The 57,671-nt window shown below is 33.4% G+C and carries 56 protein-coding genes, 2 pseudogenes and 2 other annotated features (2 of these 60 running past the window's edge); of the genes and pseudogenes, 49 read left to right on the forward strand and 9 right to left on the reverse strand.

What is annotated here, in order from left to right; genetic code table 11:
- Window positions 1-351: the 5' portion of a hypothetical protein gene (locus BW731_RS08115; RefSeq protein WP_143592764.1), read on the reverse strand. It extends 96 nt beyond the left edge of the window; the window shows 351 of its 447 coding nt (coding positions 1-351); it begins with the start codon at window positions 349-351; the stop codon falls past the left edge of the window.
- Between the two features lie 384 nt (window positions 352-735).
- On the opposite strand from BW731_RS08115, the gene mreC reads away from it, so the two are divergent.
- The 9 genes from mreC to BW731_RS08155 all read left to right on the forward strand — a co-directional run bounded on the left by mreC (window position 736) and on the right by BW731_RS08155 (window position 8,116).
- Window positions 736-1,605 (forward strand): rod shape-determining protein MreC, encoded by an 870-nt coding sequence (mreC, locus tag BW731_RS08120; protein WP_079347210.1) that lies wholly within the window; start codon window positions 736-738, stop codon window positions 1,603-1,605.
- Window positions 1,605-2,120: a rod shape-determining protein MreD gene (gene mreD / locus BW731_RS08125; protein ID WP_079347212.1), complete on the forward strand. Its 516-nt coding sequence runs from the start codon at window positions 1,605-1,607 to the stop codon at window positions 2,118-2,120. The genes mreC and mreD overlap by 1 nt, the downstream gene beginning before the upstream one ends.
- A gap of 160 nt (window positions 2,121-2,280) precedes the next feature.
- On the forward strand, window positions 2,281-2,826 hold the full coding sequence (locus BW731_RS12865; RefSeq protein ID WP_233120451.1) for a coiled-coil domain-containing protein: 546 nt from the start codon (window positions 2,281-2,283) through the stop codon (window positions 2,824-2,826).
- Window positions 2,802-3,584, forward strand: coding sequence for a C40 family peptidase (locus BW731_RS12995; protein WP_269844058.1), 783 nt, complete (start codon window positions 2,802-2,804; stop codon window positions 3,582-3,584). The genes BW731_RS12865 and BW731_RS12995 overlap by 25 nt, the downstream gene beginning before the upstream one ends.
- Window positions 3,585-3,721: 137 nt before the next feature.
- On the forward strand, window positions 3,722-4,042 hold the full coding sequence (locus BW731_RS08135; protein WP_079347213.1) for a PadR family transcriptional regulator: 321 nt from the start codon (window positions 3,722-3,724) through the stop codon (window positions 4,040-4,042).
- Window positions 4,032-4,700 (forward strand): DUF2812 domain-containing protein, encoded by a 669-nt coding sequence (locus tag BW731_RS08140; protein WP_158080184.1) that lies wholly within the window; start codon window positions 4,032-4,034, stop codon window positions 4,698-4,700. The genes BW731_RS08135 and BW731_RS08140 overlap by 11 nt, the downstream gene beginning before the upstream one ends.
- Window positions 4,701-4,713: 13 nt before the next feature.
- Window positions 4,714-5,616 (forward strand): ABC transporter ATP-binding protein, encoded by a 903-nt coding sequence (locus BW731_RS08145; RefSeq protein WP_079347217.1) that lies wholly within the window; start codon window positions 4,714-4,716, stop codon window positions 5,614-5,616.
- A complete protein-coding gene (locus BW731_RS08150; RefSeq protein ID WP_079347219.1) occupies window positions 5,609-6,859 on the forward strand; it encodes an ABC transporter permease in 1,251 nt (416 codons plus the stop codon). Before BW731_RS08145 ends, BW731_RS08150 begins: the two co-directional genes overlap by 8 nt.
- Window positions 6,860-6,971: 112 nt before the next feature.
- Window positions 6,972-8,116, forward strand: a protein-coding gene (locus BW731_RS08155) for an IS3 family transposase (RefSeq protein WP_143592765.1) whose coding sequence is annotated in 2 segments (ribosomal slippage) — window positions 6,972-7,254 and window positions 7,254-8,116 — 1,146 coding nt in all. Because the reading frame shifts where the segments join, the coding sequence is not laid out codon by codon here.
- 55 nt (window positions 8,117-8,171) lie between these two features.
- On the opposite strand, the gene murQ is transcribed toward BW731_RS08155, so the two are convergent.
- Window positions 8,172-9,071 (reverse strand): N-acetylmuramic acid 6-phosphate etherase, encoded by a 900-nt coding sequence (gene murQ / locus BW731_RS08160; protein ID WP_079347221.1) that lies wholly within the window; start codon window positions 9,069-9,071, stop codon window positions 8,172-8,174.
- 183 nt (window positions 9,072-9,254) lie between these two features.
- Here murQ and msrA point away from each other — a divergent pair, with 183 nt between their 5' ends.
- Window positions 9,255-9,770 (forward strand): peptide-methionine (S)-S-oxide reductase MsrA, encoded by a 516-nt coding sequence (msrA, locus tag BW731_RS08165; RefSeq protein ID WP_079347222.1) that lies wholly within the window; start codon window positions 9,255-9,257, stop codon window positions 9,768-9,770.
- Between the two features lie 145 nt (window positions 9,771-9,915).
- A pseudogene (locus BW731_RS08170) lies at window positions 9,916-11,596 on the forward strand (IS1182 family transposase).
- Between the two features lie 67 nt (window positions 11,597-11,663).
- Here the strand turns inward: BW731_RS08170 and BW731_RS08175 are convergent.
- Window positions 11,664-13,029 (reverse strand): annotated as a pseudogene (locus BW731_RS08175) (ISNCY family transposase).
- A gap of 164 nt (window positions 13,030-13,193) precedes the next feature.
- Window positions 13,194-13,426: a binding site (T-box leader), on the forward strand.
- 37 nt (window positions 13,427-13,463) lie between these two features.
- Window positions 13,464-13,705 (forward strand) — a binding site (T-box leader).
- A 68-nt stretch (window positions 13,706-13,773) separates the two neighbouring features.
- On the opposite strand from BW731_RS08175, the gene BW731_RS08180 reads away from it, so the two are divergent.
- The 12 genes from BW731_RS08180 (at window position 13,774) to BW731_RS08235 (ending at window position 26,259) form a co-directional block, all read left to right on the forward strand.
- Window positions 13,774-14,853, forward strand: coding sequence for a methionine ABC transporter ATP-binding protein (locus BW731_RS08180; RefSeq protein ID WP_079347224.1), 1,080 nt, complete (start codon window positions 13,774-13,776; stop codon window positions 14,851-14,853).
- Window positions 14,837-15,517: a methionine ABC transporter permease gene (locus BW731_RS08185; protein WP_079347226.1), complete on the forward strand. Its 681-nt coding sequence runs from the start codon at window positions 14,837-14,839 to the stop codon at window positions 15,515-15,517. The genes BW731_RS08180 and BW731_RS08185 overlap by 17 nt, the downstream gene beginning before the upstream one ends.
- A 21-nt stretch (window positions 15,518-15,538) precedes the next feature.
- Window positions 15,539-16,390 (forward strand): MetQ/NlpA family ABC transporter substrate-binding protein, encoded by an 852-nt coding sequence (locus tag BW731_RS08190; protein WP_079347228.1) that lies wholly within the window; start codon window positions 15,539-15,541, stop codon window positions 16,388-16,390.
- A gap of 24 nt (window positions 16,391-16,414) precedes the next feature.
- Window positions 16,415-17,620: a M20 family metallopeptidase gene (locus BW731_RS08195; protein ID WP_079347230.1), complete on the forward strand. Its 1,206-nt coding sequence runs from the start codon at window positions 16,415-16,417 to the stop codon at window positions 17,618-17,620.
- Between the two features lie 238 nt (window positions 17,621-17,858).
- Window positions 17,859-18,770 (forward strand): phosphate/phosphite/phosphonate ABC transporter substrate-binding protein, encoded by a 912-nt coding sequence (gene phnD / locus BW731_RS08200; RefSeq protein ID WP_079347232.1) that lies wholly within the window; start codon window positions 17,859-17,861, stop codon window positions 18,768-18,770.
- A 4-nt stretch (window positions 18,771-18,774) separates the two neighbouring features.
- On the forward strand, window positions 18,775-19,590 hold the full coding sequence (gene phnC / locus BW731_RS08205; protein ID WP_079347233.1) for a phosphonate ABC transporter ATP-binding protein: 816 nt from the start codon (window positions 18,775-18,777) through the stop codon (window positions 19,588-19,590).
- Window positions 19,583-20,374, forward strand: a complete 792-nt coding sequence (gene phnE, locus BW731_RS08210) for a phosphonate ABC transporter, permease protein PhnE (RefSeq protein WP_079347235.1) — start codon at window positions 19,583-19,585, stop codon at window positions 20,372-20,374. The genes phnC and phnE overlap by 8 nt, the downstream gene beginning before the upstream one ends.
- Before the next feature lie 13 nt (window positions 20,375-20,387).
- On the forward strand, window positions 20,388-21,167 hold the full coding sequence (locus BW731_RS08215; protein ID WP_233120452.1) for a PhnE/PtxC family ABC transporter permease: 780 nt from the start codon (window positions 20,388-20,390) through the stop codon (window positions 21,165-21,167).
- A gap of 12 nt (window positions 21,168-21,179) precedes the next feature.
- Window positions 21,180-21,893 carry a tyrosine-protein phosphatase gene (locus BW731_RS08220; RefSeq protein ID WP_079347239.1) on the forward strand — a complete coding sequence of 238 codons (714 nt, stop codon included), beginning with the start codon at window positions 21,180-21,182 and terminating at the stop codon, window positions 21,891-21,893.
- A 331-nt stretch (window positions 21,894-22,224) separates the two neighbouring features.
- Entirely contained in the window at window positions 22,225-22,908 is a 684-nt protein-coding gene (locus BW731_RS08225) for a metal-dependent hydrolase (RefSeq protein ID WP_079347241.1), read from the forward strand.
- Window positions 22,909-23,065: 157 nt separating this feature from the next.
- Window positions 23,066-23,563 (forward strand): RrF2 family transcriptional regulator, encoded by a 498-nt coding sequence (locus BW731_RS08230; protein ID WP_079347243.1) that lies wholly within the window; start codon window positions 23,066-23,068, stop codon window positions 23,561-23,563.
- Window positions 23,557-26,259 (forward strand): YhgE/Pip domain-containing protein, encoded by a 2,703-nt coding sequence (locus BW731_RS08235; RefSeq protein ID WP_079347245.1) that lies wholly within the window; start codon window positions 23,557-23,559, stop codon window positions 26,257-26,259. Before BW731_RS08230 ends, BW731_RS08235 begins: the two co-directional genes overlap by 7 nt.
- A gap of 131 nt (window positions 26,260-26,390) precedes the next feature.
- Here BW731_RS08235 and BW731_RS08240 read toward each other — a convergent pair whose 3' ends face one another.
- A complete protein-coding gene (locus BW731_RS08240; protein WP_143592767.1) occupies window positions 26,391-27,593 on the reverse strand; it encodes an ISL3 family transposase in 1,203 nt (400 codons plus the stop codon).
- Window positions 27,594-27,698: 105 nt separating this feature from the next.
- Here BW731_RS08240 and BW731_RS08245 point away from each other — a divergent pair, with 105 nt between their 5' ends.
- The 3 genes from BW731_RS08245 (at window position 27,699) to BW731_RS08255 (ending at window position 31,007) form a co-directional block, all read left to right on the forward strand.
- Entirely contained in the window at window positions 27,699-28,658 is a 960-nt protein-coding gene (locus BW731_RS08245) for an IS30 family transposase (RefSeq protein ID WP_079344899.1), read from the forward strand.
- A gap of 210 nt (window positions 28,659-28,868) precedes the next feature.
- Window positions 28,869-30,013, forward strand: a protein-coding gene (locus BW731_RS08250; RefSeq protein ID WP_143592765.1) for an IS3 family transposase whose coding sequence is annotated in 2 segments (ribosomal slippage) — window positions 28,869-29,151 and window positions 29,151-30,013 — 1,146 coding nt in all. Because the reading frame shifts where the segments join, the coding sequence is not laid out codon by codon here.
- 232 nt (window positions 30,014-30,245) lie between these two features.
- Window positions 30,246-31,007 carry a (S)-acetoin forming diacetyl reductase gene (locus BW731_RS08255; protein WP_079347249.1) on the forward strand — a complete coding sequence of 254 codons (762 nt, stop codon included), beginning with the start codon at window positions 30,246-30,248 and terminating at the stop codon, window positions 31,005-31,007.
- A 99-nt stretch (window positions 31,008-31,106) separates the two neighbouring features.
- Here BW731_RS08255 and BW731_RS08260 read toward each other — a convergent pair whose 3' ends face one another.
- The gene (locus BW731_RS08260) at window positions 31,107-31,466 is read right to left on the reverse strand and encodes a PepSY domain-containing protein (protein WP_079347251.1); all 360 of its coding nucleotides are present in this window, start codon (window positions 31,464-31,466) and stop codon (window positions 31,107-31,109) included.
- A 173-nt stretch (window positions 31,467-31,639) separates the two neighbouring features.
- On the opposite strand from BW731_RS08260, the gene pepA reads away from it, so the two are divergent.
- The 9 genes from pepA (at window position 31,640) to BW731_RS08300 (ending at window position 35,995) form a co-directional block, all read left to right on the forward strand.
- Window positions 31,640-32,716, forward strand: a complete 1,077-nt coding sequence (gene pepA, locus BW731_RS08265; RefSeq protein ID WP_079347253.1) for a glutamyl aminopeptidase — start codon at window positions 31,640-31,642, stop codon at window positions 32,714-32,716.
- A 7-nt stretch (window positions 32,717-32,723) separates the two neighbouring features.
- A complete protein-coding gene (locus BW731_RS08270; protein ID WP_079347254.1) occupies window positions 32,724-33,035 on the forward strand; it encodes a thioredoxin family protein in 312 nt (103 codons plus the stop codon).
- A 14-nt stretch (window positions 33,036-33,049) separates the two neighbouring features.
- The gene (locus tag BW731_RS08275; protein ID WP_079347256.1) at window positions 33,050-33,505 is read left to right on the forward strand and encodes a universal stress protein; all 456 of its coding nucleotides are present in this window, start codon (window positions 33,050-33,052) and stop codon (window positions 33,503-33,505) included.
- 29 nt (window positions 33,506-33,534) lie between these two features.
- Complete coding sequence (gene ytpR, locus BW731_RS08280) at window positions 33,535-34,152, forward strand: YtpR family tRNA-binding protein (RefSeq protein ID WP_079347258.1); 618 nt, start codon at window positions 33,535-33,537, stop codon at window positions 34,150-34,152.
- A 92-nt stretch (window positions 34,153-34,244) separates the two neighbouring features.
- Window positions 34,245-34,514, forward strand: a complete 270-nt coding sequence (locus BW731_RS08285; RefSeq protein ID WP_071456343.1) for an IreB family regulatory phosphoprotein — start codon at window positions 34,245-34,247, stop codon at window positions 34,512-34,514.
- The gene (gene ruvX, locus BW731_RS08290; protein ID WP_079347260.1) at window positions 34,511-34,930 is read left to right on the forward strand and encodes a Holliday junction resolvase RuvX; all 420 of its coding nucleotides are present in this window, start codon (window positions 34,511-34,513) and stop codon (window positions 34,928-34,930) included. Before BW731_RS08285 ends, ruvX begins: the two co-directional genes overlap by 4 nt.
- 68 nt (window positions 34,931-34,998) lie before the next feature.
- A complete protein-coding gene (locus BW731_RS08295; RefSeq protein ID WP_079347261.1) occupies window positions 34,999-35,316 on the forward strand; it encodes a DUF1292 domain-containing protein in 318 nt (105 codons plus the stop codon).
- Window positions 35,317-35,399: 83 nt separating this feature from the next.
- Window positions 35,400-35,546: a hypothetical protein gene (locus BW731_RS12625; protein WP_158080185.1), complete on the forward strand. Its 147-nt coding sequence runs from the start codon at window positions 35,400-35,402 to the stop codon at window positions 35,544-35,546.
- Between the two features lie 14 nt (window positions 35,547-35,560).
- Entirely contained in the window at window positions 35,561-35,995 is a 435-nt protein-coding gene (locus BW731_RS08300) for a GNAT family N-acetyltransferase (protein WP_079347263.1), read from the forward strand.
- A 33-nt stretch (window positions 35,996-36,028) separates the two neighbouring features.
- Here the strand turns inward: BW731_RS08300 and BW731_RS08305 are convergent, their stop codons facing one another.
- Window positions 36,029-38,224 (reverse strand): amidase family protein, encoded by a 2,196-nt coding sequence (locus BW731_RS08305; RefSeq protein ID WP_079348603.1) that lies wholly within the window; start codon window positions 38,222-38,224, stop codon window positions 36,029-36,031.
- Between the two features lie 173 nt (window positions 38,225-38,397).
- The gene (gene rnhC, locus BW731_RS08310; protein ID WP_079347265.1) at window positions 38,398-39,324 is read right to left on the reverse strand and encodes a ribonuclease HIII; all 927 of its coding nucleotides are present in this window, start codon (window positions 39,322-39,324) and stop codon (window positions 38,398-38,400) included.
- A gap of 152 nt (window positions 39,325-39,476) precedes the next feature.
- On the opposite strand from rnhC, the gene zapA reads away from it, so the two are divergent.
- The 7 genes from zapA (at window position 39,477) to BW731_RS08345 (ending at window position 46,894) form a co-directional block, all read left to right on the forward strand.
- Window positions 39,477-39,944 carry a cell division protein ZapA gene (gene zapA, locus BW731_RS08315; RefSeq protein ID WP_079347267.1) on the forward strand — a complete coding sequence of 156 codons (468 nt, stop codon included), beginning with the start codon at window positions 39,477-39,479 and terminating at the stop codon, window positions 39,942-39,944.
- A gap of 19 nt (window positions 39,945-39,963) precedes the next feature.
- Window positions 39,964-40,515: a CvpA family protein gene (locus tag BW731_RS08320; protein WP_079347268.1), complete on the forward strand. Its 552-nt coding sequence runs from the start codon at window positions 39,964-39,966 to the stop codon at window positions 40,513-40,515.
- Between the two features lie 61 nt (window positions 40,516-40,576).
- Window positions 40,577-42,949 (forward strand): endonuclease MutS2, encoded by a 2,373-nt coding sequence (locus tag BW731_RS08325; RefSeq protein WP_079347270.1) that lies wholly within the window; start codon window positions 40,577-40,579, stop codon window positions 42,947-42,949.
- Between the two features lie 85 nt (window positions 42,950-43,034).
- Window positions 43,035-43,346, forward strand: coding sequence for a thioredoxin (gene trxA / locus BW731_RS08330; RefSeq protein WP_071456352.1), 312 nt, complete (start codon window positions 43,035-43,037; stop codon window positions 43,344-43,346).
- 98 nt (window positions 43,347-43,444) lie between these two features.
- Window positions 43,445-45,226: an excinuclease ABC subunit UvrC gene (gene uvrC, locus BW731_RS08335; protein ID WP_079347271.1), complete on the forward strand. Its 1,782-nt coding sequence runs from the start codon at window positions 43,445-43,447 to the stop codon at window positions 45,224-45,226.
- Between the two features lie 69 nt (window positions 45,227-45,295).
- Window positions 45,296-45,589, forward strand: coding sequence for a hypothetical protein (locus BW731_RS08340; protein ID WP_079347273.1), 294 nt, complete (start codon window positions 45,296-45,298; stop codon window positions 45,587-45,589).
- A gap of 96 nt (window positions 45,590-45,685) precedes the next feature.
- Complete coding sequence (locus BW731_RS08345; RefSeq protein ID WP_079347275.1) at window positions 45,686-46,894, forward strand: NAD(P)/FAD-dependent oxidoreductase; 1,209 nt, start codon at window positions 45,686-45,688, stop codon at window positions 46,892-46,894.
- A 63-nt stretch (window positions 46,895-46,957) separates the two neighbouring features.
- Here the strand turns inward: BW731_RS08345 and sdaAA are convergent, their stop codons facing one another.
- Both sdaAA and sdaAB read right to left on the reverse strand, forming a co-directional pair.
- Entirely contained in the window at window positions 46,958-47,827 is an 870-nt protein-coding gene (gene sdaAA / locus BW731_RS08350; protein WP_079347277.1) for an L-serine ammonia-lyase, iron-sulfur-dependent, subunit alpha, read from the reverse strand.
- Window positions 47,828-47,840: 13 nt separating this feature from the next.
- Window positions 47,841-48,500, reverse strand: coding sequence for an L-serine ammonia-lyase, iron-sulfur-dependent subunit beta (gene sdaAB / locus BW731_RS08355; RefSeq protein WP_079347279.1), 660 nt, complete (start codon window positions 48,498-48,500; stop codon window positions 47,841-47,843).
- 143 nt (window positions 48,501-48,643) lie between these two features.
- Between sdaAB and BW731_RS08360 the strand changes: the two genes are divergently transcribed.
- The 7 genes from BW731_RS08360 to nrdD all read left to right on the forward strand — a co-directional run.
- Window positions 48,644-49,858 (forward strand): CinA family nicotinamide mononucleotide deamidase-related protein, encoded by a 1,215-nt coding sequence (locus BW731_RS08360; RefSeq protein WP_079347281.1) that lies wholly within the window; start codon window positions 48,644-48,646, stop codon window positions 49,856-49,858.
- Between the two features lie 98 nt (window positions 49,859-49,956).
- Window positions 49,957-51,015 (forward strand): recombinase RecA, encoded by a 1,059-nt coding sequence (gene recA / locus BW731_RS08365; protein ID WP_079347283.1) that lies wholly within the window; start codon window positions 49,957-49,959, stop codon window positions 51,013-51,015.
- 242 nt (window positions 51,016-51,257) lie between these two features.
- A complete protein-coding gene (gene rny, locus BW731_RS08370; RefSeq protein ID WP_079347285.1) occupies window positions 51,258-52,814 on the forward strand; it encodes a ribonuclease Y in 1,557 nt (518 codons plus the stop codon).
- A 154-nt stretch (window positions 52,815-52,968) separates the two neighbouring features.
- A complete protein-coding gene (locus tag BW731_RS08375) occupies window positions 52,969-54,417 on the forward strand; it encodes a DUF4822 domain-containing protein (RefSeq protein WP_079347287.1) in 1,449 nt (482 codons plus the stop codon).
- A gap of 25 nt (window positions 54,418-54,442) precedes the next feature.
- On the forward strand, window positions 54,443-54,760 hold the full coding sequence (locus tag BW731_RS08380) for a hypothetical protein (RefSeq protein WP_079347288.1): 318 nt from the start codon (window positions 54,443-54,445) through the stop codon (window positions 54,758-54,760).
- Window positions 54,761-54,782: 22 nt separating this feature from the next.
- The gene (locus BW731_RS08385; RefSeq protein WP_079347290.1) at window positions 54,783-55,796 is read left to right on the forward strand and encodes a DUF3324 domain-containing protein; all 1,014 of its coding nucleotides are present in this window, start codon (window positions 54,783-54,785) and stop codon (window positions 55,794-55,796) included.
- A gap of 238 nt (window positions 55,797-56,034) precedes the next feature.
- A protein-coding gene (gene nrdD / locus BW731_RS08390; RefSeq protein WP_079347292.1) for an anaerobic ribonucleoside-triphosphate reductase crosses the window boundary here: on the forward strand, window positions 56,035-57,671 show its 5' portion. Its footprint extends 556 nt past the window's final position; only the first 1,637 of its 2,193 coding nucleotides appear in the window; it begins with the start codon at window positions 56,035-56,037; the stop codon falls past the right edge of the window.

The raw sequence follows: 57,671 nt of genomic DNA on the forward strand, positions 1-57,671 counted from the left end.
ATCAGGACCAATTTTTTCTTTAAAGTCGATATCCTTAAATCTCTTATCAGATAATTTAGCATATTCTTTTGTGATAGATACATGGTCAATAGGCTGAAATACTAGTCGGTCGCTGGATAAATCTAATTGAAAGATGTTTTTATCATCGGTAAAAAAATAAAAGACGTCATTTTTTCCAAGATAAGTAAGAGAATCAGTTTCTGTGGTCGTTTCTTTTTCATAAAATGGTAGATTAAGAGTTTTGTTTATATCATATAAGGTGGCATTATTTGATGAGCTGTTTAACCGCCTCTCGTAATGAAGAATTGCTATTTTTATTTTTCGATTAGCATTAGTTTCATATTTCGTCAAACTTCGATAATCTTTCGTGAAGATAGAAATACCAACAGTTAATATGATAGTTATACTTACTATGAGTGCGATGATTTTAAATATTTTTTTATTCGGTATGTTTGTGGAAAATGTGCCGAATAATATGAAGAGTGTGATGGCGACTAATAGGAATAATACAGGTAAAAAAAGTTGATTAAATGTTCGGATAGATACCAATAATTGCTAGACATTGTTATGATAACCCCTTCCTAATGTCATTATAGTCTAAAGTAGGTCATAATGCTTACATTACTTTATTAAAATTTTAAAAACAAAAGGGTAGTTGTATGGTTAATACTAAAGAAAAATGGTAGAATCAAGGATGTATGTTTTTTAGATAATAAGGAGCTATGAGGTGGAATAGTGAAAAAAAATAATTCAAGTCGAAATATTATTATAGCTGTGACGATAGTGATAGTGATTATATTATTAGTAACATTTAGTGCGATGCAACGAGATAATAATAAAAAAAGTTTACCCGGACAGTCGCAAACTAATAATGTGATTGCAAAAGTAGATAATGTTGTTAAGGCACCATTTAGATTATTAGAAAGTGGTGTAAAAAGTATTAATAATTTATTTAATACTTATACAGAAAATCAAGAATTGAAAAAACAAATTGATAAAAGTGTTTCACTAGAAGCAGAGTTGGCAAGTCAAAAAGCTGAAACAAGAAAATTAAAAGAACAGTTGAAACTCAATGATACCTTAACTGATTATGACGTGATTAATGCAAGTGTGATCAATCGTTCGCCAGATAGTTGGCAAGATGTCCTTATTATCAATAAAGGAACTAAGGATGGTATTGAAGCTAACATGGCAGTTATGGGAGATAAAGGGTTAATTGGTCGTGTCATTATTGCTGAATCAGGAAGTTCGAAAGTAGAATTACTGACAACCCAAAATCAAAATACTAATCATTTTCCTGTGATGATTCAAACTAAAGATGAAAAAACAGCGTATGGTTTAATGGAAGGTTACAATAGTAAAACTCACACATTGATTGTTTCTCAATTAACAAGTGTTGATAATATCAAAAAAGGTGATTTAGTGTCGACTTCTGGTTTAGGAAACAATTCTCCTGAAGGATTGGTTGTTGGTGAAGTAAAAGAAGTGAAGAAAAATAAAACAGGCCTAAATGCAGAAGTATTAGTAACTCCAGTTGCTGATATGTATGATGTGTCTAGTGTGACAGTTATTAAGAGATTAGCAGGGAAGCAAGAGGTGGAATAATGGAACAAAAATCATATTATCCATACTATTTACCTATATTATTGTTTATTGCTATGTTAGTAGATGGTCACGTTAGTAGTGCGATGATGGGGATGCTGTCTATTCCCATGACGTTTACAAGCCATTTGGTGCTTCTTATATTAATGTTTTCAACCTTTAAAGTGAGTCAAACTTATCTAATGATTTGTGCAACGATTATTGGATTACTGTACGATTCCTATTTTTATAATGTATTAGGAATTAACTTAATATTATTCCCCGTAATTGTGTTTTTTATGTATCGGCTGTTTGAATATGTTGAACCAAATACGTTGACGTTGATTTTAAGTTTTATTGTATTTGTGACTCTTATTTCAATAGGAAGAGCAGTGTTACTTAGTATATTTAAGCTAACAACAGCTAATTTTTTAGACTTTTTCACACGGAATCTGGCACCGTATTTATTAATCAATGTTCTATATATATGTCTATTAGTTATTCCGTTATCAAAGATATATGGGATTAATAAAACGTAATGATTGATTGAAATATTTTTGTAACATTCCTATCATACAAGTGACATGTATCTATGTTAGAATTTATTTATTATTAAAGTTAACGTAAAATTAAAAATTTAAATAAAAAATTAAGCAAAGAAAATAAATGTAGACGTAGAAAAATGGAGGATGGCCAATTTTGAAGAAGAAAGTATTATCAACGGTTTTATTAAGTAGTATGTTATTAAGTACTGTGGGTGCTCCAGCAGTTGCGACAGCAGCTAGCAAAGATTCGAAAGTAGAAGAACAAGATAAAAAAATAAATGAATTAGCTACTAAAGAACAAGAAGCATCAAACCAATTAGCAAGTATTAAAGAAAATATTTCGTCAATAAAAAACGAGGCATCTGCTTTACAAACAAAACAGGTAGAGTTAACAAAAGAAATTTCAAATTTAAATGGTGAAGTAAAAGATTTAGAAGCACGCATTGCAAAACGAGATGCTTCAATTAAGGAACAAGCAAGATCAGTACAAGTTGATTCAAATAGTTCGAATGTTGTAGATTTAGTATTGAATGCTGATTCTGTGTCAGATGCTTTAACCAAAGTGATGGCAGCCAGTAGATTAGTTGGTGCTAACAATGATATGATGAAACAACAGCAAGACGATAAAAAGGCAGTCGAGGCAAAAAAATATCTGTTGAGGAAAAAGCAAAAGAAGTGCAAGAAACAGCCGTTACTTTAGAGGCTAAAAAAGGTGAGTTAGAAGATCAAGAATTAGCTCAACAAGCTACTATAAGTCAGATTTCTGCTGAAAAAGCGACAGAAGAGAGTAAAAAAGAACAATACTTAGCTGAACAGAAAGCAGCTGAACAAAAACGTGAAGAACAACAAAAAGCTATAGAAGCAGCAAAAGCTGAGCAAAAAGCACAAGAAAATCAAAAGAAACAAGAACAAGCTGCTGGTAAAATAGATAAGCAAGAAACTATTGTGACACCAAATGATATTAACCAAAATGAAACAAAACCTATAGTGGAAGTAGAAGAAACTACACCAAGTGAACCAGAGCAAAGTACACCAACACCTGCTCCAAGTACTCCAGTAGCAACAACTCCTACTCCAGCACCAACACCGGCAGCTCCATCAGCGAATGGAAATGCAGTGATTTCTGAAGCGTACAAACATATTGGTAAACCATATGTTTGGGGAGCGAAAGGACCAGAGTCATTTGACTGTTCAGGATTTACTTCTTATGTATTCCGTCAGGCAGCAGGAAAAGAAATTGGTGGATGGACTGTTCCTCAAGAAAGTGCTGGAACACAGATTTCATTAAGTGAGCTACAACCAGGAGATTTGGTATTCTGGGGTTCTAGAGGTGCAACGTATCACGTAGGTATCTATGTTGGTGGTGGACAATATATTCATGCACCACAACCTGGAGAAACTGTAAAAGTAACAAGTATGTCTTATTACTCACCAGATTTCGGTGTAAGAGTTAACTAATTAAAATAAAAAATTAAAATGACTTATGGCAAATTTAGCTATGAGTCATTTTTTTATTGACAAAAAGTATATCAATCTATAATATATCAGTTAACGATATATAATATAAAAAAAGATTAAAGGAGAGTGAAAATAAAATGGAACCAATGACGGACTCGACATATTTAATCTTACTAAGTTTACTAGAACCTAGACATGGCTATGCTATTATGAAAGGAATCAGCGATATGACACATGATAGTGTATCCATTGGACCAGCAAGTATGTATACAATACTTAAAAAATTAGAAAAGAAAGGTGACATTAGGTTAAAAGAAGATAAAGATAGAAAGAAAATTTATGTGATTACTGACCAAGGTAAGGCTGACTTGGTTAAAGAAGTTGAGAGAAGGAGAATGTTTTATGAGGCAGGACGCTCTTTATTAAATGGAGATAGGGTGGATGTGTATGGTATTTAAAAACACGAAAATTAAACTATCTAAAGGATTGGCATTTTATTCTGAAAAAGAAAGTATTCAATTTGCTAAAGAAGCTAGAGAAGGGTGGCAGCTCAAAAAAATTAGTCCCTTTGGTTTTTATGTCTTTAAAAAAGCTAAACCTGAAGATTCTACATGGGTGGTTGATTTTTATAGTGGAAAGAAAACAGATGTGATTGATTATGTTGAATTTTATCAAGACTCAGGATGGTCACTAGTTGAAAATTATCGAAATAGATATTTTGTTTTTAAGTCGACAGGTAATCATATTTTTAATTACACTGATAGGCAAACGTATAAAGAACGATTAAAAAATGAGACGGTATGGATGTTATTACAATCGTTATGGCTGTTTTTTCCAAGTTTAATTATCTATTTATTTTTATTTTATTTTAATAATTTTAGTATGAGTCTATGGTTAAAAGCTATGATAAGTGGTGTTTTATTTGTCGGAATGATTTTTCCAATTATGATGGCAGTGTTATTGTTGTATTTTAAGGTGATGTATCGAAAACGACCAGAGCTTTATAACAATCCTAAAGCAATAGACAAGAGCCAAAAATTTGGACGAGATATGGTGATTTCAATGGTTATAGGAGCAATTTTTGGTTTTATAAGTAGTATGTTATTTTTTAACTAATAGGAGGGAAAAGATGTTAGAAGTAGATGGGTTAACAAAGTATTTTGGTGATATGGCAGCAGTTGATGATGTGTCATTTAGAATACCAGATGGTAAAATATTAGGATTAATCGGGCAAAATGGGGCAGGTAAATCTACCACATTTCGTTTGATATTACATTTTTTAGATGCAGATGATGGCGATGTATTGTGGAATGGAAAGCCGTTGACTGAAAAGGATTATAATGTGATAGGTTACTTACCAGAAGAAAGAGGATTATATCCTAAAGTTACTATTGAAGATCAATTAATTTATTTTGGTCGTTTGCGTGGTAAAAAGAAAAAAGAAATTGTGCCTTTGATTGACAAATGGATGGATAAATTTCAAGTTAAAGGGAAAAAAACAGATAAAGTAAAATCATTGTCTAAAGGAAATCAACAGAAAGTTCAGCTTATCGCAACCTTAATCCATGAGCCAAAGTTAATTATTCTTGATGAGCCGTTTAGCGGTTTAGATCCAGTAAATGCTGAATTACTAAAAGAAGGAATTATTGAATTAAAAGAGAAAGGGTCATGTGTCATTTTTTCCAGTCATAACATGGAAAATGTTGAAAAAATATGTGATCATCTAGTGATGTTACGAAATGGTGAGATGGTGCTTGACGGTACAGTTCAATCGATTCGCGAATCATTTGGACGCACTCGTTTAAAATTAGAAAGTGTGTTAACAAAAGAAGAAGTAGAGAGTATTCCAGGTGTACTTAATGTAGAAAATTCACGAGAAGGATACTATAATATTCGATTAGAATCGTCAGAAGTTGGTCGTTTGGTTTTTGATGAAGCGATGAAAGTTAGCGATTATATACCTGTATTTAATCAACAACCACCTACTTTAGAGGAGATATTTAAAATGAAAGTTGGTGAAGAAGATGAATAAGTTTTGGGTTGTTGCGTTAGAAACATATAAAAAACATGTAAAATCTGCTAGTTTTATCATGATGGTATTGGCACCTTTTCTATTGATTGCTTTTTCATTTGGTACAGGTTATCTTAGTTCAAAATTTTCTGAAGTGAATGAAATTGCCATTGTATCAGAAGACAAAGCTATGACAGATAGTTATATTGAATTGGCTAAAAATGATTTTGATATTAATAAAAAGATTACGACAGAATCAATAGCTAAAAAAGCGTTAGAAAAAGAAGAAATAGATGGTTATCTGGTTATTTCAGTTAAGAATAACCAATTGAATGGAAAATACACAGGTGTTGAAACATTAGGGACTACGAATCAACAGTTATTGTTAGGTTATCTAAATCAAATGCAGTTAGGTCTTAATTCAAGCTCATTGGGACTCACATCTGATCAAGTAACGAAATTATTATCTCAAGCTTCATTGAGTGAAACGCAAGTGAAAATATCAGATGGAAAAATCGAGGAAAATAAAGATAATCGTATGGCTTTGACGTTTGTAGGATTTTTTGTTGTTCTTGCGATGTATATGATTGTGTTACTGTATGCATCTATTACAGCACAAGAAGTTGCTTCTGAAAAAGGCACGCGTATTATGGAAATTATTTTATCAAGTACGACTGCGGCTAAGCATTTTTATGGGAAAATTATGGGGATTTTCTTAGTGATTTTAACTCAGGTTATTATTTATTTATTCTCAGGAATTGTGGCGTATTTCTTAGCTAAAGATATGGATACAGTTAAAGGATTTTTAGAAACGGTTTCTATGGATGAATTGATAAAAGGGATTCTTGGATATAACTTATTGTATTTATTATTGGGTGTATTGATTTATACGATTTTATCTGCTTTTACAGGATCACTTGTCAGCAAGTCAGAGGATGCAGCAAAAGCTGTGACACCCGTTACTTATCTAATCATGATTGCGTCTTTACCAACGATGATGTTAGGAATGTCAGACCCTCAAAATATTTTAATTAAAATATTCTCGTTTGTTCCATTCTTTTCTTCGTTTGCTATGCCAGTTAGAATCGCAAATGACAGTGTGACAAACTCGGAAATATTAATTTCATTAGGTATTTTAGTAGTAGGTATAGTACTTCTTCTTAAAATGTCAGCGAGAGTTTATAAATCAACTGTTCTTATTTATAGTGATAAGAGTATGATGCAAGTGTTTAAAGATGCATTGAGAGTAACTAAAAAAGCATAAAATAAAGAGCCTTCCTTACATTGGGTAAGGAACTGACCCCAAAAGATGAGACAAATATAAAAACACCCCTGTTGAATTCATGTAAAATGAATTTAACGGAGGTGTATTTTTTATGGTTAAAAGGATTGCTTATCCAGTAGAAGTAAAAGAAGAAGCTATAAAAATGAAACTTGAAGGTAAAACAACATCAGAAATTATGAATAAACTCAACATTCGGAATAAAACTCAGGTGAAAACATGGTGGAAATGGTATAGAAATGGAGAATCTTATCGATTCTCTCAAGGTGTGGGAAAACAATATACTTATGGAAAAGGTAATGAACACTTTTCGCCTTTAGAAGTTCTAGAAAGAGAAAACAAGTACTTGAAACAGGAAATTGATGTTTTAAAAAAATACAAGGAGTTGGAAAGGATGTGGAAAAAGAAGTATTCATAAATTTAGTTGATTCTTATAAAGGAAAACTATCTATAACATGGTTATGTCACTATTTTGGGATAGCTAGAAGTACTTACTATCGTTGGTCTAAGAAAGAATATGTTGCCGATAATCGAATTAAAATGATTGAGCAGCTGTGTAAAGAAAACAAGTTCACTTATGGTTATCGAAAAATCACTTTTTTACTTCGTAAAAAGATAAAAGTGAATCATAAAGTTGTTCAGCGTATTATGCAAAAATATGGATGGAGTTGTCAGGTGAAAATAAAGAAAGAAAAACGTCCAGGTTCTATTTATTTTAAAACTACTAATATAATTGATAGAGACTTTAGTTCAAGTAAGCCACTAGAAAAACTAACAACAGACATCACTTATCTTGATTATGGTCCTAAAAGACTCTATCTTTCTAGCATTATGGATTTGTTTAATGGAGAAATACTTTCTTATACAATAAGTGAAAAACAGGACATATCTTGTGTTTTAGACACACTAAATAAATTACCTAAACTTCCAGATAAATGTATACTTCATTCGGATCAAGGTTCTGTGTATACTTCATATGCTTATTATCACGCAACAAAAGAAAAGAGCATTACCAGAAGTATGTCCCGAAAAGGGACTCCTGCAGATAATGCTCCAATAGAATCGTTTCATTCCATCCTAAAGTCTGAAACGTTCTCATTACACCCAGAGCTTGGAAGCTCTACAATTAGTGTAATTGAAACTGTACAAAATTTCATCAACTATTATAATAAAGAAAGAATTCAACAAAAATACGACTACTTATCTCCAGTTGACTATCGGAAAAAAGTAATCGCATAGGTGTTTTTATTACTGTCTCATTTTAGGGGTTCAGTCCCGTAAAGAAGGCTTTTTATTATGATAAAGTCTTTTTAACAAAGCCATTAGCATTGACTAATTTGGTTTTAGCAGTATGTTTGTCACTGTTAGTTAGTATCATCACAATCGCCAATTTAACATCTTCATCGGCGTCATAAAAATAGTTTTCAGCCATTTCATAGTCACAGTCAGTTGCTTGCATGATAATTCTTTTTGCTCGTTCAACGAGTTTTTCGTTAGTTGCTTTAACATCAACCATTAGGTTGTTGAAGACTTTTCCAATGCCAATCATGCTGATGGTCGAAATCATGTTTAGAACTAATTTTTGTGCTGTACCAGATTTCAACCTTGTTGATCCCGTTAAAAATTCAGGTCCAACATTAATTTCAATTGGAAACTCTGCGTGCTGACTGATTTTGGCTTGTTTATTACAAGATAAACTTGCTGTTGTTGCTCCAACAGATTGTGCGTAGTTTAATCCACCAATAACATAAGGTGTCCGCCCACTTGCTGCAATACCTAGCACAATATCGTTGTCAGTTAGTTTTAGTTTCATCAAGTCCTCTCTACCAAGTTCTAAAGAGTCTTCAGCGCCTTCCACAGCTATTGTCATGGCTTTTTCTCCACCCGCAATCAATCCGATAACCATATCTGGATTAACGCCAAATGTTGGAACGCATTCAGCAGCGTCTAACACACCAAGCCGTCCACTAGTACCAGCACCCATATAGATAAGTCTTCCACCATTGTTAAAAGCATTAATTGTCTGTTCAATGACAGGTTCAATGCTATCTAGTTCTTTTCGGACGGCTTGTGCAACTTTTTCATCTTCTTTATTCATTAAAACAAGGGCTTCTTTAACGCTCATTGAGTCTAATCCGAAAGTATTTTGATTTCGTTGTTCAGTTGTTAAGTTATTTAAATTAATTTTTGTCATAGTTTTCATCCTTTATGAATCTTTCGATAGTAGAGTGATTACTTCTTTATTATAACGAGTATGAAATATAATTTCAATATTAAAGATATAAATTATAAAATTTTATTTCCTTAGAAATCGTTTTAAGTGACGAATAAAAGAAGTTTGTTTAAAATGAGGGAAATGGATGAAGGAGATGATTCGATGGAAGAAAAAGCAATATTTGCTGGAGGGTGCTTTTGGTGTATGGTAAAACCATTTGATGAGTTACCTGGGATTATTAAAGTAGTATCTGGTTACACTGGAGGTCATACAGTCAACCCAACTTATGAGGAAGTTTGTAGTGGGACAACAGGTCATACTGAAGCGGTTGAAATTACATTTGATCCTAGTATTATAACTTATAAGAAATTAGTTGAAATTTATTGGCATCAAACAGATCCAACTGATGCAATGGGACAATTTGTCGACAGAGGAGACTCTTATCGCCCAGTTATTTTTTATAATTCTGAAGAGCAGTATGATGTTGCGACCCAATCAAAAAAAGAATTGGAAGAAAGTGGCAAGTTTGACCAACCAATAGTGACTCAAATAGAAGAAGCTCAAGTATTCTATCCGGCTGAAGAGTATCATCAAGATTTTTACAAAAAAAATAGAACTCATTATCAAAATTATCGACAAGCTTCTGGTCGAGATAATTTTATTGAATCAAAATGGTAAAAATAAAAAGAGACTGACCAAAAAGTCTCTAGAATAAACTAAAAGGAAGAAAATCTTTTTTCGATTTTCTTCCTTTTTTGACGTAAAAAATAGCACTATCCTATATAATTAAAGTGACGAAACCAACTAAAAAGGAGTGCTATTTATGTATAAGAATTATAACATGAAACAGGTTACTTTATCACTGAATTTAGATATTTATTTAGAAGAAAATGATATCGCTTTTGCGATTGATGAATTAGTAGAAAGTATTCCTGTGGATGTGTTCTCAGTTTTTGAGCATCGAATGGGAACTTCGTCTTATCATCCAAAAATGATGTTGAATCTTATTCTGTGTGGCTACACTCAATCTATTTTTTCAGTCAGAAAGATAGAAGCTATGTCTAAAGATAGCATTCGTGCCATGTGGTTAACGCAATCACAGACACCTAACCAGAACAATTAATCGATTCAGAGTGAACCCACTGGTTCAACCGATACTTCAAGAATGTTTTATTCAATTTAGAAATCAGCTTGTTTCTCAACAATTAATTGATGAAGAAGCTATTTTTATTGATGGAACGAAGTTAGAAGCCAACGTAAATAAATATACCTTCACCTTCATTTGGAAAAAGAGTACACAACGTTATGAAGAATCTTTGAGAGAAAAGTCAAAGTCCTATTATCAACAACTTGTAGAAGAGCAAATTATTCCATCTATTTGTTCAGAAGATGATGAGTTAAACACAGGAAATTTAAAACAAATCATTGATGAGTTGGAAATGAAAGTAAGTGATTTAAGCACTAAAATTGAAAATACTTCAGATGTTCAAGAGAGAAAAGAACTTCATTCTGAGCGTAAAGAGCCTAAAAAAGCATTGAAAGCTTTTTCTGACTTTATCTATAGAAAGCAAAAATATAAAGAACAACATGATATTTATAACGATAGAAATAGCTACTCTAAAACAGATCATGATGCCACTTTTATGAGAATGAAAGATGACCACATGATGATTGGTCAGTTAAAACCTGGATATAACGTTCAAATTGCAACCAATCATCAATACGTTTTAGCATATGAAACATTTTTAAATCCAACGGATTTTAAAACAATGATTCCTTTCTTAGATACTATCAAGAAATCTTATTTTGACTTACCTAAATACATTGTGGCTGACGCAGGTTATGGTAGTGAAGAAAACTATCAAGCAATTTTAGATAATTTTGAAAGAACTCCATTAATTACTTATACAATGTATCAGAAAGAACACACTAAAAAATACAAACAAAATCCATTTATTCCAGATAACTGGATTTATAATGAATTGGCAGATACTTATATTTGCCCGAATAATCGAGAAGTCAAATTTAGAAATTACTCTACTCGAGCGGATAAATCTGGATTCAAAAGGCAATTTAAAATGTATGAATGTGAGTCTTGTTTAAATTGCCCAGTTAGAGCATTATGTACTCGTGCGAAGAGTAGTAAAAATCGAGTAGTTCAAAAAAATGGGAGTTGGGAATATTTTAAGGCTCACGTAAGAGAGCTTTTGAAAGAGGATGTCACAGGAGAAATATACCGTCAAAGAAAAATAGATGTTGAACCAGCCTTTGGAAATCTGAAGGCTAATTTGGCATTCAATCGATTCTCTGTAAGAGGAACAGATAAGATTTCACAGGAACTGGGATTTTCGTTAATGGCACTAAATTTAAGAAAAATGAGAAAAAATAGGAAGGATATTAGTGAGAGAATACGAAAAAACAAGCATTCTGAAATGAGAGGTTTCATTTTGGAATGCTTGTGTCAATCGAAAATAAAAATGTCCCAAAATGAGGGCTCACATTAGCGCAATCTTTACTGCGTAAAACTTGCACTAATGTGACCATTATTGGTAAAATAAGGTACTTTTTGTTTCAGGCTGTTTTTTCAGCCTCATGTTCTTCGATAGTACGGTCAATACTTTGAAGATACCTTTTGAAAGACTCAAGTTTCCACGGATGTGACTGTGGTGGAATGTACTTGCGTCTTAACCCCATCAAATTCTTTTGAATAGGTCTCGTGGGTTTTTAATCGTCTAGTAGGATAAATTTTTTCTGCTATATTAACATAAATCTCCCCGTTAAAAGCTTTTATAATTAATGCTTTCGTTTTCCTTGTAAAATATTTGTCGCTACCACCTTCCGTTGGAAGATAAAATTTATTTTGATACTTAATATGATGGCCATTATCGACTATACGATGAGAGACAGTAGCTAGTAATAAATTAATTTAAGCTGTTGTAGGAGAAGTTTCATAAACACTTTCTGCAGTTTTGTGACCAAATTGTCGATTGAAATTTCGAATCCATACAGATAGAAATTGATTAGCCTCCTCTATAGAATGTATATTTGCTATCTCAAGATCAACAGGCAATCTTGATTGCACTGTCCCATTTAAACGTTCTACACGACCTTTTGCTTGAGGAATAGAGGATGTTTTTATGTGAATACCTAATTGATGACAAGCAAACCCAAACTGCGTGAACGTATCTTCTTCTACAGCTTTTGTTGATTTTTTGTTGTACTCAAAGACGGTTCGTTTATCTGTTAGAAAAGTGGCAGGAATCCCTTGTTTTGTCAGAATTTGATGAAGAACATGGTAATAACCATTGAGCGTTTCCTGTTGGTCAAAATAAGCGCCAACAATATTACCTGATGCGTCGTCAATAGCTAAATGAAGATGAGTTATTTGATTTCCAAACCAATTATATGAACTAGCATCTAATTGAATTAATTCTCCTTTGTATTTTTTTCTAGGTCGACTAGGATGGGTCTTTTCAGGGAGTTCTAGGTAGTCTTCAGCTCTTGGAACCAATAGGTTCTCTGATTGTTTGGTTTGTTGACCTTCTTGCTTTATTAATTGTTTGAGTCTTCTTTTTGTCTTTTTTTGAGCCTTTGGTGAAAGTATTTTTTCTTTGTACAGGATGCTTCTAATTGTAGTATCTGTATAACAGATATGATGGTCGTTTTTCAGTATTTCAGTAAAATGCTTAATATTTGGTTTAATACTAAACGATTGATAACTAGTGATTATTTGTTGTTTTACTTTTTCAGGCACAGAGTGCTTATTTTTTCTCCCTCGATTTTTATGGACAAATGCTGATTTACCATTTTCCCTGTATGATTTCACTAAACGGTTAATTTGTCGTATAGATAAATTAAGTTCAACACTAGCTCTCTTTTTTTGTTTTTTATTTTCAGCGACAGCTTTAATAACTTGATACTTTTTGGTTTCATTCATTGTTAGATTTATCCTTTTCATAAAGTTATTTTATCATTTTGGGACATTTTGTCTTTCGACCTACTTAGGACATTATCACTTTCAAATGATATAATTAGAAAAAGATTAAAAATTAGTGTTGACATCATGAGTTAAATCATGTAAATTTATAGCCATAGATAAATAACGTTCTGTTGATTAGGAAAGTATACTTTGATGCTTTTTAGAGAGACTCTGGTTGGTGAAAAGAGTTAAGTTCAGATAAGTAGAAAATGGCCTATGAGGAAAGGATATCGATAAGTAGGTATTCTCGGAGATTGTTTCACCGTTAAAAGAAACGCCGATAGATTTTTTGTCGGGCTAAGGGAAGAAGAAATTCTTCTAAACTAAGGTGGTAACACGATAACTCGTCCTTTTACATAGTTCACTATGTAAAAGGACTTTTTTATTTTTATAGACATACGATGACATGGTAAGTAAGTTGCTTTTTTATTTTTTACAGAGAACCTCAATTAGCTGAGAAGAGGAAAAATGATGTAACTGAAAATGGCCATTGAGTAATTTGGATTCGAGCAAAATATTGTAAGAATGCAACGAGCGCAACCGTTAACTTGCTAGAGTATGATAGTACTCGATAAGGATTAATTTGTGAGAATTAGTCAAATTAGAGGTGGTAACACGCACAAGCGTCCTCAAGAAAACAAATGACAGGGTTTGTTTTCTTGGGGATGTTTTTTTTTTATAAATAAATTTGGAGGAAATAAAATGATTGAGTTGAAAGATATATCAGTAACGTTCCATCAACCAGACAGACAAATTAATGCTGTCAGAGATGTAAATTTAACTATAGATAAAGGGGATATATATGGCATTGTCGGTTTTTCTGGTGCAGGAAAAAGCACGTTAGTGAGAGTGATTAATTTATTACAACAACCGACATCGGGTGAGGTCATTATAAAAGGAGAAAACATTACAAATTTAAAGGGAAAGGATTTAAGAAGGAAGAGACAGTCCATTGGGATGATTTTCCAACATTTTAATCTAATGGTAAGTCGTACTATTTTTGATAATGTTGATTTTTCGCTAAAGTATTCAGGAAAATCAAAACAAGAGAGAAAAGAAAAAGTAACAGAATTATTAGAATTAGTTGGTTTATCTGATCAACATGACGCGTATCCAAGCCAATTGTCAGGAGGTCAAAAACAACGTGTTGCTATTGCAAGAGCTTTAGCAAATGACCCAGAAATTCTTTTATGTGATGAAGCAACAAGTGCTCTTGATCCAAAAACAACATTACAGATTTTATCCCTATTAAAAGAATTGAATAAACGGTTAAATTTAACCATTGTACTTATTACCCACGAAATGCAAGTGGTTAAAGAAATATGTAATAAAGTCGCAGTAATGGAAAATGGCGAGATTGTTGAAAAAGGAGACAGTGTCACATTATTTAGCCAAGCGGAAAAAGAATTGACTCAGACATTTATTCGAACAGCTTCACATATTGATCAAGCCCTAGAAACGATACTGAATAGTCAATCCTTTATTGATTCATCCAACGACGTTTGGCTAATTGAATTATCTTATATAGGAAGTCAAACGAATGAAGCGTTAATTTCACAACTGTACAGTCGTTTCCAAGTATCAGCCAATATTCTTTATGGAAATGTTGAAATTATTCAAGATGTCCCATTGGGAAGCTTAGTGGTCAGTTTGTCAGGTGACATAGATAAAAGACAAGAAGCAGTGGCTTATCTTATTGCTGAAGGCGTTAAAATTACAATCGTTAAAGTAGATGAGCCAGTTGAAGTGGAAGGAGTGAATCATTATGCAAGGGTTAATTGAAAAATATCTACCAAATGTTAGTCAAATTCCAGATGAATTTAAGCAAGCGACTATTGAAACATTATACATGTCTTTTTGGACAGCAATTATTGCGGGAATATTTGGTTTGATATTTGGTGTTGTTTTAGTCGTCACTCGACCAGGTGGATTATTAGAACAAAAATATTTGTATCACCTATTAGATAAAATTGTGAATGTGGTTCGTTCCATACCATTTATCATCTTACTGGCTTTATTAAATGTTGTGACACGTGTCATTGCAGGAACAACAATCGGTGCAACAGCAGCACTTGTGCCACTTGTTGCAGGAGTTGTCCCATTTTTTGCAAGACAGATTGAAGTCGCATTACTCGAAGTTGACCCAGGAGTTATTGAGGCGGCTGAAGCCATGGGGACAAGTCCTTTAGGAATTATCTTTAGAGTGTATTTAAAAGAAGGTTTGCCAGGTATTGTCAGAGTTTCAGCCCTCACGATTATCAATGTAATTGGGTTAACAGCGATGGCTGGAGCAGTTGGTGCTGGAGGGTTAGGGAATCTAGCCATATCAAGAGGTCATAATAGATTTCAAAGTGATGTCACTTGGGCAGCGTTGATTATTATTTTATTAATCGTATTTATTTGTCAGGGAATCAGTAACTTTATCATAAAGAAAATAAGTCATTAACAATCAAAAGGAGAATGAAACATGAAAAAATTTGTCGGATATATCGTAGCAGTTGCAGCAGTATTATTAGTTATTACAGGGTGTGGTTCAGGTAATAAAGAGGCGACATCTGAGTCAAAAGATGGAAAAGAAGTGACAGTAAAATTAGGTGTTGTCGGATCAGACACAGATGTTTGGGATGATGTGCAAAAGAGATTAAAAGATGAAGGAATTAATCTAGAATATGTAAAATTTACTGATTATAGTCAACCAAACGTGGCTTTAGATAGTGGTGATATTGATTTAAACTCATTCCAACATCAAATCTTTTTAGATAACTTTAATAAAGAACATGGGACAGATTTAGTATCAATTGGGAATACAGTGAATGCACCTTTGGGAATCTATTCAGAAAAAATTAAAGATGTTAAAGAACTAAAAGATGGAGATACAATCTCTATTCCAAATGATGTAACAAATGGGGGACGTGCATTATTACTTCTTCAAACAGCAGGGTTAATCAAAGTTGATCCAGCCAAAAAACAATCACCAACAGTGAGTGATATTACAGAGAATAAATTGAATTTAAACATTGAAGAATTAGATGCTTCTCAAACACCTCGTTCTTTACAAGATGTTGCAGCAGCTATTATCAATAGTGGTGTGGCAGTAGATGCTGGATACAATCCAACGAAAGATGCGATATTCTTAGAACCAGTAGATGATACATCAAAACCATATGTCAATATTATTGTGGCAAGAAAAGAAGATGAAGATAATGAAACATACCAAAAAATAGTAGATGCTTATCAAACAGAAGATACGAAAAAAGTGATTGAAGAAACATCTAAAGGCTCAAGTATTCCAGCTTGGGATACATTTGGTAAAAAATAAAGCTACTTAAAGGAGAAAAGGACTATGACAAGAGCAGAACAATCAGTAATGATAAAAAATTATGTTAAAAAACAACTACCTATATATAAAGAACTAGCATTAGACATACATGCTCATCCGGAAGTCAGTAATTATGAAGTTTACTCATCAGATGTATTAATTAATCAATTAAAAAAAGAAGGATTTGATGTAACAAAAGATGTGGCAGGACATCATACAGGGTTTGATGCACGTTACAAATCTAAAAAAGATGGTCCAACATTAGCATTTTTAGCAGAGTACGATGCTTTACCTGGTATTGGTCATGCTTGTGGGCACAATCTCTTCGGGAATTATTCCGTGCTAGCTGCTAGTGCGTTAAAACAAGTGGTAGATGAAGTTGGTGGAGAAATAAGAGTATATGGAACACCTGGTGAAGAAGGTGGGGAAAATGGGTCAGCTAAAGGTAGTTTTGTAAGGGAAGGATTTTTTGATGATGTTGATGCGGCTCTTTGTGTTCATCCAGCGCATAAATATGGAAAAACAGCATTAGGATTAGCAAATGATCCAGTTGATATTGAATTTTTTGGGGTTGCCTCACATGCTGCAGCTGCTCCTGATAAAGGGGTGAATGCACTTGATGCTTTAATTCAAGCATTTAATGGGATTAATGGTTTGAGGCTTCATTTACCAAAAGACGTGAACATCCATGGTATTATCACGAATGGTGGAGTAGCAGCAAATGTTGTGCCAGAGTACGCTTCGGGTCGATTTTACTTAAGAGCTTCTAACAGAGCAACTTTAGATGATGTTTACAAAAAAATTGAGAATGTGATTAAGGGCGCAGCACTTGCAACAGGTACTGATTATAAATTTGGTTTGTTTCAAAATGGGGTAGATGACATCATTGTGACACCAGCATTTGATGAGGTGTTTGTTAGTCATTTTGAAAAAATTGGTATTCCGGAAGAAGAAGTATACAGTGGTGAAAGGCAGAATCTTGGTTCTTCAGATGTTGGGAATGTGAGCCAAGTTATTCCAACGATTCAACCAACTGTCTCTATATCTAATGAATACATTGCAGGTCACTCTGAAGAATTTAGAGAAGCAGCTAAAAGTGAAAAGGGATTAGATTCTATAGGAATTGCAGCAGAGTTATTAGCTGAAACAGCACTGGATTTATTATTAGATGAAGAGTTACTAAATAAAATAAAAGAAGAACACAAAGAACAAAAAATAAAAGGGAACTAATTCTATAGAGGCTGCCCCAAAAATAGCTTTTTAAATGAAAATCACTAAACTAACAAGATAGAAATCCCATGAAGTCAGTGTTTTAATAAGCTGGTTTCATGGGATCTTTCTATTTTTAAGACTTTTGAGTCGGACTCTTTTGTTTATACAAAAACTTTACATAAAAAAGACTTTGAAATTTACATGAAAAAGATATAATCCCGTTAGTAAAAGAAAAATATGGGGGTTAAATATTAAGATGAAAAAGAAATTACTTTATGGTTTGGCAGCATTAGTATCAGTAGGATTATTAACAGCATGTGGGTCAAGTTCAGCTGATAGTAAAAAAGAGGATGGTATGCCAGACAAGGTGACGATTGTTACTATGCCAGATGAAAACAATCCAGCAGCTGGTGGTAAAAATGAGAAATTCCAAAAAGATTTAAGTGAAGCAATTGGTCTTCCAGTTGAAATTATGGAAGGTGCGGATTATGCAGTTGGAATTGAAGCCATGAAAAATAAAAAATTAGACGTGCTTCTTGTGTCACCTATGAGTTATTTCCAAGCAAAACAAAGAGTTGATATTGATCCTTTAGTAACAACAACAGCTCCAGGAAGTGAAACATATCGTACAGTGTTTATTACTAAAAAAGATAACGACAAAATTAATTCATTAGAAGATTTGAAAGGAACGAACTTCGCATTTGTTGATCCTGCATCTTCATCAGGATATCTTTATCCAAAATATGAATTAGTAACAAAATTAAAATTAGATCAAGCAAAATTAGAAGAGCCAGATTATTTCTTTAAAACAGTTGCATATTCAGGTAAACATGATTCAAGTGTTATGGGTGTGTCAAAAGGAGATTATGATGCAGCAGCAGTTGCTGGCCAAGTATTACAAAGTATGGATGATGCTGGGTTAGTGAAAAAAGACGACTTAAAAGTAATTGATGAAACACAAGAAATTCCAAATGCAGCATATGTTATTCGCTCAGAATTACCTGAAGAACTAAAGAAAAAAATCAAAGACTTTTATTTAAATTATGATGATGAAGAATATTTTAAAGCATTCTATAAAGATGGATCAATTCGATTTGTTGAGGCAAAAGATGATGATTACGAAGGTGTGAAGGATATTATCAAAGTATTAGGCATAGAAGGGGAGTAAAAAAATGACTTTATTAGAAATTAAAAACGTAAATAAAGAGTATAAAGCAGGACAAAAAGCATTAAACAATGTCTCATTGTCAATTGATGAAGGTGAATTTGTCGTAATCATTGGCCCTTCTGGTGCAGGTAAATCAACATTAATTCGTATTATTAATCAACTTGTTGCACCAACATCAGGTGACGTCATTTTTAAAGACCAATCAATTTCAAGTGCAAAAGGAAAAGAACTAAGACGATTGCGTTCGCATATCGGGATGATTTTTCAACACTATAATTTGATTGAACGCACAAATGTTTTAAAAAATGTGCTTCACGGAAAACTTGGTCAAGTATCATTTTTTACTAGTGCTTTTGGTCGTTATTCTCAAGAAAATAGAAGTACAGCAATGGATTTATTAAAACAAGTCGGATTAGAAGATCAAGCATACAAACGAGCCGATGAATTGTCAGGCGGACAGATGCAACGTGTTGGGATTTGTCGTGCCTTAATGCAAAATCCTGCACTGATTTTAGCTGATGAACCAATTGCGTCTCTTGATCCTAAATCATCTGAAGTAGTTATGACACAATTAAAAGATATTACAGAATCAAAAGGCGTAACAACGATTGTAAACTTGCATCAAGTTGACGTTGCGAAAAAATTTGCGACTCGTATTATTGGTGTAAGAAAAGGTGAGATTGTGTTTGATGGTAAACCGTCTGAGTTAACTGATGACATGATTGAAACAATCTACAATAATGACTTATCTCAAGCTGGAAACATTAAAAGTATTCCTGTAGTGTCAATGCCTCAGGAGGAGGGTCAAGTATATGGATAGTCCAGCAACAATTGCTTTAAGTCAACAAAAGAGCATAAAAAAAAGAATTACAGGTGTGTTGTTATTTGCCGTTGTGGCGTATTCTTTTATTTATTTAAAAGTGAATCCATTAACACCATTTGTCACGTTACCTAGTGTGTTTTCGTTCTTTGGTGAGAATTTTTTTCCACCAAATTTCACTGGTTTTTCGAGTTATGTGTCATTGATAATCGAAACATTATTATTTGCAGTTGTCGGTACATATATTTCTGCTATTTTATCATTTGTTTTTGGGTTATTGATGGCTGAATCAATCAACCCATTTGCACCAGTAAGAATCATCATACGATTTATTGTATCGTTCATCCGTAATATTCCAGTTTTAGTATGGGCATCTTTGCTTGTGTATATTTTTGGGATAGGGAATATGGTCGGTTTATTAGCGTTAATTATTGCGACATTTGGATTTTTAACTAGGTCTTATGCTGAAGAGATGAACAATATTGCTGATAGTAAATTAGAAGCATTAAAAGCGACTGGTGCATCTCCTGCTCAGTTATTGGTTCATGGAATTATTCCAGCGTTTTTCCCTTCATGGATTAACTGGACATTTTTCTCTTTTGAAATTAATATTCGTGCATCAGCTATTTTAGGAATGGTAGGTGCTGGTGGTATTGGTATCATGATTCAAACAAATATCCGACTATTTAAATACAAAGAAGCGATGGCTTTAATTTTAATATTAGTTATCTTAGTATTATTGACAGAATTTGTTGTAAATAAACTAAGAAAATGGATTTTATAGGAGGATTACGATAGTGAAAGATATTCCATTAATACAAAAGAATGATAGAATTCGAACTATTTTTATTACTATAGGAGCAATTTTACTATTTATTGTGAGTGTCAGTTTTTTAAATTTAGACATGGCAACATTCATGTCAAGATTTGAACAATCAGGTGAAGTAATCAAACACTTTCTTGTAATAGATGCTTCTGATTTAGGGACAGTATTTTCAGAACTATTATTGTCATTGTCAATGGCAGTAGCATCACTTGTTTTAGGAGCGATAATTTCATTTATCTTAGCTTGTTTAGGGGCAGATAATATCTCACCACTACCATTTTTATCGGCAGTAATTAAAGGAATCATGTCGGTGATTCGTGCGATTCCATCACTTGTTTGGATTTTAATGATTGTTGCCAGTTTAGGATTTGGTTCACTTGCTGGAATTATCGGTATGATGTTCCCGACAGTTGGTTATTTAACAAAATCATTTATTAGTAGTATCGAAGAAGTTCCAGCACAAGTGATTGAAACCATGAAATCAACTGGAGCAAACTGGTTCCAACTAATTCAAGAAGGGATTTTACCAAATGTTTCCAAGTCATTTTTAAACTGGTTAGCCATCCGTGTTGAAGGAAACGTAGCAGAATCTATTTCACTCGGGATGGTAGGTGCTGGAGGGATTGGGACGTTATTAACTCGAGCAATCAGTAGCTATGATTATGGAAGAATCACATTTATCGTGTTAGTTATCTTCAGTACAATGTTTGCTGTAGAAATGTTTGTAACACGAGCAAAAAAAGCAATTTAAAGGAGAAAGTGTATGTACTATCAACGATTACCATTAGAAACAACATTTAATACAAGAGATTTAGGTGGAATTCCAACGAAAGATAATAACATGGTTGCCTGGAAAAAACTTTTTAGAAGTGATGATGTGTGTCGTTTAACAGACAATGACGTTGCTTTTTTAGAAGAGTATGGTATAGGTGCTGTGATTGACTTAAGAACACCAAAAGAAAGAACGGGATCAGATTATCCATTGGAAAGAAGTTCAGTAGTTAAAAACTATCATATTCCATTTGTGGTGGATGAAAGCATTCAAGATATCTCTCAATCAACAACGAGTATGTCATTGTATGACTTTTATGAGCACATGATTCATGAACAAAAAGGGATTGTAAATGAATTATTTGTTGCAGTTCATGAATCAAGAGATACAGGTTTGATATTCCATTGTGCTGCAGGAAAAGACAGAACTGGTGTTATGGCATGTCTATTATTAGGTTTACTAGATGTGGATGAAAAAGATATCATTGCTAACTATGAAACTTCTTATACCTATCTTTCTGCTAATGAGGCATTGCAATCACCAAAAGGTTATGAGGATTTAATGTATTCTGATCGCAAAAATATGGAGAAGTTATTACCTGTTATTACAGAAAATTATGGAACAGTATATAACTATTTAAAAGAATGTGGTTTGTCTGATGAGATGCTTTTAGAAATTAAAGAAGCCTACATTCAAAAAGTTTAACAACTGTTTTTTATTTACAAACAATTTACAAAGTTACGATAGAGACTTTACACTAGCGTTGTATAGTAAGAGTGTAGTAATTGTCACTAAAGGTGGCGTTATTACAATCGGCTTATAATTGTTATGTTAATAGTTAAATGACTTGTCAAAGAAATAGAACAACCTGACTTCTTTAATAGAAAACACTATCCCCCTAGTTGTTTTTTATTAATTTTCTTCTAATCAACAAGTCGACCAAAAAAACTGGATGATAAAAATCATTCAGTTTTTTGAGTTATTAAGGCCTATTAAGGTATAATTGAAATATTAAGTCAATTAGGAGGTCATAGAGATGAAAGTAGGATATCATGGTCACTCGGTAATTAGTATAGAAACAAACGATGGTACACGATTAATAATTGATCCATTTATCACTGGAAATGATTTGACAGACTTAGTATTAGATGACATAGATGTAGATTATATTTTTATAACTCATGGTCATGCAGATCACATAGGCGATATGGTTTATTTAGCTAAAAGAACGAAAGCACAAGTTGTGGCAATTCCTGAAGTATGTCATTTTGCGACGAGTCAAGGAATTGAAAACATACACCATATGAATATTGGCGGAAGTTTTAATTTTCCATTTGGCCGAGTAAAAATGGTATTTGCTCAACATAGTTCTGGCTATGAGTTTAATGGTGAGATGATTTATATGGGTGAGCCAGCCGGATTTTTATTTGAGATTGATGGCAAAACGATCTATCATGCTGGAGATACGGCTTTTTATAGTGATTTATCATTGTTAGCGGATGATGTTCAAATCGATGTCGCTTTTTTACCGATTGGTGACAATTTTACGATGGGAATAAAAGATGCAGTGAAGGCAGCTAGAATAATCAATGCCAATGTTAATATCCCTATTCATTACAATACGTTTCCAGTTATAGAACAAGACCCAAAACACTTTGTTAATTCGTTACCTAAAGATAAGGGAAAAGTGCTTCAATCAGGAGAATTTATTGAATATTAAAAATGATATTAGAACAGTTTTCTATAAAACTGTTCTTTTTTAGTACTGTAAATGTAACTTTTTTACGAAACATAAATAACGAAAACTTTTCCGTTGCATTGTGGACAAAAAAAGTCTATAATAGCCAAATGTAAGAAATGAGAGGAAGTGATATAGCTTGAAGCTAACCAATGCAACGGAACAAGCTTTGGCAATTATGGCATTATTATCAACTCAGGAAAAAGATGTTCCTGTGTCATCAATAGCAATTTATCAGAAACTATCTGTTTCTTCTTCGTATATTAGAAAGCTACTAAGGAAACTCGTCGTGTCGAATATAATAGAAGGTGTTTCCGGCAATAACGGTGGATTTTATATAAAAAAAGATTTATCAGAAATTACGTTATTAAATATTGTCGAAGCAATAGAAGAGCCATTTCATTCATTTCCCAAGATAGGTGTTTTAGAAAGAGCATTCAGTGATTTTACTGAAATTGCTCAAACGGGTGATGAACAGATAGCTGAGTGTTTTGCAAAAGCAGATAAAAAATGGAATGAAGAATTAGGAAGAATAACAGTCAAAGATATATTATCTGATGTATTTCGAGAATATGGCGAAATACCACATCGAAATTGGAATGATTTTATAGAAGATGAGGGGTCAGTTCAATGTTAAATAGAATAAAAAATGTATGGGATTTATTTGTACTGGATTGGAAAAGGATTTTTCACAACAAGCTGACGTTTGTTTTGATGATTGCATTAATGATTATCCCATCGTTGTATGCATGGTTTAACATTGCAGCATTATGGGATCCTTATTCAAATACTGGTGGTATCAAAATTGGTATTTATTCAGACGATCAAACAGTTGATTTGAAAGGCAAAGAAATAAATATTGGTGATGAGATTGTTGAAAATTTAAAAGATAATAAAACAATTGGATGGCAATTTGTGTCATCAAAGCAAGAGCTTGATGATAAAGTGAAAACTGGTAAGTATTATGCAGGAATTTATTTACCGAAGAACTTCACTGAGAATTTATTAAGTTTTACAAAAGGTGAAATTGATTATCCTGAAATCGAATATCAAGTGAACCAAAAAATTAATGCCATTGCACCAAAAATTTCTGATAAAGGGGCAGGAACCATTCAAGATACGATTTCAACAGAGTTTATTGAAACAGCGAGTAAAACATTGCTAGAAGTATTTAATGAAATTGGGTTTAATCTGGATGCAAACTTGCCTTCTATTAGAAAAATTACATCTAAAATTTTAACGGTTGATGAAAATCTTGATGAAATTGATGGCTATACAAAAGAAGTGCTACAATTACAAGCTAAAATGCCAGAATTTAAACAAAAACTTGATATGGCAAATGAGTTTGTGGACTACATTCCTGAATTAAATAAAACAACAGACAAAGTGGTGGCATTAAATGGTAAATTACCTGAAATTGCACAGTATGGGCAACTTGTTTATGACGTTCAAGGAAATATTCCAAAAATAAAAAATGCCGGAACTCAGTTAAACAAAGCTGACAATGATATGGATAAAATTGTGAAGATGATGGATGATGCCATTAATGAAGCAACAAAAGGGCTAGAAGTGATTGCTACAGCACAAAAAGTATTACCAGACGTGACGGAGTTGATTAACACAGCTGATGGTATGATTCCAGATTTACAAAAACAATTGACTGAAATTGCTGAAGTATTACCAACTGTAACAGAAGGCTTGACACAAGGATTGGAAGTGTTAGATACCTTATCTAAAGTATCAGCTAAATTAGCAGCTGATATTGGTGCGTTAGACACTGAAACACATACAGCGCAAATTCATGATCAACTTGTAAAATTGGATAAACAATTAAGCACACAACTACAAATTATTCAGTCATTAAAAGAGACATTGACTCAATTATCAACCTTACCAAATGCACCTGATTTTTCTAATGCATTGGCACAATTAGCTGATTTAGAAAATCATGTGAGTCATGCTCAAGCAAACGTTCAATCTATTTTAGATAATTGGGAAGATTATGCAGCAGCACCAGCTAAATTACAAGCAAAATTAACTGAAATCAGCAATACATTAAATCAGATTGTTGTATCAATTAACCCACAAGAGATTGAAGCACAAGTAAACCAAACATTAACTAATGTACAACATATGCTTAATTCGGCTCAAAATATTACAGGAACAATTATCGCTGATGATACAATGAAAACTCTTGATAGTTTATTAAAAAATACAACGGGTATTATTAATGAAGCGATAGGATTCTTAAAAGATTATCAAAAAGAGATGCCAGCGATTCAAGATGAAATTCATACAGCTAATGTGATGTTAAATGGCAATATGAATTTAATTATTAATGGCATTAACCAAGGGGCGGATTTCTTTAGAAACGATTTTCCCGTTGTGCAAAGTAAAATGAACAAGGCAACATTATTTATTAAAAATGACTTGCCAGGTATTGAAGATGACGTAAAAGAGACAATGGGGAAAGTAAATGAAAAAGCGCCTAAATTAGAGACAGCTTTAAATGCAGCTGAAGTCATGATTAAAGAAGATTGGCCAAATATTAAAGAAGGTGTTCAAAAAGCAGCCAATGCCATTAGAAAAGGTGAAAAAGACATTGATTTAGATGAAGCATTGAAGTATCTAAAAGGTGATGCCAATGCCGAAAGTAAATTTATTTCAAGTCCTGTTAAACTAAAAACAAAAGATGTATACCCTGTTCCTAATTATGGTTCAGCGAGTACACCATTCTATACAGCGCTTTGTTTATGGGTTGGGGCAGTATTATTCTCAAGTATTGCATCAACTAAATTCCATTTAGAAGAAGAACAAGTTGGAAAATATTCAAAACGTCAACAGTTCTTAGCTCGTATGGGAACATTCCTTGTAGTTGGATTTTTCCAAGCATTGATTGTAACAATTGGAAATCAATTACTTCTAGGAACATACACAAAAAATCCAGTTTGGAATGTGATATTTGCTTTAATTATTGATTTGGCCTTTATGATGATGGTGTATGTGCTAGTTGCTTTATTTGATAATCTTGGTAAAGGAATTGCCATTATTATCTTGGTTCTTTCTATTTCAGCAGGTGGAGGAAACTTCCCAATTGAAATGTCAGGTCCATTCTTTAGAGCAATTAATCCTTATATTCCATTTACATATGCCGTGAATTTACTAAGAGAGTCTGTGGGCGGGATTTACTGGCCATCAGCTCTTAAAGCAATAACTATTTTAGTAAGTATTACTATTGGATTCTTTGTGGCTGGATACATTTTGTACCCACGTGCAGAAAGATTATTTAAAAAAGTAGGAGACAACCTAAAAGAAGGACGAATTCTTCATTAATATTAAATGATATAAAAAAGAATCTAGAATAACTCTAGGTTCTTTTTTTATTATAAATAAAGGCTCTTTGTCAACTACTGTTGGTAAGGATTAATACGTTAGAATTTAAGATCTAGAAAGCATTTAGTTTTCTAGATCTTTTTTTGTGATGTAAAGGCAGATTCTTTTAAACAAATTGATAGTCGTAGCTTAAAATTATAAAAACTTCTCATGCCATAGGAATTACGCTTAACGACTTTAATGTGGTTATTCATACATTCTAATGGACCGTTTGAATAAGATGTTTCAAAGGTGTTTTTTATTTCTTCTCGATATTTTTTAAATGTTTTGAAAACAGGAATAAACTCTTTAAATCCTGTTGGTTGATTAATTAATTCCAAAAATAAAGAATAATCCTTTGTTTGAATCGCTCTTAAAATTTGTTGATAGGTGTTGTAAGCCTCTGTCAATTTAGAATCATAGGTAAGTAAGCGTTCAAGTAATTCTTTTTCAGAAAGATACGCTTTAAAGGATGGACGCCAATGCTGTTGGATATAATCTAATTTGTCATAGCTTTTTTGAAGTAATTTCCAATACTTTTTAATTCGTCTAAAGATAACCCCGTTATCTTTACATTTTAATTGAGTCATTATTTTAATCCGTATCTTTTGAAATGCCCTGCCGAGATGTTGAACGAGATGGAATTTATCTAAAACGACTTTAGCGTTAGGGAACACTCGTTTAGTTAAAGTAATGTAAGGTTGATAGATATCTGAAACGACATATTTTACTTGTTTTCTATTAGCTAGAGAGAAGCCATTAAAATAATTCTCAATTTTTGGTAATCTTCGATCAGGTAGAATATCAATTAATTCATTTGTTTCACCGTTCATCATAATAAAACTCATTGAACCAGCTACTTTTTTAACAGATTTAAATTCATCAAAACATAGTACAGACGGAAGTTCATAACTATACTTCTTAATCGGTTCATACCACTCTTTTAATACGCGAGAGACAGTTGAAGTTGAAACGCTCGTTTGTTTTGCGATATCACTCATGGCGTGTTTAGAGGTTAACTGTTTCGCAATGAGACGTTTTAAATTATTAGAAATACAGTTGTTTCTAGAAACAAAAGGGGTATCTAAAACAAAAGTCGTATCACATTTTTTACAAAAGAAACGACGTTTCTTTAATCTAATATAAGTGACATATTCAGAAACACTAGGCATTTTAATTAGGCTAGTTGTATATCCCCATTTAATAATATTAGAGTGATTACTTTGACAATGCGGACAGCATGTAGGAGATTCTTCTAAAAAACCATGGAATATCCGAGAGAAAACGCCTTTTATTTTTTCAGTACGCCGATTGTAAAATTAAGCTAGACAACTAAAAAATCATTTGTGATACACTCAAATTGTATTTCCAACCAAAGAAAACAAGGAGAGTGATCACAAATGACCTATACACATCTTACTACAGACGAGCTAGTTTTGATAGAAGCTTATTACCATCAAAATAAAAAAGGAACATACGTTGCGAAACAATTGAAACGAGCAAAACAGACTATCTATAATGTTTACAAAGCTTTTGATGAGGGATTATCTGCACTAGATTACTATAAAAGATACAAAAATAATAAAAAGAATTGTGGCAGGCGTCCTATTTCTTTATCTGATAATGAAACAGAATACATTCAAAAGAAGGTTGTTCAAGGATGGACTCCAGATGTCATTATTGGTCGTGCTGAGTTTCCTATCTCATGTTCTATCAGTACTCTTTATAGATTATTTAAGCAAGGACTGTTTGATTTGACCGCATTACCTATGAAAGGTAAAAGGAAAGCGAATGGTTATAAAGAAAAAAGAGGTAAACAAGCCTTTAAAAGAACCATCCATCAACGTAATAAGGACTATCAACTCTTTAATAATGAATTTGGTCACCTTGAAGGTGACACAATTGTTGGAAAAGATCATAAAAGTGCTGTTATCACACTCGTTGAAAGACTATCGAAAGTGATTATTACGTTAAAACCAATAGGCAGACGAGCAATAGATATCGAAAATAGTTTAAATAATTGGTTTAAAAAGTTTCCATGCCATCTATTTAAATCAATCACATTCGATTGTGGTAAAGAATTTTCTAATTGGAAATCAATCAGCAATCTAAATGATATTGATATTTATTTTGCCGATCCAGGAACACCATCACAACGTGGCTTAAATGAAAACTCTAATGGGTTATTACGTAAAGATGGATTACCTAAACAAATGGATTTCAACAAAGTTGAGGAATCTTTTATCCAATCTATCGCTTCTAAAAGAAATAATATTCCTAGAAAATCATTAAACTATAAAACACCATTGGAAGTATTTTTGAGTTATGTAGACAACGATATTTTGTCTAGCTTAATTTGACAAATGAAAGTAGATAAACAATTTTCATTAAAAATAATATTTAGGTCTAGTATATTTAAGATATCTTTGATAGTCTGTGAATATGACATGTGGTATCCTCCTTAGTTTGTTTTTTCGCAATTTCATTCTAACGGATATCACATGTTTTTGTGTACAAAAAACTATCGGTAACTTGTGTTACCAACAGTAGAAATTATAGAGCCATTTTTTATGGTTAAAAGGATTGCTTATCCAGTAGAAGTAAAAGAAGAAGCTATAAAAATGAAACTTGAAGGTAAAACAACATCAGAAATTATGAATAAACTCAACATTCGGAATAAAACTCAGGTGAAAACATGGTGGAAATGGTATAGAAATGGAGAATCTTATCGATTCTCTCAAGGTGTGGGAAAACAATATACTTATGGAAAAGGTAATGAACACTTTTCGCCTTTAGAAGTTCTAGAAAGAGAAAACAAGTACTTGAAACAGGAAATTGATGTTTTAAAAAAATACAAGGAGTTGGAAAGGATGTGGAAAAAGAAGTATTCATAAATTTAGTTGATTCTTATAAAGGAAAACTATCTATAACATGGTTATGTCACTATTTTGGGATAGCTAGAAGTACTTACTATCGTTGGTCTAAGAAAGAATATGTTGCCGATAATCGAATTAAAATGATTGAGCAGCTGTGTAAAGAAAACAAGTTCACTTATGGTTATCGAAAAATCACTTTTTTACTTCGTAAAAAGATAAAAGTGAATCATAAAGTTGTTCAGCGTATTATGCAAAAATATGGATGGAGTTGTCAGGTGAAAATAAAGAAAGAAAAACGTCCAGGTTCTATTTATTTTAAAACTACTAATATAATTGATAGAGACTTTAGTTCAAGTAAGCCACTAGAAAAACTAACAACAGACATCACTTATCTTGATTATGGTCCTAAAAGACTCTATCTTTCTAGCATTATGGATTTGTTTAATGGAGAAATACTTTCTTATACAATAAGTGAAAAACAGGACATATCTTGTGTTTTAGACACACTAAATAAATTACCTAAACTTCCAGATAAATGTATACTTCATTCGGATCAAGGTTCTGTGTATACTTCATATGCTTATTATCACGCAACAAAAGAAAAGAGCATTACCAGAAGTATGTCCCGAAAAGGGACTCCTGCAGATAATGCTCCAATAGAATCGTTTCATTCCATCCTAAAGTCTGAAACGTTCTCATTACACCCAGAGCTTGGAAGCTCTACAATTAGTGTAATTGAAACTGTACAAAATTTCATCAACTATTATAATAAAGAAAGAATTCAACAAAAATACGACTACTTATCTCCAGTTGACTATCGGAAAAAAGTAATCGCATAGGTGTTTTTATTACTGTCTCATTTTAGGGGTTCAGTCCCAACTCTAGGTTCTTTTTTGTTATAAATAAAACAATAGTGTATTTAGGAAAAGGTTAACAAAGTATAAAATGTGGGTATTTAGCAATAAATTAAATAACAATAAAAAGTAATTTGCAACAAATTAATAGTAGCAGTATACTAAACAAGAAAAAAATAAGGATTGCCGTAATGACAACCAAAAAAGGGGAAAGAATATGAGTAAAGTTGCAGTAGTTACAGGTGCTGGTCAAGGAATTGGTTTTGCCATTGCAAAACGATTACACGAAGATGGGTTTAAAGTTGGGATTATTGACTACAATAAAGAAATTGCTCAAAAAGCTGCTGAAGAATTAGGTGAAAATTCTTTTGCTGCAACAGCTGATGTTTCAGATAGAGATCAATTAATTTCAGCAGTTGAATCAATCGTTGAAACATTTGGTGATTTACATGTTATGGTAAACAATGCAGGTATCGCACCAACAACACCAATTGAAACAATTACGCCAGAACTTTTTAAAAAAGTTTATGATATTAACGTTGGTGGTGTTTTATGGGGAACTCAAATCGCAACAGAAATGTTCCGTAAATTTGGTCATGGTGGTAAAGTGATTAACGCAACATCTCAAGCAGGTGTGGTAGGAAATCCTAACTTGATGCTTTATAGTTCATCAAAATTTGCGGTTCGTGGCATGACTCAAATTGCAGCCCGTGATTTAGCTGAAGAAGGCATCACAGTAAATGCTTATGCACCAGGGATTGTTAAAACTCCTATGATGTATGACATTGCTCATCAAGTTGGTAAAAATGCAGGAAAAGATGATGAATGGGGAATGCAGACATTTGCAAAAGATATCGCAATGAAACGTTTGTCTGAACCAGAAGATGTTGCTAATGTTGTATCATTCCTTGCAGGACCAGACTCAAACTATATTACAGGTCAAACAATTATTGTTGATGGTGGGATGCAATTTCATTAAAACTGACTTATAAATTAAACTCTCTTAGAAAGAAATTCTGAGGGAGTTTTTTATTGCAAAAAAAGAGTGCTGATGAGATAGTCAGCACTCTTTTATCTATTAATTTTCAATTTTATGGATATCAATAATTGAACCAGTATGAGCATCTGCTGTAAATTCATATTGAACCAGTTGTCCTTCTTCAATACGAGAAATACCACCAGTATAAACATCTGTCTTAATCGCAAATTTATCTAAAGGTTCTTTTTTAAAGTGAATCCAAGATCCTTCAATTGGCCCATCTTGTAAAAAGTCAGATTTCACTTGTTCTAAAATATCATCTGCTGAAAGTACTTTGTTATCTTTGTACCATTTTGTGACTAAAGCACCAGCAACGGCACCCACTGCTAAACCAATACCTAAACCAGTCGTTAAGCCATGATGATAAACTTCTTTTGTTTTTTGTTTTTTATGAAACATGTCGTTACCTCCTATGGTAATACTGATGTTCTTATTGTAGCATAAATGAATCAAATAGGAAGAAAAAAGAAGCAAGAATTAAGTGATAGGTTTTTGCGTATGCGGTCATTATGTTATAATTAAGTGAATAAGAAAGAGAGGTGAACTACTAATTATTTAATTAGTAGATAATCATGGATGATAAATTATTTAATCGTATAAAAACACTAACTGAAATGCAAAGTGTCAGTGGTCTTGAAGATAACATGCGACGTGTTATGGCTAAAGAGATGACACCTTTCGTTGATAAAGTGGAATATGATGGCTTAGGTGGCGTGTTTGGCATTCGTAAAAACAAATCAAACGAAGCACCTCGCATCATGTTAGCATCTCACATGGATGAAGTTGGGTTTATGGTGAGTCAAATTTTAGAAAATGGGTTGTTTAGAGTCGTTCCTTTAGGTGGATGGAATCCTTACACTGTATCAGCACAACGTTTTACTTTACAAACAAAAAAAGGTGATTATCCAATCATTTCGACATCAGTTCCACCTCATTTATTAAGAGGAGCAAACAAGCAAAAGGGAATAGATGTTGCGGATATTTTATTTGATGCAGGATTTGTATCAAAAGAAGAAGCAGAAGAGTTTGGTGTACGTCCAGGAGACGGGATTGTTCCTCAAGCTGAAACAATTAAAACAGCAAACGGTAAACGAATTATTTCAAAAGCGTGGGATAATCGCTATGGTTGTACACTGGTGTTAGATGTTTTAGAAGAATTATATGGTCAAGAATTACCAAATACCTTAATTGCAGGAGCAAATGTGCAAGAAGAAGTTGGGTTACGTGGAGCAAAAGTATCGACTCACAAATTTAAACCAGATTTATTCTTTGCAGTGGATTGTTCACCAGCTGAGGATATGTCCGGTAAAAAAGATGCGAATGGTCAATTAGATGAAGGATTCTTATTAAGAATTTTTGACCCAGGAATGATTATGCTAGGTCGTATGCGTGAATACATCCTTGAATTAGCAGAAGATAATAATATTCCATATCAATACTTTGTCTCAAAAGGTGGAACAGACGCAGGTGCAGCACACTTAGCCAATGACGGAGTTCCAAGTGCGGTAATTGGTGTGCCAGGTCGTTATATCCATACTCATCAAACAATGTTTAGTATCAAAGATTATGAAGCTGCAAGAGAAATGGTCTTGAAATTAATCACAACATTAGATAAAACAGAAGTTGATACAATAATATACGGAAAGTAGTGAAAGTATGTTAATCCCAACAACGTATGAAGAATTAGCTAAACCACTTGAAGAAGGAAAAACCATGCTATTTTTTACAGCTGATTGGTGTGGTGATTGTGTTTATATTAAACCAGACATGCCAGATATTGAAGCAAGTTTTCCTGAATACACGTTTGTTCAAGTAGATCGAGATGTGTTTATCGATATTTGCCAAAAGTGGGGGATATTAGGTATTCCAAGTTTTGTTGCAATTGAAGATGGCAAAGAACGCGGTCGTTTTGTTAGTAAAAACCGTAAAACGAAAGAAGAAATTATGACGTTTATCAGTGAATTATAAAAGGAGGAGATAGTATGTTAGAATCACAAGAATATCGTTCAATTTTAGTCGGAACAGATGGCAGTGAACAAGCGCAACAAGCGTTTGAAAAAGCTGTATCTGTGGCAAAACGAAATAATGCAGAAATTGTCGTTGCTCACATTATCGAAAATAAATTATATGGTGGAACGATGGCATTCTCTACTTTTTCTCCAGATATTGTCCAAGAAGAAACAAATCAAGCTAAAGAGTTGCTTGAAAGCTATAAAAAAATAGCCAAAGATTTAGGGTATGATCGTGTGAAAGTAACATTAGAATTTGGGTCTCCTAAAGTCATGATGGCGACAGAATTACCAGAGAAATACAACACAGATTTAATTATGGTTGGGCAATCAGGACTTAACGCAGTGGAGCGATTGGTTATGGGAAGTGTGAGTGATCATATCATTCGTACAGCACCGTGTGATGTGTTAGTTGTTCGACCAGAATAAAAACGAAAAGAATGGTGAGGAAAAAATTAATGATTGTTAGTTATAATTTAGAAGCTGTAGGTGACACATTAATCATTGTGACAGCTCAAGGGAAAAATAAAGAGGTTTCAGTTATTAAACAAGGAAATGTTGCTTGTATAGTTGATAAAGAGACAGAACAAATTCTTGGATGGAATATTTTTGAAGCATCGCATCATATTACAAATTTAAATGGAAATGGCCAAATCGAGTTATCACCATCACAAATTACTGAACTTAACTTGGCATTAAAAGAGGCTGGATTTGCTCATGAGTTTGAAGCAGATAATTCACCAAAATTTGTTGTAGGATATGTTCATACATGTACACCACATGAAGATTCTGACCACTTAACAGTCAATGATATTGAAGTTGATAATGGTGAGCATTTGCAAATTGTATGTGGTGCACCAAATATTAAAGCTGGCTTAAAAGTAGTTGTAGCAAAAGTTGGTGCCATGATGCCAGATGGCTTAATTATTTGGCCAGGAGAATTACGAGGTGTGGAAAGTTTTGGTATGGTGTGTTCTGCAAAAGAATTACGTTTACCAAATGCACCACAAGAAAAAGGAATTTTAGAATTAGATGATAGCTATGAAGTAGGGGCACGTTTTAATTTACCTCAATAGTTAATTGTTTGTAAAATTTCGAGTTAATAATTGTTGTTTGAATCAGTATGAGTTAAAATAACACTTGAGACATATTAAAGGGGGGAATTGCAATGAGTTTTATTGATGAAACAGTCCAATTTGATTTTGGGGATAACAATAAACGTGAAGTAAGTGAAACATTAGCGATTGTCTATATGGCATTGAAAGAAAAAGGTTATAACCCAATCAATCAAATTGTTGGTTACTTATTATCAGGAGACCCAGCCTATATTCCACGTTATCAGGATGCTCGTAATTTAATTCGTCGCCACGAACGAGACGAAATTATGGAAGAATTGGTAAAAAACTATTTAGTGCATAATGGAATCAATCTATTATGAGAAAAATGGGATTAGATGTAGGATCTAGAACTGTTGGTGTTGCAGTAAGTGACCTATTAGGTTGGACAGCCCAAGGGTTAGAAATTATAAAAATTAATGAAGATGAAGGCGAATTTGGGATTGAGCGTGTTGCGGAGTTAGTCAAACAATATGAAGTCGAAGAATTTGTTGTTGGCTTACCTAAAAACATGAACAACACCATTGGCCCAAGAGCTGAAGCAGCAATGGCGTATGGTGATTTGTTAAAAGAAACGTTTAATTTACCAGTCGTTTATCAAGACGAGCGATTGTCAACAGTTGCAGCTGAGAGAATGTTAGTTGAACAAGCAAATACATCTCGAGCAAAGCGTAAAAAAGTGATTGATAAATTAGCTGCTGTGATGATTCTTCAAAATTATTTAGATAAAAAGGTTTAATAGCCTTTTTATCTTTTTTTTTGTATAATGAAGTAGAAGCAAAGTTGAACAGAAAAGAGGAATATAAAATGACAGACAAACATGAACATAACCATGATCACGATCATGTACATGATGCAGATGATTTAATTACATTAATTGATGATGAAGGCAATGAGGTATTGTTCCGTATTCATTTAACAATTGATGGAACAGAACAATTTGGTAAAGAGTACGTATTATTATATGATGCAAGTACACCTGAAGGCGAAGAAGTTGAGTTATTAGCCTATGCTTACGAACAAGCTGATAATGAAGCAGAAGGCCGTCTGATGGAAATTGAAACAGAAGCTGAATGGGACATGATTGAAGAAGTTTTCAATACATTCGAATCAGAAGAAGATTAATAAAAAAATGATGGCTAAATCCTTGCAAAAGGGGATTTAGCTTTTTTTGTAGAGTTTTGGAAGTTTGAGAAGAGGAAAAGTAAATGAAAAAGTATAAAGGAAGCTATACTGTATTGTTTTTAAGTCTTCTAATCGGGGTTGTTTTGGGTAATGTTTTAAAAGATATGGCATTAGGCATATTAATTGGGATTTTAACTTATCCATTGTTTTCTGTCATGCAAAGATATTAGGAAGGAATGATAAGATGATTACTAAATTAGAGGTGTTAACGGAAAATCAATTAAAAGATATTATGTCGATTTGGCTTGATACTAACAAAAAAGCTCATTCTTTTATAGCAAATTCGTATTGGGAAGATAATGTAGAGCTTGTAGAAAAAGAGTTACCTAAAGCAGATATCTATATAGCAACAGATGAAAACGGAAAAATGATTGGCTTTTTAGGTGTTTTAGAAGGCTATATTGCGGGATTATTTGTATCATCTGACTATCAAAGGCAAGGTATTGGAAATAAACTAATAGAACGAGCAAAAGCTGATTTTGAAGAATTCTCCTTAACAGTTTATGAGAAAAATAAACAGGCAATCAATTTTTATACTAAAGAAGGATTTAAAATTAGTGAAACTCAAATTGATGAGGACACAAAAGAAATTGAATTGGTTATGGTATACAAAAACTGACAGTGAATAAATCAACTGTCAGTTTTATTTTTACTATTTTTTCTTTTTCATATACATAAAAATAGCTGCTAAACCAATGATTAATATTCCGATGAGTGGCAGATATTTTTGGACAACTTCTCCTGTTTTAGGAAGACGAGATAAAGAGTTTAATTCTTGATTGTCGCTGTTTACTTTTTTCTTTTTAGAAACTGTTTTCTGAGATGTAGTGCCTGTCTGGCTACTTATTTCACTCGTTTGACTAGTCTGTGAACTAGATGATTGACTTGAGTGGTCACTAGAGATTGATATTGTACTACTACTTATTTCAGGAGTAGGCATAATTTCAATGTTATCCTCTTCACTCACTAGAGCAGAAGATGGAGACGTAGAACTTGATTCTTGTTGACTACTACTTACTGTTGTACTTGTTATCTCAGAAGTACTAGTGGTGGAATTCTTTGATTCGTCGCTTATCGTTTGAGATGTAGAGTTAGTACTACTTTCTGAAGTCGTAGTATCTGTTACGCTAGTTGTTTCTTGTGTCGATTCATTTCCAGATTGACTCATACTATCATTTGTTTGACTTGTTTCCATTTCACTGCTTGAAGAAGAACCAGGCTGATTTTCCGTTGTTGACTCGGTAGTGGAAGTCATTGTATCGCTTGTTTCAGGAGCGATTACATCTTTTTTAGTGTGCAATTGTTTAAATTGATTATTTTCTTCAAATAGTTTTCCTATTTCTAGTAACAGTCTATCTTGATTTGTCGCAGCATTAAATTGTATCCCTAAAGGTAAATTATTTTTGCTGACATAAGTAGGTAAGCTAATTGCAGGTTGGCCAGTTAAATTTGCTAACTGAGTGAACGGTGTGTATGCTAATGAATTTAGCCATTGATCATAGACAACTTTCATACGTTCATCTTTTGTTTTCAATTCATCAATATGTTTGATCTGTTCAGCGTATTCTGGTGTTAATAAAGATTCAGTTAGTCCTGGAGCAGTTGAGGCTGTAGTAGGAGTTAAGATTAATGGGTAGTCTTTATATAAAGCTTCCATTGTTTCTTTGACCTCATCATTATAAGCACTGACTTTTTCTAAATCTTCTTTATTGACAAATTCACTTGCTTGATAAAGAGCCCAAGTAACTGGATCAACATCGTCTATATGTAAACTTCTTTTTAAGGTTTGCTTAGCTAAAAAGTTGGCTAAACTACCTGAAGCAGTAGCCATTTCATAATATCCGTGCATCAATTTAACACCATCAACTGGGATAGAGATTTCTTCAGTGACAATTCCTTTTGAATTTAAAAAGTTCACAGCATTCATAACAGCTTGTTTAGCATCCTCACTGACTGGTGTCCCAACAGGTGAAGTAGTGGTGTAACCTACTTTTATTCCAGTAAGATTAGTAGGTGTAGGATTAATGTCAGATGTTAATAAATTTTCAAATAAAGCTATCGTGTCTTCCATGTTTTTAGCAAGTGGGAAATTAACAACTTGACCTGTTTTGGCATTTCCCGAAATGATTCCTCTAGAAGGTTTTAATCCGACAAGACCATTCCATGATGCTGGAATTCTGATAGACCCACCAGCATCACTTCCAGAAGCAACTGGCACAACACCTGACGCAATTGCGGCCCCAGAACCACCAGAAGACCCACCTGCTTGATAATTAGGGTTCCAAGGACTTCCAGTTGGACCATACAAAGTTGAGTCGGTCACATTTTTCAATCCTAATTGTGGGTAGTTGCTTTGACCAATGATAACAAATCCTAAATCTTGTAATGATTTGGCAATTCGCCCGTTAAATTTTGTTGTGACATGTTTGTTAAAATCTAACCCATTCGAGTTACTTCCTCCAACGATGCTATGACCTAAACCTTTCATCACGATAGGGACACCAAAAAATGGTTGACCGTTATCGACCATCTCGCTTGCTTCTTTTAAAGCAAGATCTTTTCTTGTCGTAATTAAAGCATTTGTTCGTGGGTTTTCTATGTCATTGACTTGAAAAGCTAAATCAATTAATTCTTCGGTTGTCACTTTTTTCTCTCTAACTAATTTTGCTAAATCAGTGGCACTCATAGAAATATATTCATCAGTTGTTAGCTTGACGTGATGAGGTGTCTCAGGAATGACGGCTGAATTACTAGTGGTAGTGACAGGAACTTCCACTGCTTGAGTATGTATACCAACAGACAATAGAGCTGTGGCAAGTAATAATTTAATATGATTTTTTATCGACATGTTTCTTCTCCTTTTTTACAAACTTCTTAAAGTGTAACCAAAAACAATAAAAAAAGAACCACGTAAATTTTTACGTCGCTCTTTTACTGACAAAAAAGTCAAATATGTTTAAATGATTTATAAAAGTCTACCAATAGAAGACAGTGGTTGAAATAAGCAAAACAATTTTGTTTTTAACGATTTATTAAATGGTAGGCTTTTTGAGTGTTGGCAAAATGAACTTTTGCATATTGTTCTAAAAGGGGCATGCCACCTTTTTTTAGGATTTTAGCAGCAGCTATATCTGATTTTTGTCCAGCACCTGAAGGAATAGTAAATCCTAATTCTTTACTAGCTGTTTCTAAACTTGTTAAAAATTCTGCGCGGCAAATAATGGATGCAGCAGCAACCGCCAGATGATATTGTTCTCCTTTTGTCGTGAAGTATAAAGGTTTAGTTACTTGATTTTTCTCTTTAGCTAAATATTTTCGATAGTTTGACTCAGGAGTAAACTGGTCAATTAATATACCTTTGGGGGTAATCGGAGAAATATCTTGTAATAATAAGTAAACTGCTTGGTTATGTAGGGCAACTTTCATCCGATTGACATTATACTCAGGTTGTATTTCATTATATTTTTTGGGTGTGAGGACAAGTTTTCGATAGGGCATAACATGAATAATCTCTTTTGCAATGCGTTTAATATCTGTGTCAGTTAACATTTTAGAATCCTTCACACCTAATTCTTTTAATAAAGGCATGTGTGTGTCATCAACGTAAGCAGCACAGACAACAACTGGTCCAAGATAACTACCATTTCCAACCTCGTCACTCCCCACAACGTTCCATAAAGCAAAATCTTTTGGCAACGAGTTTGAAGAACTAGAAGATTGTTTTTTTTGTGTCGTATTAGCTCCACGCTTCTCCCACATAGCGGCTTCTTTTTCAGCGTTGACTCCTTGAAAGACAACTTTTTTTGATTGATAAGCTGTGATAACTACTCCAGGAATTTTGGCTTGAAATAATGCATATGGGGGTGTTTTTTGGAAATATGGTTCATAAGCTGTTGTTAGTTCACTGATTAGCTTGTCAGAAGCTAATAATGTTATAGTTTGTTGCATGTTCAACTTCCTTTTTAAAAAATTTATGTTAAGTATAACATGTTTTTATCATGAATGATTCTTAAGGTACAACTTGCTTAATTGTCAATTAAAAGAAAGTCATATATAATTAAGTTGCTTCTTTTAGTGAAGGATTTATGGGAGGATTTAAGATGGCTCTTGAAGAGAACAAACGTTATAAAGCGACAATTGCAGGAAATACATATACAATCATAGGAAAAGAAAGTCATTATCATATGGATATTGTTAATCAATTGGCAAATGAACAACTTGAAACAATTATGAAAAATGCTCCTAAGTTATCAACAGAACAGGCAGCTATCTTACTAGCGATTAATACACTATCTGTTCAAATAAAACAACAAGAAACTATTCTTGATTTGAAGAAAGATATTAGTGATTTAGAAGATGAGTTAGAGAAAATGATGGCGTTAGAAGAACGTCTTGATAAAATTGAAGCAAGAGAAAAAGAAACACGAAAAAAAGCGATACAAGAAAACCGAGAATTAACAGATGAAGAGATGTTAAATCAAATTGAAATTCAAAAAATTGTCAATGAGCAAGCAAAAGAAAAAATTAAACGAAACAATAATAAGAAGAAATCATCAATTAATAAATAAAGAATAAGTAGGTTTTGCAATGGTTATAACGATAATTAGTATACTTATATTATTAACAGGATTTTATGCCGGATATCGCCGAGGATTTGCCTTGCAACTGGTTTATTTTGTCGGATATTCATTAAGTTTTTTCATGGCAAAAGAATCGTATCAATCAGTTGGGAAAAAGATTGAATTACTCGTCCCTTATCCTGCGCCAACACAAATCACTAAGTTAAGTGTGTTTGATAATAGTTTGATTTTTGATTTAGACAAAGCTTTTTATGCTGGCTTTGCGTTCATATTCATCCTTTTAATAGGGTATTTAATCACAAGATTTATTGGCATGTTATGCTACAGATTAACGTTTATTCCACTAGCGAATAAAAGCAATCAATTAATAGGTGGTTTAATCAATCTTGGCTTAACTTATATTGGATTAGTACTTGTTTTGACAGTATTGTCGATGATACCTCTAGGATTTATTCAAAATGCATTTGATAAATCAGGTATTGCTAAGGGGATGATTGAGCATACACCAGTATTATCAGCCAATCTATATCAATGGTTTATTAAACAAATTATTTTATAAAAGAGAGCCTAATAAAGTAGGCTCTTTATTTACATAAGTCGGATTTAGGAAGTGAAATAGAGTGAAAAAGAAAATAGAAGATATATTAGAGTTTGATAAAGTCAAACAAATGTTATCTCAACATATTGTAACAAAATCTGGGCTGGAGCATGTTAATGACTTAAAAGCATCACACTCATATGATGAAATAGAAGAATATTTAATGGAAACAGAAGATGGTATGACTGTTTTGCGTTTACGCGGGGGCATTCCTATGCCAATCTTAGAAAACATCAAACCACATATGAAACGTATTGAAATTGGTGCTATGCTAAATGGTTTAGAGTTAGCACAAGTTGGTCGTGTCTTGACAACTGTTCTTGAAATTCAACATTTCTTTGATGATTTAAAGGATGCGGATATTGAATTACATCGTTTGTATGACTGGTCAGAAAAAATGATTGCTCTACCAGAACTATCAAAAGAAATCAGACATGCAATTGATGAAGATGGTACTGTAACAGATGATGCGTCACCAGAATTAAAACAAATTCGCCAAAGTATTAGACGCTCTGAACAAGCGGTGAGAGAACAACTTGACGGGATTCTTCGTGGAAAAAATTCGAATTACCTGAGTGATACGATCGTGACAATGAGAAATGATCGCTATGTTATCCCGGTAAAAAGTGAGTATCGTAGTCATTTTGGTGGTGTTGTCCATGATCAAAGTGCATCTGGTCAAACAGTTTTTGTTGAACCAAGACAAGTAGTTGAACTAAATAATCGTTTAAGACAACATCAAATTTCTGAGCGCAAAGAAATCGAGCGAATTTTAGCCGAATTATCAAATGAACTTGAGCCGTACAGACATGATATTTTACAAAATGCTTATGTCTTAGGAAAACTTGATTTTATTAACAGTAAAGCATTGTTTGGAAAACAATTAAAAGCAGTGGTGCCAAGATTAAGTGACGAAAAAGATGTTCATCTGAAACAAGCAAGACATCCACTAATTGATGAAGACGTTGTGGTACCAAATGATATCGTGATTGGAAAAGATTATCAGGCTGTTGTTATTACAGGACCAAATACAGGTGGTAAGACAATTACACTTAAAACATTAGGATTACTACAATTAATGGGACAATCTGGTTTACCAATTCCTGTAGGTGAAGAAAGTAGTATTGGAATCTTTTCAAATATTTATGCAGATATAGGGGATGAGCAGTCGATTGAGCAGAATTTATCAACGTTCTCTTCACATATGACAAACATTGTGTCAATTTTAGATAATCTTGATTCAGATAGTTTGGTATTATTTGATGAGTTAGGAGCAGGAACAGATCCACAAGAAGGAGCGGCACTTGCTATTTCTATTCTAGATAAAGTTGGAGAAATCGGCGCCTATGTTATGGCAACGACTCACTATCCTGAGTTAAAGGTTTATGGCTATAATCGTCCGAATACAATCAATGCTAGTATGGAATTTGATGTTGATACACTTAGTCCAACATATCATTTGTTAATTGGGATTCCTGGTCGAAGTAACGCGTTTGAAATATCAAAACGTTTAGGATTATCTCCTGATATCATTGAGCAATCTAAACAAATTATTGATGGAGAAAGCCAAGATTTAAATGATATGATTTCTGATTTAGAAAACCAACGTAAAATGACAGAAACTGAATATCTGGAAATGCGTCACTATGCTGATGAAGCAGAAAATCTTTATCATGATTTAAAAGAAGCGTATGAACGATTCTTTACCGAACGTGAAAAAGAGATGAATAAGGCTAAAAGAGAAGCGAATGAAGTCATCAGTAAAGCGCAAGAAGAATCAGAAAAAATGATTAAAGACATTCGTCAAATGCAACTAAGAACAGGGAATAATCAATCTGTTAAAGAACATGAATTGATTGAAGTTAAATCAGGATTAGAAAATCTAAAACATGATGAAACACATTTGAAGAAAAATAAAGTCTTGAAAAAAGAGAAAGAGAAAAAATCATTTAAAGCTGGTGATGATGTTTTAGTTGAAGCATTTGGTCAACGAGGAACATTGATTGAGAAAGTTGGCAATAAAGAATGGCAAGTGCAACTAGGTATTCTGAAGATGAATGTATCAGAAGATGGCATGACACGAATTGCGCCTGAGAAAGAACCTCGCATGCGTGTATCAACGGTAAAAAGTGATGGCGGCGGTAGTCGTCAATCCGTTTCAACTCAACTGGATTTACGTGGTAAACGTTATGAAGACGCCTTAGCAGAAGTTGATCAATACATTGATGCTGCCTTACTTGCAGGTTATCCTCAAGTAACGATTGTCCACGGACGTGGAACGGGTGCTTTAAAACAAGGGGTACAAGAGTACTTGAAAAATAATCGTCGAGTAAAAAAATATAATTTTGCTCCTAGCAATCAAGGTGGAGACGGTGCGACAATTGTGACTTTCTAAAAAGTGAGCAGATTGTTAGTTCTTTACTACCCCCGATGGTATAATCAGTTTATAAAGTAAAAGATTATTTAGGAGATGAATGAATATGGTAGAAAATATTACAGATGCAAATTTTGCAGCAGAAACAGATGAAGGATTAGTATTGGTAGACTTCTGGGCACCTTGGTGTGGACCATGTCGTATGCAAGGACCTATCTTAGACGGTATCGCAACAGAATACCAAGACAAAGTAAAAATTGTTAAAGTAAATGTGGATGAAAATCCTCAAACAAGTCAAGCACACGGAATCATGAGCATTCCAACATTATTACTTAAAAAAGATGGTCAAGTTGTTGAACAAATGATTGGTGTCCAACAAAAACCACAATTAGAACAAGTATTTAATAAATATCTTTAAAATTATAATCATTCTATGGTGCTATAATCACTGTGGAATGATTTTTTTTTCAACAAATTGTATACTTGATAAAGAGAGAGTACAAGGAGATTGAACTAGTGAACGAAAGAATAAAAAATAAATTAGCTTTGTTGCCAGATCAGCCAGGCTGTTATTTGATGAAAGATAAACATAATACGATTATATATGTTGGTAAGGCGAAAATTTTAAAAAATCGAGTGCGGTCTTATTTTACTGGGACGCATGATGAGAAAACACAACGACTAGTAAGTGAAATTGTAGATTTTGAGACGATTATCACAGAGTCGAATACAGAAGCCTTGCTTTTAGAAATAAATTTAATCCAAAAGAATATGCCGAAGTATAACATTATGTTAAAAGATGATAAAAGCTATCCCTTCATCAAGATAACAAATGAAAAAGCCCCAAGATTATTGATTACACGCAAAGTATTAAAAGATAATGCGATTTATTTTGGTCCGTATCCAGATGTAAAAGCAGCCAATGAAACGAAACGATTGCTTGATAAAATTTATCCACTTAGAAAATGTAAAAATTTACCGAATGAAGTGTGTTTGTACTATCATATGGGACAATGTTTAGGTCCTTGTGTGAACCCAGTAGTAGAAGCGAAGTATAAAGAGATGGTAGAAGAGATCAAAAAATTCCTAAATGGCGGCTATACAGAAATTCAAAAAAAGATAGAAGAAAAAATGATAAAAGCTTCTGAGAATATGGAGTTTGAAAAAGCGGCTGAATACCGTGATCAAATTCAGTCGATTCAAAGTGTGATGACCAAACAAAAAATGACCAACGCAGATTTTGTTGATCGTGATGTATTTGGTTATTATGCCGATAAAGGATGGATGGTTGTTCAAGTCTTTTTTGTTAGACAAGGAAAACTAATTGAGCGAAATGTATTTGATTTTCCATTTTATAATGAACCAGAAGAAGATATGTTGACTTTTATTGGGCAATTTTATCAAGAGAATCACCATTTTATTCCCAAAGAAATACTATTACCAAAAGAATTGGATAAAAGCCTTGTCGAAGCGATGATTCCAACTAAAATTTTACAACCTCAACGCGGTGAGAAAAAAGATTTAGTGAATTTAGCCAATAAAAATGCCAAAATTTATTTAGAAGAACAATTTAGTTTAATAGAAAGAAAAGAAGATAGAACAATCGGCGCTGTAGAAAAATTAGGACAAGCAATGAGGATACCAACACCTAATAGAATAGAAGCGTTTGATAATTCAAATATTATGGGGGTCGATCCTGTTTCTGCGATGGTGGTATATGTGGATGGCAAACCATCGAAAAAAGATTATCGTAAATTTAAAATTAAAACAGTCGAAGGACCGGATGATTATGCTTCAATGAAGGAAGTCATTTACAGACGTTACTCTCGAGTAATAAAAGATAATTTACCAATGCCAGATTTAATCTTAATTGATGGTGGAAAAGGGCAAGTACATGCTGCTCAAAATGTTCTTGATAACCAATTAGGTTTAGATATACCAATTGCAGGATTAGCTAAAAATGATCAACATAAAACCAGTGAATTATTATTTGGACCAGACTTAGATGTTGTGCCATTAAAACGAAATTCTTCAGAGTTCTTTTTACTTCAACGTATACAAGATGAGGTGCATAGATTTGCGATAACATTTCATCGTTCAACCCGTAGTAAAACAAGTTTTGCATCAAAACTTGATGGGATAGAAGGCCTTGGACCTAAGCGTAAGAAAAAACTATTAACGACATTTAAATCTATGAAAAAAATTGAGGAAGCGAGTGTCGAAGATTTAGTTGATTCTGGGCTTCCAAAAACTGTTGCAACCAATGTATACCAACATTTTCAAACGATAAAAAAATAGTCAAAGTAGCAAAAAAGTGTTACAATTTAAAACGTGTTTTTTTAATTCGATAATAGAGGAGTTTTAACCATGAGTTTAATCATACAAATTGTTACATTAGTTATCATTTTTACTAGTATGTTTATTTATTATCGTCAAGTGAGTAAAGCAAAAAAGAGTCAGATAGGTTTGGAAGTATTAGCAAGAACATCTCAACTTAGTATGAGTGCTTTTGTTTTAGGACTTGGTGTTATTTTAATTGAATTAAATTCGTTTGGGTTATCAAGAAGTGAGTTTGTGAATCACTTACTGATTTATGGTGCATTTGTCAGTTTGGTAACAATAATCAGTATTTGGTATTACTCTCGAACGTTAAAAAATTAGAAAAATATTTGTTTTTTAATTCACAGTCAAATATTTTGACTTTTTTGTGAAAAAGAACTATAGTGTCCATTGAATAAAAGTTGGAGGGAATAAAAAATGAGCAGACCAAGAGTCGTTATTTTGGGGGCAGGCTACGCAGGCCTAAAAACAGCTAAAGAATTGAGCAAGAAAAATGTTGATGCTGATATCATTTTGGTGAACAAAAATGATTATCACTATGAATCAACACAATTACACGAAGTAGCAGCAGGAACAGAACCAGCTAGTAAAATAACTTTCAACATTGTTGATGTTATTGATACTAAGAAAGTTCAGTTCTTAAAAGACACTGTTATCAAAGTTGATAAAGATAACAAAAAAGTTTTATTAGAAAACACTGGTGAATTAGCTTATGACTATTTAGTGATGGCATTAGGATTTGAATCAGAAACATTTGGTATTCCAGGTGTTGATGACTATTCGTTACCATTAGTGAATATTAAAACAGCTGAAGCAGCACAAGCTCATCTAGATAGAGCATTAGCTAACTACCAAAAATCTAAAGATGAATTAGATTTATCTATCGTAGTTTGTGGAGCTGGATTTACAAGTATTGAGTATTTAGGAGAAATTACAAATCGTATTCCTAAATTAGCTAAAACAATGAATTTTCCAATGGATAAAGTAAAAATCACTTGTATTGAAGCAATGCCAACATTACTACCAATGTTCTCTGAAAAACTTGGTCAATTTGGTATTGATGTATTGAAAAAACGTGGTGTAACGTTTAAAGTCGGAACACCAATTAAAGAAATTAAAGAACATGCTGTTGTTTACGAAGAAAATGGTGAATTGAAAGAAGTTCATGCTCATACCATTATTTGGACAACAGGTGTTAAAGGTAGTCATGTTGTCGGTGAATCTGGATTTGCTGAACGTCGTGGACGTGTAATGGTTGAAAAAGATTTACGTGTTGAAGGATATCCTGATGTCTTCATGATTAGTGACGTGAGTGCTGTGATGGATGAAGAGTCTGGAAGACCATTCCCAACAACAGCTCAAATTGCGATTAAACAAGGTGAAGCCGCTGCAAATAACTTAGCTCGCTTATTAAATAACCAACCAACAGAAGCTTTTACTTTCAAATCTTTAGGTACTGTTGCTTCAATCGGTAATAACGTTGGTATCGGACAAATATTAGGTGGTAAAGAAGTCAAAGGTTATATGGGTTCAATTGTTAAGAAAAGCATTATTAACAAATCACTTCTTGCTGTGGGAACAGCAGGGACCCTTCTTAAAAAAGGTCGATTTGATTACTATCATTAAGATAAAATTAAACAGCAATTCTAAGTATTTATACTTAAGATTGCTGTTTTTGTTTTATTAAAATCATTTATTATTATAAAGTTGATGCATAATTTTTTTTCCTGTTTTAGTGGCAGCTAGTCCACCTTCAGCAGTTTCTTTAAAAGCAGAAGGCATTTGCATCCCCACTTGATGCATGGCTTCAATGACTTCATCAACAGGAATGACACTTTTTACTCCTGCTAAAGCCATATCGGCAGAAATAAATGCTTGTGATGCACCAAGAGCATTTCTCTTAATACAAGGAATTTCTACCAAGCCTGCAACTGGATCGCAGATTAAACCAAGCATATTGATAATAGTAATAGCGACAGCTTGAGATGCTTGTTCAGGTGTACCACCACAAGTTTCAACAAGAGCACCACTTGCCATAGCACTAGCTGATCCGACTTCAGCTTGGCATCCTCCAGCAGCACCACTAATTGAGGCATTGTTAGCAATGACTAAACCGATAGCGCCAGCTGCAAATAAAAAGTTGATTTGTTGCTCTTTTGTTAATTCACGTTCATCTGTTAGAGCGGATAATACTCCTGCAGCTACACCAGCACTCCCAGCAGTAGGTGTGGCGCAAATTAATCCCATCTCAGCATTTACTTCATTGACCGCCATGGCATTTTGCACCGCACGTAAAATAGTCTCACCACTTAAAAAATCACCTTTATTAATATATTGATTCATTCTAGGAGCATCTCCACCGGTTAAACCGGTTACAGAAGTGACCCCTTTTACCCCTTTTTCAATTGAGGCTAACATGACGGAAAGATTTTTTTCCATGTGAGCGATAATCACTTCACGTGGTCGCTGTGAAACTTCTATTTCTGTTTGGATCATGGCTTCAGCAATCGAACCATGTTCATTTGCTAAAATAACTAATTCTTCAATTGTTTCAAACATTCCTGTGTCCTTTCTAGTTGAAAAAATCAACCGCATCAATATGTTCTATTTGTCGTAATGAATCAAGTAATCCTTCTACTCGGTTATCGACTTCTATAATCATCATCGCTTTTTCGCCTTTTGCTTCACGAGTTAATGTCATCGTACTAATATTAATATTCTTTTCAGATAATAAGCGTGTCACATTCGCAACAACTCCAGGTTTATCTTGATGGAAAGTAATGTAGGTTGGGGTAGAAAAATCTAGATTAATTTTAAACCCATTTAATTCAGAAATTTGAATCGATCCGCCACCAATAGAAATTCCTGTACATGTCATGGTTCGATCTTTTGTTCGAAGCACCATCTTAACTTGGTTTGGGTGGTCGGCTTTTTCAATTTTAGGGATAAACGCCACTTCCATCCCTTTTTCATGTGCAATTTCTAAAGATTTAGACAGACGATCATCGTCAGGTTCCATACCGAGTAACCCACCGACTAGGGCAATATCCGTACCGTGACCTCTATATGTTTTGGCAAATGATTCATATAAGTAAATATCAACAGATAAAGGCTGTTCACCTAATATTCGTCTGATGACTTTACCAATTCTGGCAGCTCCTGCAGTATGAGAACTGCTTGGTCCAATCATGACTGGTCCAATGATATCGAAAACGCTATTATATTGACCCATGTTTTTCCTCCATATCTATTTAATTATTGGTTTTAGTTTACCATAAAGGTTATTCTATATTTTGAATTAAGTCTTTTTTTTATTTAAATATAATGTGATAAAATGAAAAAAACGTATATTAATTTATGAGTGGAGGAATATAGATGAAAACAGAATTAATTGTTGTTGGAACAGAACTTTTACTTGGCCAAATCGTCAACACAAATGGGGCATATTTATCAAAAGAATTAGCAGATTTAGGTTATGAAGTGTATTTTGAAACGACGGTAGGTGATAATAAAAAAAGATTAACTGACACAATAGAATTAGCATCTACAAGAAGTGAATTAGTTATCTTATGTGGTGGGTTAGGTCCAACTACTGATGATTTAACAAAAGAAGCGGTGAGTGAATTCATTCATGAACCACTAGAGTATGATGAGGAATCTCTAGAAAAAATTTATCATCTATTTACGTCAACTGATAAAAAAATGCCTGAAAATAATAAACAACAGGCTCTAACATTTAAAAAAGGGATCACACTAAAAAATCCGACAGGGCTAGCATGCGGAATTTTTATTACGGTGAATGATGTTCATTATTTACTGTTACCTGGTCCACCCAGTGAATTGACAGCTATGTTCGAACAAGCTGCTAAACCTTTGCTCAGAAAATTAGCACCACATCATAAAGAACTTGTTTCACGCTATTTACGTTTTATTGATATTGGAGAATCACAACTTGTGACAGATTTATCTGATTTAATTGATGCACAAACAAATCCAACTGTTGCCCCATATGCTAAATCAAATGAAGTAATGTTACGACTTACGGCACAAAGTTCAGATTTACAAACAGCCAAGCGTCTACTAGATGAAATGGAAGAAAAAATATTAGCTATTGAGAAAGAATTCTTCTATGGCTATGGAGAAGAGTTGACTATTCAAGATGTCGCTGTTAATCAATTAAAACAAAAAGGCAAAACTCTTGCGGTAATTGATATGTTAACAGACGGACAGTTCTTTACAAAAGGGATTGAGGTTCAAGATGGGACGGATGTTGTTAAATTTGGAGTGGCCCTTGAGAACAAAGGCATGTTAACTACATTGTTTGATAAAACATTTGATATAAACGATCATGAGACGCTTGGAAAAGAAATAGCGACATATAGTTTAGAAAAGTTTGGCACAGATTATGTGATGGTTCTCTTAGGAGATTTAAGTCGTGGAAATGATGAATTACCAGAGGGGACTATTTGGTTTGTCTTAGCTAGTGACAATGGCGTGGTATGTAAAAAAAGAGTGTTTAAACGTCATCTAGCTTATATGAAAGATGGTGCCATTAAACACGGCTATAATTTTATTCGATTAAATAGTTAAAATAAAACACACGAATATTTGTTCGCTTTTTTCTTGCTTTTTTGAATAAAAAAAGTATATTATAAAGTGAAGAGATAAATATAATTGGAGGTACATACATGTCAGATAATCGTAAAGCAGCTTTAGATGCTGCCTTAAAAAAAATAGAAAAAGATTTTGGGAAAGGTTCAGTGATGAAACTAGGTGAAAAAGTTGATACTCAGATTTCGACTGTTTCAAGTGGTTCTCTTGCCCTAGACTCAGCTTTAGGAGTTGGTGGGTACCCACGAGGTAGAATCATTGAAGTATATGGCCCAGAAAGTTCAGGTAAAACAACGGTTGCATTGCATGCTATTGCCTCAGTACAAAAAGCAGGAGGAACAGCAGCGTTTATCGATGCTGAACATGCTTTAGATCCAAAATATGCGAGTGCATTAGGTGTTAACATTGATGAGCTTCTTTTATCACAGCCGGATACTGGAGAACAAGGGCTGAACATTGCTGAAGCACTTGTTTCAAGTGGGGCAATTGATATTGTTGTTGTCGATTCAGTAGCTGCTTTAGTACCAAGAGCTGAGATTGATGGTGAAATGGGAGACGCTCATGTGGGGCTTCAAGCACGTTTGATGTCACAAGCGTTAAGAAAACTATCTGGAACAATTAATAAAACAAAAACAATTGCGATATTTATTAACCAAATTCGTGAAAAAGTTGGTGTGATGTTTGGTAACCCAGAAACAACTCCTGGGGGACGTGCATTGAAATTTTACGCAACTGTTCGTTTGGAAGTTCGTCGAGCAGAACAATTAAAATCAGGAACAGATATTATTGGTAATAGAACGAAAATAAAAGTAGTTAAAAATAAAGTAGCGCCACCATTTAGAATTGCTGAAGTTGATATCATGTACGGTGAAGGAATCTCTCAAGAGGGAGAACTACTGGACATGGCTGCTGATAAGGACATTGTTAACAAAAGTGGTGCATGGTATTCTTATGAAGAAGAACGTATCGGTCAAGGACGCGAAAATGCGAAGAAATATCTGACAGATCATCCAGAAATGAGAGAAGAAATTTACCAAAAAGTTCGTCTAGCATATAATATGGATGGAGTAGCACCAGAAGAAGCTACTGAAGAAAGTGATAAAACAGAAGAAGTATCATTAGAATTAGAAGATTAAAAAATCAACTCCTATATAGATCATTGAATAGTAATGAGTATTATTTATCAATGATAATATAGAGGAGTTGATTTTTTCTTTCATATCTGAATCTTTTTTTAAGTTGACACTCCTTTTAACAAAGATTAGAATATATAATGTATAGAAATATATACACTCATATTTTATATATGATTTAGTCATAATGATATGTTTTAAATCTATGAATAACACAATAATAAAGATAGTATGGAGGTGTTTTTATGGCTGCTACGATACTCCTTGCTATCATCGGTTTAATTGTAGGTCTAGCAATCGGCTATTTTATTGCCATGACTCGACATAAGAAGTCTATAGAAGGAGCGAATAATACTGCCACCGGAATTATTCGACAGGCCAAGAAAGAGGCTGAGACTCTAAAAAAAGAGCATTTGTTGGAAGCAAAAGAACTGAATCAACAATACCGATTAGAAATTGAAAGTGAGCTGAAGGAAGAAAGAGCTGAACTAAAAAATCAAGAAAATAGACTATTACAAAGAGAAAATAATCTTGATCGAAAAGATGACTCTTTAGAAAAACGCGAACGCTCACTTGAAGACAAAGAGGAGAAACTTGATTCAAGGAAGCAATTGATTGATGAGCGGGAAAAAGAGGTATCAACCTTAATTGAAAAACAAGAGATAGAACTAGAACGTATAGCAGGTCTATCTAAAGATGAAGCACAAACGATTATCATGGACGATATGAAAGTGGAATTATCACATGATAGAGCCATGTTGATTAAAGAGAGCGTACAACGTGTGAAAGATGAGGTTGATCGAAAAGCACGTAATATGTTGGCATTAGCTATTCAACGAAGTGCGGCTGATCAAATTTCAGAGTTAACAGTAACCGTCGTTACATTACCTAATGATGATATGAAAGGTCGTATTATTGGTCGAGAAGGCCGAAACATACGAACGCTTGAAACATTAACAGGTATTGATTTAATTATTGATGATACACCAGAAGCGGTAGTATTATCAGGATTTGATCCTATTAGACGTGAAATTGCACGTATGACTTTAGAAAAATTAATCCAAGATGGTCGTATTCATCCAGCTCGAATTGAAGAGATGGTGGAAAAATCTCGCAAAGAAATGGATGAACGTATCAGAGAATATGGTGAGAATGCAGCATTTGAAGTGGGAGTTCATTCACTTCACCCAGATTTAATTAAAATACTTGGTCGTTTAAGATTTAGAACAAGTTATGGACAAAATGTTTTAAATCACTCGATAGAAGTAGCGAAATTAGCTGGTGTTTTAGCTGAAGAACTTGGTGAAGATGCCACTCTAGCAAGACGTGCGGGATTATTACATGATATTGGTAAAGCACTTGATCATGAAGTAGATGGCTCACATGTTGAGATTGGAACAGAACTTGTAAGTAAATACAAAGAAAATCCAGTTGTTATCAATGCAGTAGCATCGCATCATGGCGATGTGGAAGCAACTTCTGTCATTTCTGTACTTGTTGCAGCAGCAGACGCGTTGTCAGCAGCGAGACCAGGAGCTAGAAGTGAATCATTAGAAAACTATATTAAACGTCTAGAACGATTAGAAAGTATCGCTAATGACTTCCCAGGAGTTGATACAAGTTTTGCTATTCAAGCCGGTCGTGAGATACGTGTGGCTGTTAAACCAAATGAAGTCACAGATGATGAGGCAGTTATTTTAGTACATGACATTCGTAAACGAATTGAAGACGAACTTGAATATCCAGGACACATTAAAGTAACTGTTGTTCGTGAAGTACGAGCAGTAGATTATGCTAAATAGTAATGAAAAGACTCAGAGAAATCTGGGTCTTTTTTTGTGCAAAGAAATTTAGTTCATAGTCGTTCATAATTTGTTATAATGTTTTATTTTCTAGATATAAGGAGTTAATTTTTACTTGTTATACTCAATTTATCAATTAAAAGGAGATGAGATAATGAAAAAACGAAGTGTAAAAAATGTATTAGTTTCTATAGCAATTTCAACAATTGTAGTGGTTGGAGGAAGTAAAGTATTTGCAACAGATTTTGATCCAAATCTGACACTGTCGAATACAAATTGGCAAGGAACAAATGTTTATGATAAAGATGGTAATGATGTAACAGATTTAAATAGTAGCTTTATTGGTTTAGCTAAGTATGATAGTAAAACGAATCGCTATGAATTTTTTGATAAGTCTACTAGTGAGTCAAGAGGAGATAAAGGTGTATTCTTTGTGACACCAGATGGAAAAAAACGAATTTTAATTTCTCAAAGAGGTTATAATGCAGTTGTTGATATGGTCAGATTAGATAGTGATATGTTTACTTATAGAAGAGATGGTAAGCAAAAAAATGGTGAGACTGGACCAGTTTTTGTAGAACATGTGCCTTACAATAAAGAACTGACGTTTACCATTAATTTTCCAAATTTATCTCTTGAAACAGGGACTATTAAAAAAGATATTCCAGGGCGTAATATATTAAGCGCCACATTTTGGCAAGGAACTAAAGCACTTGATAGTAATGGTAATGATGTATCAGAGTATAATCAAGGTTATTTAGGTTTGGCTCGTTATGATAGTAAAACAGGTCGCTATGAATTCTTTAATAAAGAAACAGGAGAATCACGAGGAGATTATGGTTACTTTGATGTCATTAATGGTAATAAGGAAAGGACACATGTTGCTATTGGTAATACAATTAAATATGCCGCTACTTTAGAATTGACTGAATTAAACAATGAGCGTTTTACATATGAACGAGAAGGAAAAGATGCGAGTGGTAATGCTATTCGTATTACTGTCGAACATGAACCATATAAAGGAGCCTTTCCATTAGAATTCACATTACCAGAATCAGATGAAGTAATTGTGATGCCACCAATTAAATCGGATAGAGAAGATCAAGTTAATTCTAATGCTATTGTAAAAGTGGATAGTCCCACTGCAGCTGGAACAGTTAGATTTAGTGACACAGCAAATATTGATGCCAGTATTGAATTTGAAGATTTAAATACACAAAACAACCCAACTTCATTAAATGAGAAACAATCAGGAAAATCAAAAATTGAAGTAATTGATACAAGAACTGGTAGTGGTCAAAAAGATGAGTGGAGTGTTAGAACAAAGCTTACAGATGGTCCGTTTGGCAATAAAGGATTTTTATTAAATCGTTTAGGTATCATGTTAAATCCAACTACTAATGAACAATCATTAACAGTTAATAACTCCGTTAATCTACAAAATTCTGATGAACAAGAAATTTTTAAAGTAGGTTATCACGAAGGAAATACAGAATCAAAATCAGTTAACTTAAATCCACAACTTACGATTGGTGATGCTAAATTATTACAAACAGGCGTGTACGGAGCCAATGTGGTTTGGACGTTAACGCCTAAAGTTTAAAATGGTATTTATAAGAGTAGGGAAAATGGTTACTGATTGGAAGAAAAAAAGCTTATTAAGCATAGTATGGATTGGAATGTTATTCTTTATAGGTTTTACAGTAAATGATGAAGTGGTGTTGAGCGAGGAAATAACGAGTAAAGCAACAGTTAGAGTGATTAGACCAACTGAAACTAGTCGTACTAATAGTAAAAAAGAGCCTACTGACACTCACACTCAGTCAAATGTAGAATTACCCAAAACACGTGACACACAAGTACCAAAGATAGTAGGTATATTATACCTTGCTAGTTTGATAAGTTTTTTGCTAAGTAAAAAAGTAATAAAAAATAACAAGAGCTAACGGAAACTAAGGGGGACATAGAATGACCAAACTGTATAGAGGTAGATTACGTTTTATTATAAGCAATATGATAATCATTGTAGCGATTTTATTAGGAACAAAGCTGTCTATTGCAGCCTCAGGTACTTTTTATGTCCAACCTATTTTTCCTGATAATCAATTATCAGATGCATCCGATTATTACCATATTAAAGTGAATGAAGATGTAAAACAATCTTTTGACTTTATGATTGTGAATGAGAGTAGCGAGGATAAGGTATTTGATGTAAATGTGCTTGATGGCATGACGACCAGTTCAGGTGAAATTAGTTATAGTACAGATCATCCTTACGACGATAGTCAGATAATTAAACTTTCAGAAGTGATGTCAGGTAGTGGTGAAAAAACAGTCTCAGCTAATAGTTCTCTTAAAGTAGAAATGGCATTAGATTTATCGATAAATAAGTTTTCTGGTCAGCTTTTAGGTGCTATAAATATAACTGAAAAGCAAGATGACGCAAATAAAAATGGTGGTGTACAAAATCAATTTGCCTATAATATTCCGATAAAAATTGATGTGAATGAATTGACAATGCCAGCAAAAATGAGCTATAAAAAAATTGAAGTGAAAGAAGAGACAAATTCCTACGATTTAGTAGTAACACTCAGTAATACAAGCCCGTTAATTATTAGAGATTTATCTATTGAATATGATATTAAGTCAAAAAAAAGTAAACAATCTATTTTTAAGCAATCCGATACTCATTTAGAACTAGCACCTAACAGTCTATTTTCTCCCAAATTATCGTTAAAAGATACTGACATAAAATCAGGAGAATATACTATAAGTATTCATGCTATTTCTAAAGAAAGTCATATTGATGAAACATGGGAAGCTGATTTTTCTATTAACCGAGAACAAGCAAGTAATCTAAATAATGGCTTAGTTGTGTCAAATGATTCATCAAAAACATGGATTATACTAGGTATCGCGTTAGTTGTTATTCTCGTTATAGGATTTGTTGTTTATAAAAAAACTAGAACGAACAAAAAATAATAGAAAAACGTTAGAACAGATGAGTTTGCATAAAGAAACTCATTTGTTTTTTTGTGCTTATTAGTGAATTAGAAAACAAAATAATTTATTGACAAGAATAAAAGTTGACACATCAATGTTTGTATCTATATATAGTGTTTTTTGATTAAAAAATAAAATTAAAGCACTATATATAGTTGAAAAAAAGGAGGTGCTGGGATATGATAATAAGTGAATTCTTAAAAGGAGCACGATGATAATGATAGAGATAATTGAATTAAACGAAAAAGTGAGCAAAGGTCTAGATGAGATCAACCGAATAAATGTCATCAAAAGAGATGGCCGTGTTGTCGAATTTGATGCTAAAAAAATAACAGAAGCCTTATTAAAAGCTGAGAATAAAGTAAATGGTCCAGTTGATGAATTATCGACAAAAAAAATTGAAGCTCTTGTGCAAAAAATTGTATCAGAAATTAGTGAGCGTTTTTCTAAAGACGTCAAAATTTATGAGATACAAAATATTGTTGAACATATTTTACTGGAAAATAGAGAATACGCCCTTGCACAAGAATACATTAATTATCGAACTAAACGTGATTTTGAGAGAGCAGAATCAACGGATATTAATGTCACAATCGGTAAATTACTTGATAAGGATCAACGACTAGTCAATGAGAATGCGAATAAAGATAGTGATGTATTCAACACACAACGTGATTTGACAGCAGGGATTGTTGGAAAATCAATTGGCCTAAAATTATTGCCTTCTCATGTAGCAAATGCTCATCAAAAAGGTGAAATCCACTACCATGATTTAGATTATCATCCATACTCTCCAATGACGAATTGCTGTTTGATTGATTTTGAAAGCATGTTAAATAATGGCTTTAAAATAGGAAATGCTGAAGTGGAATCACCTAAGTCAATCCAAACAGCTACAGCACAAATTTCTCAAATCATTGCGAATGTGGCATCTAGTCAGTACGGTGGATGCTCGGCAGATCGAATTGACGAGTTTTTAGCACCTTTTGCGAAAAAAAACTATAAAAAACATTTAGAAGATGCGAAACAATGGATAGATGACGAGTCTAAGCATGATGAATATGCGAAACAAAAAACCAGCAAAGATATCTACGATTCTATGCAAAGTTTAGAATATGAAATTAATACACTATTTACTTCTAACGGTCAAACTCCTTTTACCTCGTTAGGTTTTGGTCTTGGAACAGATTGGTTTGAGAGAGAAATTCAACGTGCGATTTTCTTGAATCGTATTAAAGGACTTGGCGGGGAACATCGTACAGCGATTTTTCCAAAATTAATATTTACCATTAAAGATGGTGTGAATTTAAAACCGACAGACCCAAACTATGATATCAAAGAATTAGCATTAGAGTGTGCAACAAAAAGAATGTATCCTGATGTATTGAATTACGACAAAATTGTAGAATTGACGGGTAGTTTTAAAGTACCAATGGGATGTCGCTCATTTTTACAAGGCTGGAAAGATGAAACAGGAAAAGAAGTGAATGCTGGAAGAATGAATTTAGGTGTGGTGACACTTAATTTGCCACGCATTGCTTTGGAAGCCAGTGGTGATAGAGACAAGTTTTGGTCTTTACTAGATGAACGTTTAGCAATAGCAAAAGACGCGTTAGTTTTTCGTGTGAAGAGATGCATTGAAGCAACACCAGCTAATGCACCGATTTTATATATGTACGGGGCGTTTGGTGATAGATTGAATAAAAATGAGTCAGTTGATGAATTATTTAAAAATAAACGAGCAACTGTGTCACTTGGTTATATAGGGTTGTATGAAGTGGCTTCATCATTTTTTGGTGGGGAATGGGAAGACAATCCTGAGGCAAAAGAATTTACTTTAGAGATTTTAAAATA

This window comes from Vagococcus martis (genome assembly GCF_002026305.1).
Classification (GTDB): Bacteria; Bacillota; Bacilli; order Lactobacillales; family Vagococcaceae; genus Vagococcus; species Vagococcus martis.

Coding starts and splice junctions, on each gene's coding strand:
- mreD (WP_079347212.1), top strand. CDS start 1,605: ATGGAACAAAAATCATATTATCCATACTATTTACCTATATTATTGTTT.
- BW731_RS08135 (WP_079347213.1), top strand. CDS start 3,722: ATGGAACCAATGACGGACTCGACATATTTAATCTTACTAAGTTTACTA.
- BW731_RS08140 (WP_158080184.1), top strand. CDS start 4,032: ATGGTATTTAAAAACACGAAAATTAAACTATCTAAAGGATTGGCATTT.
- BW731_RS08145 (WP_079347217.1), top strand. CDS start 4,714: ATGTTAGAAGTAGATGGGTTAACAAAGTATTTTGGTGATATGGCAGCA.
- BW731_RS08150 (WP_079347219.1), top strand. CDS start 5,609: ATGAATAAGTTTTGGGTTGTTGCGTTAGAAACATATAAAAAACATGTA.
- murQ (WP_079347221.1), bottom strand. CDS start 9,071: ATGACAAAAATTAATTTAAATAACTTAACAACTGAACAACGAAATCAA.
- msrA (WP_079347222.1), top strand. CDS start 9,255: ATGGAAGAAAAAGCAATATTTGCTGGAGGGTGCTTTTGGTGTATGGTA.
- BW731_RS08180 (WP_079347224.1), top strand. CDS start 13,774: ATGATTGAGTTGAAAGATATATCAGTAACGTTCCATCAACCAGACAGA.
- BW731_RS08185 (WP_079347226.1), top strand. CDS start 14,837: ATGCAAGGGTTAATTGAAAAATATCTACCAAATGTTAGTCAAATTCCA.
- BW731_RS08190 (WP_079347228.1), top strand. CDS start 15,539: ATGAAAAAATTTGTCGGATATATCGTAGCAGTTGCAGCAGTATTATTA.
- BW731_RS08195 (WP_079347230.1), top strand. CDS start 16,415: ATGACAAGAGCAGAACAATCAGTAATGATAAAAAATTATGTTAAAAAA.
- phnD (WP_079347232.1), top strand. CDS start 17,859: ATGAAAAAGAAATTACTTTATGGTTTGGCAGCATTAGTATCAGTAGGA.
- phnC (WP_079347233.1), top strand. CDS start 18,775: ATGACTTTATTAGAAATTAAAAACGTAAATAAAGAGTATAAAGCAGGA.
- phnE (WP_079347235.1), top strand. CDS start 19,583: ATGGATAGTCCAGCAACAATTGCTTTAAGTCAACAAAAGAGCATAAAA.
- BW731_RS08220 (WP_079347239.1), top strand. CDS start 21,180: ATGTACTATCAACGATTACCATTAGAAACAACATTTAATACAAGAGAT.
- BW731_RS08225 (WP_079347241.1), top strand. CDS start 22,225: ATGAAAGTAGGATATCATGGTCACTCGGTAATTAGTATAGAAACAAAC.
- BW731_RS08235 (WP_079347245.1), top strand. CDS start 23,557: ATGTTAAATAGAATAAAAAATGTATGGGATTTATTTGTACTGGATTGG.
- BW731_RS08245 (WP_079344899.1), top strand. CDS start 27,699: ATGACCTATACACATCTTACTACAGACGAGCTAGTTTTGATAGAAGCT.
- BW731_RS08255 (WP_079347249.1), top strand. CDS start 30,246: ATGAGTAAAGTTGCAGTAGTTACAGGTGCTGGTCAAGGAATTGGTTTT.
- BW731_RS08260 (WP_079347251.1), bottom strand. CDS start 31,466: ATGTTTCATAAAAAACAAAAAACAAAAGAAGTTTATCATCATGGCTTA.
- pepA (WP_079347253.1), top strand. CDS start 31,640: ATGGATGATAAATTATTTAATCGTATAAAAACACTAACTGAAATGCAA.
- BW731_RS08270 (WP_079347254.1), top strand. CDS start 32,724: ATGTTAATCCCAACAACGTATGAAGAATTAGCTAAACCACTTGAAGAA.
- BW731_RS08275 (WP_079347256.1), top strand. CDS start 33,050: ATGTTAGAATCACAAGAATATCGTTCAATTTTAGTCGGAACAGATGGC.
- ytpR (WP_079347258.1), top strand. CDS start 33,535: ATGATTGTTAGTTATAATTTAGAAGCTGTAGGTGACACATTAATCATT.
- BW731_RS08285 (WP_071456343.1), top strand. CDS start 34,245: ATGAGTTTTATTGATGAAACAGTCCAATTTGATTTTGGGGATAACAAT.
- ruvX (WP_079347260.1), top strand. CDS start 34,511: ATGAGAAAAATGGGATTAGATGTAGGATCTAGAACTGTTGGTGTTGCA.
- BW731_RS08295 (WP_079347261.1), top strand. CDS start 34,999: ATGACAGACAAACATGAACATAACCATGATCACGATCATGTACATGAT.
- BW731_RS12625 (WP_158080185.1), top strand. CDS start 35,400: ATGAAAAAGTATAAAGGAAGCTATACTGTATTGTTTTTAAGTCTTCTA.
- BW731_RS08300 (WP_079347263.1), top strand. CDS start 35,561: ATGATTACTAAATTAGAGGTGTTAACGGAAAATCAATTAAAAGATATT.
- BW731_RS08305 (WP_079348603.1), bottom strand. CDS start 38,224: ATGTCGATAAAAAATCATATTAAATTATTACTTGCCACAGCTCTATTG.
- rnhC (WP_079347265.1), bottom strand. CDS start 39,324: ATGCAACAAACTATAACATTATTAGCTTCTGACAAGCTAATCAGTGAA.
- zapA (WP_079347267.1), top strand. CDS start 39,477: ATGGCTCTTGAAGAGAACAAACGTTATAAAGCGACAATTGCAGGAAAT.
- BW731_RS08320 (WP_079347268.1), top strand. CDS start 39,964: ATGGTTATAACGATAATTAGTATACTTATATTATTAACAGGATTTTAT.
- trxA (WP_071456352.1), top strand. CDS start 43,035: ATGGTAGAAAATATTACAGATGCAAATTTTGCAGCAGAAACAGATGAA.
- BW731_RS08340 (WP_079347273.1), top strand. CDS start 45,296: ATGAGTTTAATCATACAAATTGTTACATTAGTTATCATTTTTACTAGT.
- BW731_RS08345 (WP_079347275.1), top strand. CDS start 45,686: ATGAGCAGACCAAGAGTCGTTATTTTGGGGGCAGGCTACGCAGGCCTA.
- sdaAA (WP_079347277.1), bottom strand. CDS start 47,827: ATGTTTGAAACAATTGAAGAATTAGTTATTTTAGCAAATGAACATGGT.
- sdaAB (WP_079347279.1), bottom strand. CDS start 48,500: ATGGGTCAATATAATAGCGTTTTCGATATCATTGGACCAGTCATGATT.
- BW731_RS08360 (WP_079347281.1), top strand. CDS start 48,644: ATGAAAACAGAATTAATTGTTGTTGGAACAGAACTTTTACTTGGCCAA.
- recA (WP_079347283.1), top strand. CDS start 49,957: ATGTCAGATAATCGTAAAGCAGCTTTAGATGCTGCCTTAAAAAAAATA.
- rny (WP_079347285.1), top strand. CDS start 51,258: ATGGCTGCTACGATACTCCTTGCTATCATCGGTTTAATTGTAGGTCTA.
- BW731_RS08375 (WP_079347287.1), top strand. CDS start 52,969: ATGAAAAAACGAAGTGTAAAAAATGTATTAGTTTCTATAGCAATTTCA.
- BW731_RS08380 (WP_079347288.1), top strand. CDS start 54,443: ATGGTTACTGATTGGAAGAAAAAAAGCTTATTAAGCATAGTATGGATT.
- BW731_RS08385 (WP_079347290.1), top strand. CDS start 54,783: ATGACCAAACTGTATAGAGGTAGATTACGTTTTATTATAAGCAATATG.